The sequence below is a fragment of the Streptococcus infantis SPAR10 genome, assembly GCF_000279535.1.
Taxonomy (GTDB): Bacteria; Bacillota; Bacilli; order Lactobacillales; family Streptococcaceae; genus Streptococcus; species Streptococcus infantis_I.
This window is the reverse complement of sequence record NZ_ALCH01000004.1, coordinates 294426-352096: the sequence shown is the minus strand read 5'-3', so window position 1 is coordinate 352096 and position 57671 is coordinate 294426. Positions and strand designations below refer to the sequence as shown.

Genomic DNA, 57671 nt, shown 5'->3' with positions numbered 1-57671 from the left:
TTTTCTAAAGAAAAGCCTAGATACTTGTAATAGAGGATAACTTGAAGTCGTTCTAAATCCTCTTGACTGTAAATTCGATAGCCATTTTCTGACTTTAACGGAACTAAGAGTCCTATCTTATCATAATGGTAGAGGGTCTTGACGGAGACACCTGAAAGTTGCGCAGCTTCTTTGATATGGTACATGATTTTCTCCTCACATTGATAGTATACACCCTTCCCTTAGGTCAGAGTCAAGCTTTATTTAGAAAATTTTTTTAACTTTTGAAAAAGGTATGAAAAACCGAAAATGGTTTTCTTGACAGGCTTCAGAAAACATGATAGGATAATCAAGTCTATCAATCAAATAAAAAGCTCAAAAGAGCAATTGAGAGAGGGCTATTTGACAACTCAAGTAGCCTTTTCTTATTTTAAAAATAGATTGGAGTTTAACGATGTCTGAAAAATCGCAATGGGGCTCAAAACTGGGTTTCATCCTTGCATCTGCTGGTTCTGCAATTGGTCTTGGAGCAGTTTGGAAGTTCCCTTACATGACTGCTGCCAATGGTGGTGGTGGATTTTTACTGGTCTTTCTAATCTCGACACTATTGATTGGTTTCCCTCTTCTACTGGCTGAGTTTGCCCTTGGTCGAAGCGCTGGCGTGTCGGCAATCAAAACCTTTGGCAAGCTTGGAAACAATCAAAAGTACAACTTTATTGGTTGGATTGGTGCCTTTGCTCTTTTCATCCTTCTCTCATTTTATAGTGTCATTGGGGGTTGGATTCTGGTATACCTTGGTATCGAGATTGGAAGATTATTCCACCTAATCGGAAATGGAGATTATGCCCAGCAATTCTCTTCCATCATTTCTAATCCAGTTATTGCTTTAGGAGCTCAAGCAGCCTTTATCTTCTTGAATATTTTCATCGTATCACACGGCGTTCAAAAAGGGATTGAAAGAGCATCTAAGGTTATGATGCCCCTACTTTTTATCATCTTTGTCATTATTATCGGGCGCTCTCTTAGCTTGCCAAATGCTATGGAAGGTGTCGTTTACTTCCTCAAACCGGACTTTTCAAAACTAACAAGTGCTGGACTTCTCTATGCACTAGGTCAATCTTTCTTTGCTCTATCCCTTGGAGTTACAGCCATGCTGACCTACGCTTCCTACCTCGACAAGAAGACCAATCTGGTCCAATCAGGAATGTCTATCGTAGCCTTGAACATCTCAGTTTCTATCATGGCGGGACTTGCGATTTTCCCTGCGATGTCAGCCTTTAATATCCAATCTGAAGGTGGACCAAGTCTCCTCTTTATTGTTTTGCCGCAACTCTTTGACAATATGCCTTTTGGTACTATTTTCTATATTCTCTTTCTCTTGCTTTTCCTCTTTGCGACGATAACTTCCTCAGTCGTTATGCTTGAGATCAACGTTGGAAATATCACCAACCAAGACAATCGTAAGCGTGCTAAGTGGAGTATGATTTTAGGAATCTTGACTTTTGTCTTTGGTATCCCTTCAGCCCTATCCTATGGTGTGATGGCTGATGTCCATATCTTTGGGAAGATCTTCTTTGACGCCATGGATTTCTTGGTTTCCAACCTCCTCATGCCTTTCGGTGCTCTCTGCTTGTCTCTTTTTACAGGCTATATTTTCAAGAAAACACTGGCAATGGAGGAACTTCATCTTGATGAAACACCTTGGAAACAAGGACTTTTCCAAGTCTGGCTTTTCCTTCTTCGTTTCATCATTCCAATTATCATCATCGTGGTCTTTATCGCCCAATTTATGTAAATACAAAAAAGGACTTGAGAATATCTCTCAAGTCTTTTCTTTTTATGGATGGCTAACAATCAATTCTAGACCTTGCCCTTCCAAGGTCCAAGCTTCAACATCACTTGGTAAGATAAAGTGACTACCTTTTTGGATTGGATAGTCTTTTCCGTCTACAGTCAGTTTCCCTTGACCAGCCAAGACACTCAACAAGCTGTAATCAGCCGTCTTCTCAAATTCAACTTTTCCTGTGATTTCCCACTTGTAAACTGCAAAGAAATCATTAGAGACAAGTAAAGTTGAACGCAAATCATCTGCTTTGACAGCCACAGGACGGCTGTTTGCAGGCTCACCAATATTCAAAACATCGATTGATTTTTCGAGGTGAAGTTCACGCAAGTTACCATTATCATCCTTGCGGTCAAAGTCATAGACACGGTAAGTTGTATCACTAGACTGTTGCGTTTCAAGGATTAAGATTCCCGCACCGATAGCATGCATGGTTCCACTTGGTACATAGAAGAAATCTCCAGCCTTAACAGGTACTTTTGTAAGCAAGGCATCCCAGTTCTTATCTTCGATTTGCTGACGGAGTTCTTCTTTTGACTTAGCATTGTGACCGTAAATAATCTCTGAGCCTTCATCTGCTGCGATGATGTACCAGCACTCTGTTTTTCCAAGTTCGCCTTCATGCTCTAGTCCATAAGCATCATCTGGGTGAACTTGAACACTGAGCCAGTCATTGGCATCAAGGATTTTGGTCAAGAGCGGAAATACAGGCTCAGGACGGTTGCCAAACAACTCACGGTGTTCTGCATACAAAGTAGCGAGGTCTGTTCCTTCATAGCGCCCATTGGCTACCTTAGACACTCCATTTGGATGAGCTGAGATCGCCCAATACTCACCAATCTTGTCATTTGGAATGTCGTAACCAAACTCATCACGTAGTTTAGTCCCACCCCAGATTTTTTCTTGCATTACAGAATTTAAAAATAACGGTTCTGACATCTTGATCTCCTGTCTGATTTTTCTCCCTTCATTATAGCAAAAAAAGAGTTCTGATTGAACTCTTTTTCTTATCTTATAAAGTAGGGAGAAGATTTTATAAAAATAGTAACGATATGGATTTCATACTTTCGAAAAATCTACCAGAAACTATTAGTTCACAAGATTTGGAAGAATGAACACTATAAAGAAAGCTAGAGCAACCATCAGAAAAACAAGGAAATAAACTAAACATTTAGTCAGCCATGCATAACGACCTGGTTTTAAAGGTCTTTCTACATAGGAATGTTTTGGTTTCTTAGGATCATAATAAACAGTTACCTTTCCTCCAATTGGAAATCGTTCCATTAAAGGTGATTTTGTTAAAGAGATGAAACTGTTCCTATAAATCTTGTATCTTAAAACCTGAGGAATTTCCCCATCTTCAAAATTATCCATTTTGACATCAGATACGATTGAATCTAAGGGAGTACTGATTGTATTTGAAATCGCATATAGAAATTTCGGTCCTAAAACCTTGTATTGGTTCCCATCAACAGTGTACTCGACAACTGGCAGGCTAATTCCATTATAAAGAGCATAGGAATATCGGATAATAACTCCTTCCGTTCTTTCGGTACATCTCTTGGCATTTCTGTAATTACTAAAGATAAAAATGTCGAACATGAAATAGGTGAAGGCAGCAAAGCCTAACGACATTAAGCCAAATAATAGAAAGAAAGTTGTTGGCATCTTTTTTCTCCTTAAAATATCATGATGCATCTATTTTAACAGAAAATACATAAAAAGAAAAAGACCGGATTGCTCCGATCTTTTAATAGTTCATATTCTCATATTCTGTTTTAAGAATCATTAAGGTTAACTTCAAATGACTAGGCATCCTATTTCATACGATAAAAATCAATGACTAGACCAGCAGGGCCTTTAACTAACAGGGATTCTGTTCCCCAATCCGTTTCACAAGGACCGTGTAAAATCTCGATACCAATCTCTTTTAACCGCTTCTGGTTCTGGTCGACATCCTCAACCTCAATGTGTAGAATGATTCCTGACTGAAAATTTTCCAAAGGAATCAAATGATTTTGGGATAACATGAGACAGTGACTGCCAATCGTGAACTGAGCAAAACTGTTATCAACATAGTCCGCCTTTTTATCCAAGATACTCTCTAATTCAGCACAGACTTGGGGAACATCTGACACGATAATATCTAATTGATTTAAATTCATTTACTGTCCTCCACAAAAAGACCGGATTGCTCCGATTTTTTTAAGTTCCACGAGAGGAATTATTTAATTGCTCGTGATTGCAATCCTTCTTCTTCTAAGAAGAGGCGGAATGGTACAAGCTCTTCAGCTTCGTATTTTTCCTTGAAGGCTTTGATTGCTTCTTCTGAGTGTTGTTTTGGATCCAACTCAAGTACTTCTACTGGAAGTGGACGATGTGGAGTGATGTGAGCATCGATAACAACAGTTTTACCTTCTTTGTTCAATTTAACAGCTTCTGCAACAACTGCATCGATGTCTTCGATACGGTCAACTGTAAATCCTACAGCACCTTGCGCTTCAGCGATTTTCGCATAGTCAGCATTAGGGAAGTCACAACCAAACAAGTGTTTGTTTGTGTCTTCGTATTTGTCCTTGATGAAGGCATATTTACCATTTGAGAAGACAACGTTGATAACTGGAAGGTCGTATTGAACGTTTGTGATAACGTCTGGGTAGCACATGTTGAATGCACCGTCACCCATGATGTTCCATACTTGGCGATCTGGATTGTCTTTCTTAGCAGCGATACCACCAGGAAGGGCAATACCCATTGTCGCAAAGAGTGGAGATGTACGCCACATGTTCTTAGGTGTCATGTGAAGGTGACGAGTAGATGTTTGAGTAGTGTCACCTACGTCGATTGAGTAGATAGCGTCTTGATCAGCATGTTTGTTGATTGCATTGTAAACTTGATACAATTGCAATTCACCCTCAGTTTTACCTTCGAGTTTGTTCATGTAATCACGCCAGTTTTGGTTGTTCTTCACGTTTGCACGCCACCATGGAGTAGATTCAACTGGGTTTACTTTATCAAGGATAGCTTTAGCTGCTTGACCTGCATCACCAAGGATTGAAGCGTCAAGGGCGTGGCGTTTACCAAGTTTGTAAGGGTCGATATCCACTTGGATGAATTTTTCAGTGTTTTTGAATGCTTCGTATACTTCAGCAAATGGGAAGTTTGAACCAAGGAAAAGAACTGTGTCTGCTTCAAAGACCACTTCGTTGGCTGGTTTCCAACCAACACGGTAAGCAGAACCTGTCAAACCTTCGTAGTTCCATTCGAACGCTTCGAAGTTTTTACCAGTTGTGATGATTGGTACTTTGATTTTACGTGACAATTCAGTGATTACTTCACCAGCTTTAACACCACCGTAACCAGCGTAGATAACTGGACGTTCAGCGTTGTTCAAAATTTCAACAGCTTTGTCGATTTCAACTTCGTTCAAAGCAGGAGCGATGAATGAACGCTCGTAAGAACCTGAACCGTAGTATGAGTTTTCGTCGATTTCTTGGAAACCAAAGTTTACTGGAATTTCAACGACAGCTGGACCTTTTTTAGAAACGGCAGCACGGCAAGCTTCGTCAATCACTTTTGGTAATTGCTCTGCGTAAGCTACACGTTTGTTGTAAACAGCGATACCGTTGTACATTGGGTTTTGGTTAAGCTCTTGGAAGGCATCCATGTTCAATTCGTTAACTGGACGTGATCCAAGGATAGCAAGGAATGGAGTGTTATCCATAGCTGCATCGTAAACACCATTGATCAAGTGAGTTGCACCAGGTCCACCTGAACCAACTGCAACACCGATAGATCCGCCAAATTTAGCTTGCATAACCGCTGCAAGAGCACCTGTTTCTTCGTGGCGAACTTGCAAGAAACGGATATCTTTGTCTTCAGCCAAAGCGTCCATCAATGAACTGAGTGTTCCTGATGGGATACCGTAGATAGTGTCTACGCCCCATGTTTTCAATACGTTGAGCATTGCTGCAGATGCAGTAATTTTCCCTTGAGTCATAATGATAACTCTCCTTCAAAATAATTTCATATATTTACAAAAAACGCTTTTATATGTTATTTGAAAACGATTCAGTAAATTTACAATCCTAATTTATCACATTTGTTTTCAGATTCATAAGAATGTGCTCAGAAACTTTCATTCTCTATTACAGTACAGTTTGGAAGCGTTTTGAAAATCTGTTTTAGAATAGAAAAAAGCGGTTAAGACCGCCTTTTTAATCGACTTTAGTAAAATTAAGCATGAGAGAGCTGATTAAAACAGATACTGAACTAAAGGCCATGGCCAATCCTGCAAGTTCTGGATTGAGTACCAAACCAAGACCAGAAAACACTCCTGCTGCAATCGGAATACCAATGAGGTTATAGATAGAAGCCCAGAAAAGATTAAGTAGAATACGATTAAAGGTCTTCTTACTCATGTCAAAGGCACGTGCCAATCCTAGTAAATTGTTGGTTGTAAGGACAAGGTCTGCTGATTCGATGGCAATATCTGTTCCAGAACCCATGGCAATTCCGACATCAGCTACACTTAGGGCCGGCGCATCATTGATACCATCTCCAACAAAGGCCAGTTTTCCTTTCTTTTGAAGCTTGTGAATCTCATGCGCCTTTTCCTCTGGCAAGACATTTGCGATTACTTCTTCTATCCCAATTTGCTCTGCAATCGCATGGGCTACTCCAGCATTATCTCCGGTAAGCATAACCGTTCTGAGGCCGCGTTTTTTCAATTTAGCAATAGCTTCTCGAGCATTTTCCTTAGGGACATCCTGCAAGGCAATTAAGCCTTTTAGTTCACCATCTACGGATAGGAAGACAACTGTTTTTGCTTCTTTCTCAAGCAAATCAAATCGTTCTTGATAATCATGTGGAATAGCAAGGTCAGCTAAGAGCTTAGCATTCCCAAGCAAGACTTGTTTACCATTAATAATCCCAGTCACACCTTTTCCATGCAAGGCTTGGAAGTTTTCCACTGGGTAAAGGCTAATTCCTAGTTCAGATGCACGATTAACAATAGCTTGAGCTAGCGGGTGTTGAGATACATCCTCCAGTGAAGCAGCCAAACTTAGCACTTCTCTTTCATCACCAATAACATCTGTCACTACTGGCTTCCCTTCGGTCAAGGTTCCTGTCTTATCAAAAACAACCGTTTGGACTTTTTGGATCTCCTGTAAAACTGTACCATTTTTGAGAAGAATCCCCATCTTGGCACTTCGTCCTGTTCCAACCATGAGTGCTGTCGGTGTCGCGAGTCCTAGTGCACAAGGACAGGCAATTATCAAAACAGCAACTCCGTAGAGAAGTGACGTCACAAAGCTATCTCCAAGGAAAACAAACCAGATCCAAAAAGTAAGAAGTCCTAAAATGACAACTGCTGGTACAAAAATCCCTGAAATCTTGTCGGTCAAATCTTGAATAGGAGCACGACTCGTTTGCGCTTTCTTCACAAAGTCCACAATCTGAGCCAGCATAGTCTCAGAACCAACTTTTTCAGCTCTAAAGATGATCGTACCACTATTATTGATAGTTGAACCAATGACAGCATCTCCAACTGATTTATCGACTGGAATACTTTCCCCAGTCACCATTGATTCATCAATACTCGTTTCACCTTCTAACACAGTCCCATCAACGGCAATTTTTTCACCTGGTCGAACGCGAATGAGATCCCCAACTTTGACTTGTTCTAGAGGTATTTGAACATAAACATCATCACGCAAAACCTCTGCTGTCTTTGCTTGTAGGTCTAATAATTTTTCGACTGCCTGCGAAGTATTTTTTCGCATTTTTTCCTCAAAAACTGCTCCCAAAAGAATGAAGAAGAGGATAAATGCAGCACTTTCAAAGTAAACGGGCAGACCAGTGAAGAGGGCAACTAAGCTATAGAAATAGGCCACTAGGGTTCCCAGAGCAACCAAGGTATCCATGTTGGAATTGTGCTTTTTAAAACTAGCCCAGGCGCTTCTGATATATGGAACTCCAGCTACCAGCATAATGGGTGTTGTGGCTAAAAAGGTGCCCCAACGCATGACTTGGTGACTAATTCCTCCTGTAGACATCCCAATCATGAGAATCACAAGAGGCACAGTAAAGATACTAGTAATCCAAAAACGCTGTAAAAGACTTAGAGACTTTTTAGTTTTTTCAACAACGGTATAGGTCCCCTTTTGCATCTTCATGCCGCATGAAAATTCATACTCACCCAGGTCTTGAGGAGTAAAACGAATGAGTTTTTCCTCATCTTGAGCGATCGGTTCTAGAATCCCTTCTTCTTCGAAGAGAATCTCTTTATAACAGTTTGAAGGTGTCACACGATGAAAGGTAATCTCAGCAGGAATCCCTTTTTGCAGTTGAATGTGGGCTGGATGGTAGCCTTTGTCTGCCGTGATACGGATTTTTTGAACACCATTTTCAAGACTTGCTTTTACAATTTCAGTCATATCATTCTCCTATTCTACAATCATCTTACCGTGCATCATATTCATGCCACAAGAGAAACCATACTCACCTGCTTCTTCAGGAGTGATTTCAACCACATATTGGTCTCCCATAGGCAGATCTGCATGCACTCCAAAGTCTGGAAAAACGATTTGGTCCAAGCAAGGTGAAGGATCTTTTCGATCAAAAATAATGCGAGCAGGTTGCGATTTTTTGAGGATAATGGTTCCTGGAGTGTAGCCCCCCATGACCTCCACTCGAATCTCCTGATAGCCATTCTTTTGTTGGGCTCTCTTAGCATCTTCTTGCGGTTTTTTGAAAAACCAAAAGAGGATAAAAGCAATCATTCCTAAAACAACAATAGATACAAATAGATTTAACATAGCGTCTCCTTTACATACAATTACATTTTACTTCTGTTACAGCATTTGCTTTTTTCTTTGAAATCACTTCTTCCAAGCCCTCCAAGTCAGCTAGGGTAAAATCACATTCTTCAATCAAATCAGCTAGCAAGAGCTTTATTCTGCGAGAACAAAGCTTGTCTTTGATATCATGAACCATTAAGCCCCTACTATCATCTAGCGTTAAAAGGGCCGAATAGACAAAGTACTTGCCCTGTTTTTCCCGAGTCAAACATTCTTTCTCCACCAAACGAGCCAAGAGTGTCTGGATCGTGGATTTGGACCAGCTAAACCTTTTCTCTAATACTTTTATCAGATCAGTACTAGTCTGTTCTCCCTGCATCCAGATAATCTTCATGACCTGCCATTCTGCATCCGAAATCTGCATCAGTACACCTCCAAAATCTACATTTGTCAATTACAATTATCAGTATACTCTCAAAATCTACATTTGTCAACTAAATTTCCTAAAAATTTTAAAATTTCCCTTTCCAATAGATTTTGTCTATCATTGTGATAAAAAATACATATTATTCAAAGCTCTGTTTTAATGCTACAATAACTGTATTATTTTCCTAGATAGGAGGTTCTACTTTTGGATTGGTCCATTGTTGAACAATATCTACCACTCTATCAAAAGGCTTTTTTTCTGACCTTGCATATTGCAGTTTGGGGAATTCTAGGTTCTTTTTTGCTGGGGATCATCGTCAGCGTCATCCGACATTATCGAGTTCCTGTTTTCTCACAATTAGCTACAGCCTATATAGAATTGTCACGAAATACACCCCTTTTGATACAACTTTTCTTTCTCTACTTCGGTCTACCTCGAATAGGGATTGTTCTCTCTTCAGAAGTCTGTGCAACGGTTGGACTCATTTTCTTAGGTGGTTCCTACATGGCAGAATCCTTCCGAAGCGGGCTAGAAGCCGTCAGTCAAACCCAGCATGAAATTGGTTTAGCCATTGGGCTTACACCTTTTCAGGTCTTTCGCTACGTGATTCTTCCACAAGCGACTGCAGTGGCTCTACCATCCTTTAGCGCAAATGTTATTTTCCTCATCAAAGAAACATCTGTCTTTTCGGCAGTCGCCCTTGCTGACCTAATGTATGTTGCTAAGGATTTGATTGGACTCTACTATGAAACAGATATCGCACTAGCCATGTTGGTGGTTGCTTACCTTATCGTGCTTCTACCTATTTCACTAGTCTTTAGTTGGATAGAAAGGAGGCTCCGTCATGCAGGATTCGGGAATGCAAGTACTCTTTCAGGGAAATAATCTCTTGAGAATTTTACAGGGATTGGGAGTCACAATTGGGATTTCTATCCTGTCTGTCTTCTTATCCATGATTTTCGGAACGGTTATGGGAATTATCATGACCTCTCATTCTAGAGTGATTCGCTTATTGACACGCTTATATCTAGAATTTATCCGGATTATGCCGCAGCTAGTGCTCCTTTTCATCGTTTACTTTGGCTTAGCTCGAAACTTTAATATCAATATCTCTGGGGAGACTTCTGCTATTATCGTTTTCACCCTCTGGGGAACAGCTGAGATGGGTGACTTGGTTCGTGGCGCTATCACTTCCTTGCCTAAACATCAGTTTGAGAGCGGACAAGCGCTTGGCTTAACTAAAGTGCAACTCTACTACCATATCATTATCCCTCAAGTTTTGAGAAGGCTTCTACCGCAAGCCATCAATCTTGTCACTCGTATGATCAAAACGACTTCCTTGGTTGTTTTGATTGGAGTTGTTGAGGTTACCAAGGTTGGACAACAAATCATTGATAGCAATCGCTTAACCATCCCAACCGCTTCCTTTTGGATATATGGAACCATCCTAGTCTTGTATTTCGCAGTTTGCTTCCCTATTTCCAAACTATCTACTCATCTAGAAAAACATTGGAGGAACTAAATGTCTGAAACTATTTTAGAAATCAAGGAACTAAAAAAATCCTTCGGAGATAATCCAATCCTCCAAGGACTTTCCCTAGATATTAAAAAGGGAGAAGTCGTCGTCATCCTAGGACCATCTGGTTGTGGTAAAAGTACGCTACTTCGCTGCCTCAATGGTTTAGAAAGTATTCAAGGAGGAGATATCCTGCTTGATGGTCAGTCCATCGTTGAAAATAAAAAAGATTTTCACCTGGTTCGCCAAAAGATCGGTATGGTCTTTCAAAGTTATGAACTCTTTCCTCACCTAGATGTCCTTCAAAACCTCATCCTAGGACCTATCAAGGCTCAGGGGAGAGACAAAAAAGAAGTCACTGAAGAAGCTCTGCAACTACTGGAACGTGTCGGACTTCTAGATAAAAAACATAGCTTTGCTCGTCAATTATCTGGTGGACAAAAGCAACGGGTAGCCATCGTTCGTGCACTTCTCATGCATCCAGAAATTATCCTCTTTGACGAAGTAACTGCTTCACTGGATCCAGAAATGGTACGTGAGGTTCTAGAACTCATCAATGACTTGGCCCAAGAAGGTCGTACCATGATTCTGGTAACCCACGAAATGCAGTTTGCCCAAGCTATTGCGGACCGCATTATCTTTCTAGACCAAGGAAAAATTGCTGAAGAAGGAACTGCTCAAGAATTCTTCACAAATCCACAAACGAAACGAGCACAAGAATTTTTAAACGTCTTTGACTTTAGCCAGTTTGGCTCATATCTATAATCAACAAAGGAGATTATTATGAAACTACTTAAACCAATTCTAACTGTTTTTGCTCTAGCATTTGCGCTTATCTTCGTCACAGCTTGTAGTTCAGGAGGAAGCTCTGATGCTTCATCTACAAAGGCAACTGCCAAAGCTCGTACTATTGATGAAATTAAGAAAAGTGGTGAACTTCGAATCGCGGTATTTGGAGACAAAAAACCATTTGGTTATGTTGACAACGACGGTTCTTACCAAGGTTATGATATCGAACTAGGTAACCAATTAGCACAAGACCTTGGTGTAAAGGTCAAATACGTTTCTGTTGATGCTGCCAACCGTGCTGAATACTTGATTTCTAACAAGGTTGATATCACCCTTGCCAACTTCACAGTTACTGACGAACGTAAGAAACAAGTTGACTTTGCCCTTCCTTACATGAAAGTTTCTCTCGGTGTTGTGTCACCAAAAGATAAAGTCATCAAGGACGTTAAAGAACTTGAAGGCAAAACCTTGATTGTTACAAAAGGAACGACTGCTGAAACTTACTTTGAGAAAAATCACCCAGAAGTAAAACTCCAAAAATACGATCAATATAGCGATGCCTACCAAGCCCTTCTTGATGGACGTGGAGATGCCTTCTCTACTGACAATACTGAAGTTCTAGCTTGGGCACTTGAAAATAAAGGATATGAGGTAGGAATTTCTTCTCTAGGTAACCCAGATACCATTGCACCCGCAGTTCAAAAAGGTAACCAAGAACTGCTTGACTACATCAACCAAGAAATCGAAAAATTAGGCAAAGAAAACTTCTTCCACAAGGCTTATGAAAAAACACTTCACCCAACTTACGGTGATGCTGCTAAAGCAGATGACCTAGTTGTTGAAGGTGGAAAAGTTGACTAACATCTAATAAATGTAACAAAAAGAAATCAGGTAACCCTAAGGGTTACCTGATTTTTATATACCTTAAGCATTTTGCCAATTTTCTTGGTCTTCTTTAAAGCGTTTGAGGAGAGCAAGTCCTTCTGGTGTGATGTAGCCTTCTTCTTGGGCTAGGTGGATAAGCTCACTGTAGTTTGAAAGAGTCACCAGTTTGACACCAGCATCTGCAAAGTTTTTATCTGCTTTTGGTAATTGATAGCTGAAGATAGCCACAACTCCAAGAACATCCGCTCCTTCACGTTTGGCAGCTGCAACAGCTTCAAGAACCGAACCACCAGTTGAAATCAAATCTTCCACAACGACCATTTTTTGACCTTGGGCTACACGGCCTTCGATTTGGTTTCCTGCTCCGTGGTCTTTTGGTTTGCTACGGATATAAGCAAATGGCAGATTCATCTTGTCAGCGATGATGGCACCGTGTGGGATACCCGCAGTCGCTGTTCCTGCAATCACTTCTACCTCTGGGAATTCTGACTTGATGGCTTCTACAAAACCATTCTCAATCAAAGTTCGAGTTTCTGGGTAGGCAAGCGTCACACGGTTGTCCGTATAAATTGGTGACTTGATACCTGATGCCCAAGTGAAGGGCTCTTCTGGTTTGAGGTAAACGGCTTGAATTTTCAATAGATGGCTAGCAATGTCTTTAGCAAGTGTCATGGGATTCTCCTTTGTATTTTAAACTATATTCTTATTTCCAGTCTTGTGTCCATTCATCCTTGATAGCATGATAAGCTGCTACTGGATCAGTGGCTTGAGTGATTGGGCGTCCAACAACGATATAGTCACTACCAATATGATAAGCATCTGCTGGTGTCATGACTCGTTTTTGGTCTCCTACTGCAGCGCCTGATGGACGAATGCCGGGTGTCAGGCAAATAAAGTCTGGACTGGTAGCTTCTTTGATGAGTTTTACTTCTTGAGCTGAACAAACCACACCATCTAATCCCGCTTCAGCGGTTTTCTTAGCATAATGAATGACAGATTCTTGAAGACTGGTTTGGATATTTTGAAACTCTCTCATTTGTTCCTCAGAGGTTGAAGTTAACTGAGTGACAGCAATCAATTTGGCTTCTTTCCCAAAGCCTTCACGCGCAGCCTTCATCATCTCAACGCCACCTGCTGCATGAACATTGGTCATATCAACGCCCAGATGAGACAAGACCTTCATGGCTGATTTGACTGTATTTGGAATATCATGGAGTTTAAGATCCAGAAAGACACTATGTCCCAAACCTTTCAGATAAGAAACAATCTCAGGTCCTGTAGCGTAATAGAGTTCCATACCTACCTTTAGATAGAGGCTCTCTCCTGCTGGAAAAAGAGCTAAAAACTGCTTGACTGCCTCAAAACTAGGAAAATCAAGAGCAATGACTGGACGAGCTTCGCGCATACTTTTCTCCTTTTACCTTTGTAAGCTAGAGAGCATGAAAAAAGGAACCTGCCTACAGCAAGGTTCCACGAAAAATGGGTAGTCTACACCCTTTCACCGTCTAACCTTAGCTGCCTCTCTGGACTGCTTTAAAGGTTTTTTACTATTCTATTATTTAAAGCGGTACTTGTCAAGTAAAAACAAGTAACTGGACGAATCATCTGAAACTTAGCGACTCTGTGTTGTTTGAGTCGTCTGTGTTGTTTGATCTTGATTTCCTTGCTCAGCTTGTTTTTTCTTCTCTTCTTCCTGCTTCTTCTTTTCCTCTTCTTTGGCTTTGACTCTTTCGTCATCCAGAGCCTTATCCACTAGACTATAGCTATAGATACCGACCTCCATGTCAATTCCGCTAGGAACTGTCAACTGTGGTTTTATCTTACTATAGTAAGGTAATTTCTTACCTAGTTCTGATAATGGCACCAAAATCTCGTCTGTATCATACATGGTAATCTTTAGAAGGTCACTTGTTACCTTGCTTGGTGCAAGTTCAATCTTCTCAATCTCTTGCTTAATTTCTGGACTAACTTCATTTAGCTGAGAAATTAGGGTTTTAATCTGTTCCTCATCGTTAAATAAAACAGATATGTATTTCTCAGGTAAGTTGTCAGAACTAACGGCAGTTGATTCAATGCTTCCACTAGATAAGATTGGGTAATAGCTATCTCCAGAAACAGAGTAGGCCGCAATCTCAAATTCCTTCACTTCAATGGTGAAGTGAACTGGAAATTGATAAGTTATCTTAGCCGATTCAATCCAGTGATTTGATTTGACCATTTCCGCATGCTTATCTTTATTTAAGAGCAAGCTGATTGTATAGTCACTGTCACGAATGCCAGAAGCTTCTTTGACTTGGTCTGCACTTGTCTGAACCGTCCCTGTAACTTCAATATGTTTCATTGTAGCTAGAGGACTTAGTAGATAAATAGACAAGAATAAGATTATAAAACTAGGGACGAGGATCGTAACTGCTCGCCAGATATGTATAGAAGGAATGGCCGGTTTTGGAGGTTTACTCTTGGTTTTTACCTTTTTCTGTTTCTTAACCTTTTCGTCAGCTTTTTCTTTCTCTACTTGATCCTGACTCTTAGAGTCTTCTTGAGGAGTTTCCTCCGAATCTTTCTCTTCATTTGAAGTCTCATCGCTAGTATCCGAATCCTTCTCTTCAGATTTTTCGGATTCTTCGTCCACTTCTTCAGAACTCGTAGAGTTTTCTTCCGTTCTTTTACTCAAATACTCCTGGTGTTGTTTTTGCCATTCTGACACTTCTTGAGCGCTTTCAGAAGACTCTGATACTTGTTCTTCTTTTTCACGTGCTTCTTCTTCGGCACGTTTCGCCTCTTCTTCAGCTTTTTTTTGAAGATATTCTTGATTTCGTTTTTGCCACTCTGACAATTCCTTGCCTTGAGTGTGCTGATTCTTTTTATCCTTTGACATCAATTTTCCTTATGATAAATCTTTTTTTAGTAACTCATAAAAATCTGCCACAGATTTTAATTCCTGAGAATTCTTCATCTTGTTTTGGTAAATCTCTTTGTTGGTCAAGAGTTGATTTACTTTTTCTTCTAAAGTTGACAAAGTCAAATCGCTCTCTTGCAACTCCTCAGCATAGCCTTTCTTCACAAAATAGGCTGCATTTTCAATCTGATCTCCGCGGCTGGCTTCACGACCCAGTGGCACAATGACGTGCAATTTAGCCATAGCAAGGAGTTCAAAAATCGTATTGGCACCACCACGAGTGATGACCACATCAGCCATATTCATGAGTGGTTGATAGAGTTCCGTCGCATAGTCAACACGGTAGAGGTTTGAACTTAGTTCATTTAAACTAGCATCACCTGTCAGGTTAATGATATTATAGCGACTAGTCAGCTCTTCCTTGTGGTCTGTTACTAGTTGGTTAAAGACACGCGCCCCAGCAGAACCTCCGACGAAAAGAAGAGTTGGTAGCTTATCATTGAAAGAAGTTCGGATATCCACCATTTCTTCAGGTTCTTCCATAACTGGACCAGAAACCTTGGTCACAGCTCCTACATGTTCTACCTTAGTGAGACTAGACGCTTGCTCGAAAGTAGAGTACATCTTAGTCGCAAACTTATAGGCAATTTTATTGGCCAATCCCATAGAGAGATCAGACTCGTGGATGAAGACTGGTACTCTGCATACTCGCGCTGCGATAACAGGCGGAACAGATACAAATCCACCCTTAGAAAAGAGGGCTTGTGGACGAACTCGAAGCATGATAAAGAGCGATTGAAGAATTCCAAAAGCAACCTTAAAGACGTCAACCATATTTTGCCATGAGAAATATCGACGTAATTTCCCTGTTGCAATCGAATGGAAGGTAATATCTAAACCTGACTTGAGAATTTCATGATGCTCAATCCCATTTTTATCACCAATATAGTGAACTTCCCAGCCATCTTCGATGAACTTAGGCATTAACAAAAGGTTGAGGGTAACGTGTCCAACCGTTCCCCCACCAGTAAATACTATTTTTTTCATATTATCCCTTTAACTCCGCTACAGTGTCGATGAAAAGATCTCCACGTACTTCAAAGTTAGCATACATATCCCAGCTCGCATTGGCAGGACTGAGGAGAACAACATCTCCCTCTTCCGCAAGTTCATAAGCCTTACGAGTCGCATCTGCAATATCAGTCGCGTCGACATAAGCCACACCAGCTTTATCTGCTGCACGCTTGACACGTTCGGCAGATTGACCGAGGATGACCATTTTCTTAAGTCCAGTAATATCAGGAACCAATTCGTCAAACTCATTGCCACGGTCCAACCCACCAGCAATCAAGATAACCTTGCTATTATCAAATCCTGACAAGGCTTTTTGAGTTGCTAAAATATTGGTTGACTTACTATCGTTATAGAATTTAACGCCATTGATTTGGTCTACAAACTGGAGACGGTGCTTCACACCACCAAAGGCTGACAAGGTTTCCTTGATGGTTTCATTATCAACGCCACGCAGTTTAGCAACGGCAATGGTTGCAAGAGCATTTTCCACATTGTGGCTACCTGGAACACCGATTTCATCAGCTGCCATGACTTTTTCACCACGGAAGTAGAGAAGACCATCTTCAAGATAGGCTCCGTCAACCTTTTCAAGTGTTGAGAATGGTACTACAGCCGCGTTTGTCTTTGTAGCAAGTTCTTTAGCTAATTCCTGGTTGAAGTTCAATACTAGGTAATCAGCTGCTGTCATATTGCTTGGGATATTCCACTTGGCTGCCACATAGTCCTCAAAAGAACCGTGATAGTCAATATGTGTTGGCATCAGGTTGGTGATAACAGCAATTTCAGGATGGAATTCCTGGATTCCCATTAATTGGAAAGAAGAAAGTTCCATGACAAGGGTATCCTTATCTGTTGCAGTTTGAGCAACCTGACTAGCAGGATAACCGATGTTACCTGATAAGAGTCCATTTTGTCCTGCAGCAGTCAGAACTTCACCAATCATGGTTGTGGTCGTTGTCTTACCATTTGAACCAGTAATACCGACGATTGGTGCATCAGAAATCAAATAGGCCAACTCAACCTCTGTCAAGACTGGAATGCCTTTTTCTAGAGCTTTTTCAATCATAGGGTTTCTATAAGGAATACCAGGGTTTTTCACCATGAGGGCAAAATCTTCATCCAACAATTCCAAGGGATGACCACCAGTTACAACCTTGATACCATCTTCCAAGAGACTTTGTGCTGCTGGATTTTCCTCAAAAGGCTTGCCATCATTAACCGTTACAATGGCACCCAACTTGTCCAAGAGACGAGCTGCAGACTCACCTGATTTGGCTAAACCTAGGACTAATACTTTCTTATTTTCAAATTGATCAATTCGTTTCATATCTAGAACTCCATTTCTACTCTTACTATTTTACCATTTTTATGAAAATAAAAAAGCCACAAAGGGCTTTCTTATTTGTTTTTTGTATAAAAAACTATTCTACCGACTTGAGGGCTTCTAACATATCCACCTTTCGGAGATAATGATTGACAAAAACTCCTAGGATGGTCAAAATGACACTGACAGCTAGAACTGGGATTAGATACACTTCCCAGCCGACCTTTGGTTGAAAACGGAAGGTACCGGGTGCGATCATCTGAATGAGAAATTGATGGAGATAAAAGCCTGATACCAATCCTACAATCGTTCCAATTAGTGACAATATGATAGTTTCCCGATAGATGTAAAGGGTCACTTCTTTGTTATGAAAACCAAGAACCTTGATGGTTGAGAGTTCCCGAATCCGTTCAGCAACATTGATATTGGTCAAATTATAGAGAATCACAATAGCTAGTAGCACCGATACCAGCACCAAAATCGCCATGGTATGATTCAGAGAATTAGCAAAACTTTCAAAGAGCTGAATGGTGGAAGCGTTTTGAACGAGGCCACTGACAGCTACCTGGTCCATAAATTCTCCTGCGACTCTTTCAGTATTTCCTTCACTTTTATCCTTAAGTTGGACCAGATAGGTGTTCATCTTGGGAGCTTGACCATATATCTCCTCATAGGTCGCCTGATTCATATAAACAAAGTGACCTACATAGTGCTCAGTAATAGCACCCACTTTAAAGTTTTTCCCATCGATTGTAAAGTTGTCACCAACAGAAACTCCAGCCAACTGAGCTAATTTATCTGTTAGAATGACTCCACCTGATAAGCTCAGTTTTTCTCCATTTTTTTCTAAATGGACAAAAGGTTCCAGGTCATCCTTATCCGTTACCATGATCGTCACTGTCTGAACTCCAGCCTTGCCTGCATACTTTTCCTCAACCTGTTTGGAAGAAATTAAACGATAGTTTTCAACTTCATCACTTTGCAATTTTTCTTCTAGCTTAGCCTTATCAGAATCTGAAGCTCGAGAATTGACAGAGAGAATCATCTGATATTGTTGCAGATCCTTAAACTGCCTATCAGCAACTCCTACCACAGAGGATTGAATACCAAGTCCTGCAAAGAGGAGGGCTACTGAACCTGCAACCCCAAAAATGGTCATCAGCATCCGTTGCTTATAACGGAAAATGTTGCGAGCTGTAACTTTTTGGGTAAAGCTCAAATGTGACCAGATAAATGTGATGCGCTCCAAGAGAATTTTAGAACCCTTGACTGGTGGTTTGGGTAGTAATAATTGAGCCGCTTCTTCATGCAAGTCTCTGCGAGATACAAGGTAGGCAGGTAGGACACTAGCTACTAAGCTAAGCCCCAGAGCTAAGCAACTATAGGTCCAGTAAAAATACTGTTGATTCTCACCAACAATCATTCGTTCGGTGATGATATGTGAGATTGTGGGTGCTAGGACATAATGGCCAATCAGAATCCCTAGAAGAGTTCCAAGAGTGCCAGCAAACAGACCATAAATTACAAACTTAGCGATGATATCTTTGCTATGGTAGCCTAGAGCTTTGAAAATCCCAGCATTTGTTCTTTCCTCATCTACAAATCGAGTCATGGTGGTAAAGGTAACCATAGCTGCGACGGCATAGAGAACAACTGGAAAGATATTTCCCACGGCACGAATACTCATGGCTGAGTTACTATACATGAGATAACCTTGACCAGTAGGAGAGCTTTTTCGATTGTAAACATGATAGGTTGACTCTGTCAGAGCATTGACTTCATCCTGACTGGTCTGCCATTTAGCCTTCTCACTAGCAAGATCTGACTCAGCATGACTTAGTTTTTCCTTTTCTTGTTTCAATTGTTCTTTAGCTTCTTCTATCTGGCTCGAAACTTGGCTCTTTTGCGGTTCTGGAAGTTGGCTCACTTGATTTTCTTGAGCTTGTAGACGCGTTTCGATTTCTTGCAGGCGTTTCTTGCCAGCTACCAGGTTGGTCTCTGCCTCGTCCAGTTGCTTCTTTCCTTCATAAAGTGATTTTTGAGCGTCTTTCTTCATTTTCTCAAGTCGAGCTTGACCATTATCAGCAACCAGCTCCTTGAGTGTTGCCTCTTCTTCCTCGAGTTTCTTTTCGTAATCACTAAAGAAAGGATTGACATCTGTTAGGCTAGCAAAACGCAGGCGGGCAATCGTGTAAACAGAGCTCTTAAAGTTATCTTTTGTTACAACTCCATAGGCTGCTAAGTTCCCATTACCACTGGCTGAACTCCCCATATCTGATTTTGAAAAAATATCTGGAGAGTGGACAAAGCCTGTAATGGTATAACTATCCCGCTTTAATTGAGAATTACTGCCCTTTTTTTGGCTCAAATAAATGACTTGACCAATCTGATATCGATCTTTCCAAAAGTCCGCCAAGGCCAATTCATCTTCTTTTTCAGGCAAACGACCTTCCGTTACTTGAAATTTTGAAATCTTATCAGTATTTGAAAAGATTCGTATGGCATCTTCACTATTTGCCAGAGTCAAATCTGTCATATAACCAAACTCGACATCTGCTCCTGATAGAGTTTGCAATTCTGCCTGGTCTGCCTGATCAAGCCCATAATCTCCTATGATGGTCACATCTGCCGTATTAGTATCTTTCAGATAATCCCAAGCTGTTCGCTCCATATTGGGACTGGCCACTTTGAGACCGACTAGGGCCAAAGAACCTAACATCATCAAAGTTAGAATGGATAGAAATCGCCCTTTTGAACCTGTGAAAGACTGGAGCAGGTCTTTCCAATATATCTTCCTTTTCATATCAGTACTCCAAATCATCAATATCCTGTGGTTGAGGATTGATAACAACGCTCTTGACACTGGCATCATGCATCTGAATCACCCGATCAGCTATAGGAGCAAGGGAAGCATTATGGGTCACGATGATAACGGTGGCCCCTTTTTTACGTGACATATCTTGAAGAATCTTTAGAACCTGCTTACCAGTCTGGTAGTCCAAAGCTCCCGTTGGTTCATCACAAAGGAGAATTTTAGGATTTTTAGCCACAGCTCGAGCAATGGAGACCCGTTGTTGCTCACCACCTGACAGCTGAGCTGGAAAATTATTGAGACGATGGCCTAGACCTACGACCTTTAGAACTTGCTCAGGATCTAAGGCATCTAAGACAATTTCTGATGCCAACTCGACATTTTCTTTAGCAGTCAAGTTAGCAACCAAGTTATAAAACTGAAAGACAAAACCAACGTCATTTCTACGATAGTTGGTTCTCTGATGAGAAGTGAAATTCGAGATATTGATTCCGTCAATCCAAACTTGTCCTTCATCATTGGTATCCATTCCACCTAGAATATTTAAGACCGTTGACTTTCCTGCTCCAGATGAACCAAGGATAATGACCAGTTCTCCCTTTTCAATCTCGAAGTTGACGTCACGATTGGCTACAATTTCTGTTTCTCCAGTATGATATCTCTTATAGCTATTTTTCATTTCAATGTAAGCCATCCTATCTCCTCCTCTTCTATCCCTATTTTCATCTTTATTATAACTCTTTTGCAGTGAGAATTAAAGCAAATATAAGATAGAAAAGAGAGGACACTTTGGTCCTCTCTGCTTCAGTTTTTCTCATTACTTCCACGTGTGTGCTCAACAGAAGTGGAGATGGTATTCACCTAGAATATCTCCGTTTTCAGCCTTAACGACAACACGAACTGGATCCCCTTCACGCACGCTTGGAATCACTGTAGCAATACCATTATCTGATACACTTGCCGTTACTGTTGGTGCTTCGTCTTCTTTAGCTTCTAGATAATAGTCAGTCAAGCCAGGGTTAAAGTTTGGCAAATCTTTTCCATCTACTTGGATTTGAGCTTGAGCTTTCTTAGCTGCAGCTACTTGTTTAGAGAAGATTTGAATTTCTGTAATGGAAGTACCCCATTTACCATCTGGTCTAACCATACGGATACGAACCGCATAGGTATTGACTTTATCAAAGCTAAAGTGAGTCATTTCTCCAGCTCTCACTTGATCTGGAGCTTTAAGATTTGTCACTTGTTTCCAGTTATTGTCATCGTTAAAGACGTGGTCTTCACTAGCTACAAAGCTTGGGTTCTTAGGAACTGTTGGAACATCTGTTCCTACATAGTATTCGATGACATAAGACTTAGGTGCACCAACACCGTGGTCTTCGTGGAAGGCAACATTGAGATTGTCAACCGAACGTTTAGACAGGATACCAGAATCACCAAATAGGATTCCGACCGATGCTTCACTTGTACGTTTCCAGTTTGTCCAGCGGTTTGCCGGTTGATCATTAAATGAGATTAGTTTGTCATTGACATTGGCTACTGAGTCACTTGGATTTGAGTCTGATGCAAAGGCAAGTGGCAACTCTGAACCTGTCCACTGGTCAGAAATATTAGCACCAGTTTCTGTCTGAGCAGACACACGAACATGAAGTTTTGTTGGTAACTGAGTCCCTTCGACATGCCCTGTCACTGTAAAGTTACCTTCAGTTGCATATTGGCTTGGGTCAATAGCATCCCAAGTCACTTTAGCTGAAGATACTTGGCCATTTGAGTGGTAAGTACGGACGCTTTCTGGTAATTGAGGAGCTTCTGAAACCGGAGTTGTTGTAGTCACTTCTTCGACTGCAATGATACTTTCTACAGAAACTTTAGCATGAGCTTCGTTCTCAATTCCTTCTACTTTACCAAGAACATCAAAGCTATGGTATTTAGCAAGGTCTTCCTTAGCAACTGCTTGCCAAGTTACCTTGTGAACTTTTGGAAATCCTTTATCGTACTCTACAGTTACTGTATCAGGTAGACTTGGTTCTTGGTTCAAACCTGTCACGACACTTATTGGACGAATGGCCTGGACAACTTTATTTTCAGTATTTGCCTGAATGTTCAAGTCAATCTGACCTTCAGCTCCTTCAAATTGAGCTTTCAAAGTTACTTGACCAGGTTTATGCAATTCAAGCATACCTTTACGAACAGCTACGTCTCCTTCACCTGATGTTGAGAAGGTTACCTTGTCAGCTTTTAATACGGCCTGAGTTCCATCTTGATAATGAGCCAAGACTTTGATACCAACTGTTTGGTCTTCTTTCAGTGCGTCTGCATTTTCAACTTCTAGGCTTAAACGTTCAATCTGAGGAGCTTCTTGTAAGAATTGGATAGCATAAGTCTGAAGTGCTCCACCATCATTTGGTTGAACATAAATACTAGCACGCATACCATTTGCTTCGTTAGCTTGAATAACAGTAACTTGCGCATTTTCAGCTAAAGCTTTGGCTTCAGGCAAAGTAGCTCCATAAGCAAGTTTATGGTATAGGACCGGTTGATCAGTTGAGAGCCCTTCTACAGGCTGGTCTGCAACAGTTACAGTCGGTACTACTGGTGAAGCTGCTTGACCTTCTGCGACTACAAAGGTTGCAGCGATTTCATCATCACCTGAAATTCCTTTGGCTTGGATACGAGAGCCTGGGATAGTTAATTTAGCTTGATCTTCAGCTGCAACTTCCCACCTATCAACGTCATAGCTTCCTAGAGTACCATCTGACAATACATAGGTAACAGATGGATCAACCGTACTCAGATCTGCACTTGGTGTAATTCTCTTAACTACAGGTAATTCTGCTTCGAGTGCCAAGACTTCAACACGCGCTTCTACATCTCTTCCTTCTGCCACACCTTTAACAGTAAAAATACCAGGTTGGTTGACATCAACTGCGGACCATTCTACTGGAACTTTTGCACGGCTGCCATCACTGTAGATAAATCCTATTTTTGAAGGCATTTTCGCTGCTTGACCGATTACTGTACGAACTTTAGGAACCTCTGTACCTAAAACAGTTTTTTCCTCTTGGTCTTTCTTACCTGTGAAGATAGTTGTTTGACCAGATTTCAAGAAATCAGAGTGAGCAGTCAAGGTGAATTTACCTGCTTGCTCAGTTGATTTGACAATCACAACACCCTTACCATTAAAGGCTTTGCGAATCCATGAACCATTTGCTTGTTCTTTGTAACGTTCACGGCTGGCTTGTTCCCCGTTATCCACACCGACAATCTGACCTTGTCCATGCAACTGGAAGCGAACAAGATTATTGGCTGTAGGAACTACGTTACCTTTACTGTCAACAATTTCGTAATAGATATAAGTGAGGTCTTTTCCATCAGCTGCGATAGCATTTTCTTCTTTGACTAAGCGAACACCTGCAGGCTCACCAGCAGTCGTAACCTTATCACGAGCAATTTCATTACCAGCCTCATCACGAGCTACTGCTTCCAATGTTCCAGGTTGATAAGCAACCTTCCACTCAAGGTAAAGTTCATTTGCATTGGCACCTTCTTGGTAAGTACGTCCATCACTTGTTTGTTTTTTAGTAAATGTCTTCTTGCCTAGAGTATTACCATTCAAGAATAGTTCTACACTTGCCGCATTAGAATAGGCACGGACTGGAATATTACCATCTGCATCCGCTACATTCTCTTTTAGAGTAGGATTTTCCCAGTTCCAGTGAGGAAGCAAGTGAACCATTGGTTTCTTCTCAGCAGAAACCCATTGGCTTTGGTACAAGTAGTAATCATTCTTTGGAATACCAGCTGTATCTACGATACCAAAGTAAGAACTCTTAACTGGAGTTTGGTTTTGGTTGTGCCATGGAGTCGGTTCACCGATATAGTCCGTACCTGTCCAGATGAACTGACCTGCATAACCAGCATTGTCACGGTCAAAAGTCCAAGATGCTGTAGCTGTTTTACCCCAACCAACACGGTCATTACCGTAGTCTGATTGCTCGTAATGACGGTAAGCCTGATTGCTGTGGACCAATTCACGTTCTGGGCGGAAATAACTTCCACGTGTACGAGTAGCTGAGGAAGTTTCAGAACCGTAAATCAACCAATTTGGATGTTTCGCACGAAGTTTCTTGTAGTTGTCTTCTGAATAGTTAAATCCAACGGCATCAAGTTCATTGGCAATCTTTTCATGGTCACCACTACCATCACCAAAACGGAACTTATCTGCTCCCATAGTGACATAGCGTGTCTTATCAACAGCTTTGATAACTTGAACCAAGCGTTTAACCGTTGCTAGAGAACGAGGTTTCCCATCTGCTTCACCGATTTCATTACCGATAGACCACATGACGATAGCAGGGTTGTTCTTTCCTCGTTCAACCATGGTACGAAGGTCAAAATCAGACCATTTTTCACCTTTTTTAGCGTCTGGGTGAGTAGCATCTTTATCAAAGAAGCGACCATAGTCATACTGTTTCTTACCACCATACCAAGTATCGAAAGCTTCTTCTTGGACCAATAAACCAAGCTCAGCAGCGATCTGTAAAGTTTGCTCACTAGCTGGGTTGTGGGTTGTACGGATAGAGTTCACACCCATATCCTTCATTTGTTTCAGACGACGGTATTCTGCCTTATAGTTTTCTTCAGCTCCAAGAGCTCCATGGTCATGGTGAAGAGAAACTCCATGGAATTTAATGCGTTCACCATTCAAAGAGAAGCCTTCATTTGGTGTCCAGTTGTAGTAACGGTAACCAAACAAGTCCTTCTTAGCATCGACCAATTGACCATCACGATAAACACGTGTCACCAATTCGTAAAGAGCTGGTTTGTCGCTATTAACTGTCCAAAGTTTTGGTTTATCAACTTGTAAAATAGCATTTAAACTTGTTGATTGATGAGCTTTCAAGACTTGACTAGCGGTACGAACTAGATCCGTTACAGCTTGACCATTACGTTCAATGATTTGATACTCAGCAAGAATTTCATGATCTTTATCATCAGTATTGACGATCTTACTTGTTACATGAGTATCTACCTTACCATTTTGTTGTTTTTCAAGGTCTGGAGTTAAGATAGTTGTTCCATTTTTCTCAGTATGGACCTTATCTGTGACTTGAAGGGTAACATCACGGTAAATCCCGCTTCCTGAGTACCAACGGCTACTTGGTTGTTTGTTGATGGCATGCACTGCTACGACATTCTCGCGACCGTCTTTATGGAGATAGTCAGTAATGTCATATGAGAATTGGTTATAACCATTTGGATAGTGACCTACTAGCTGACCATTGACATAGACCTGAGAATCCATATAAATTCCATCAAATGTGATACGAACATTCTTATTGAGGTCTTCTTCATCAAGTTTAAAGGTCTTACGATACCAAGCATCACCACCATTGAGTTGCCCACCTTCGTTTTGGGCAGGAGAATCATGGTCGAAGTCATTGTAAATACTCCAGTCATGAGGAAGGTCTAATTTCTTCCAGCTTGATACATCGGCATCTGGTTTGATAGCGTCTTTTGCATTGGCATTGAGTTTAAAATGCCAGTTTTGGTTGAATTCTCTTACTCGACTATCAATCAATATGTTCGCCCATCCTTGCTCTTTATTTTCATGAGTCATCATCTTCATTCATATTTTATACAATTACAATAGATACATCAATAGTTTCTCGAAAAAAGCATACTTCAGACTATGATTACTAAAATTAGTAGAAAATAATGGATATAAAAAACTGTATTGAGGTATTATTTGACAGAATTACTAAATCATATACAAAATAAAAGGTCGCTCCTTTATAGAAACAACCTTCTAAATTATTTTTCACTGATATGACATAATACTCCAATGAACCATGCTAGTCTATCATATAAACTACAAAACCATCAGGCAAGATAACTTGTTGTCCATCTTTAAGATGGCAATGACTAGCTAAATCAACAAAGTCTCTTTCTAAAACAAAATTCTCAGAAGACTGATTAAAGATTGCCTGAACTTCTTTTCCTTGGTAGTTCCAGCTCAAGGCAAGAACATCTGGTTTCACTTCTTCCAAGCAATAATTTCCATGCTGAATAATCCTTGCAACGTCCTTACGAATCTTTATTAATTTCTTCATAAAATTCAGCATGTCATTGTCTTCAGATACACGGTCCCAGGGCATGACACGACGGCAATCAGGGTCTGGTCCACCAATTAGTGCTAGCTCTGTTCCGTAATAGATACAAGGGGTCCCTTTTTGAAGATAGAGGAAAGTCAGGGCAGCCTTGACATGCTGGATATTTCCTTTGGCAGTTGTAAGGATTCGCTCTGTATCATGAGAATCTAAAAGGTTAAACATCACCTCTGAGATTTGTTGCTTGTAGTACATAGACTGGCTGTTGATTTCTGAAATAAACTGCTCTGTCTTTTTACGCTGACGCAAGAAATAATCCTTGATACTTTCAGAGAGCGGGTAATTCATGACCGCATGGAACTCGTCCCCTTGTAGCCAAGGTTGTGAGGTATGCCAGATTTCACCTAAAATATACAGATCAGGCTTTTTAGCGAGAACTGCCTTTCTGAAATCTCTCCAGAACTGATGGTCAATTTCATTAGCAACGTCCAAGCGCCAAGCATCGATATCAAAATTTTCAATCCAGTAGGTCGCAACACTGAGAAGATAGTCCCTAACCTCCGGATTAGCTGTATTCAACTTAGGCATATAGCTAGCAAAGGCAAAGGTATGATAAGGGAGTTGTCTTGGATTCTGAAGTTTATCCTCAGTAACTGGAAATTCTTGGATATGGAACCAATCTTTATACGGTGACTTTTCTCCGTTTTTTAGAACATCCTGCCATTGGGCAGACTGGTAGCCGATATGATTGAAAACAGCATCTAGCATAATCTTGATGCCACGTTTGTGAGCTTCATCGACTAGATTACGAAAGACTTCCTTGTCTCCAAAGTGACGGTCAATTTCAAAATAATCCGTCGTATCGTACTTATGATTGGTTGTTGCTTCAAAAATCGGACATAGATAAAGTCCAGTGATTCCCAAATCTTTTAGATAGTCTAGGTGGTCGATAATTCCTTGCAAGTCTCCACCAAAAAAGTCATCCCTGTTAGGCGCAAGCTCAGCATCCCACTCTCGAGCTCCATCAGGAGTCAACTTTGGGTTTCCATTAGCGAAGCGTTCCGGGAAAATCTGATACCAAACAGTATTTGAAACCCAGTCAGGAACTTGACAACCGTCAATTTCGTGAATATAAGGAAGCTTAAAGCCGTTTCCATCAGCATCCAAGTTTTCTTGAGTATGTTCTACACAACCCTTATCCCCATAGTAGACACCATGACCTTCCTCATCGAGGAGCTCAAAGAGATACTGAATCCGTGCAAAATCAACCGAGACTGTAATCTGCCAATAGTCAAATAGGGCATCTGAGGTTACTTTGGTCATTTCTTTCTTGGCTTCATACTTATCCTCAATGAAAATAAAGGGATCTCCATAGTGTAAGATAACCTTCTGGACATCATTTATCTTGGTTCTAATTCGGATATGTAGCTGATCTTCCTTGTAAAGATATGCATACTCTGATTCTGGTCTATGATAAATAGCTGTTAATTCCATCATTTGTCTCCTAAATAATCTATCATCAACAAAAACGCAAACGTTTTCATAATTAACAGAACTAGTATACTATTTTAGCTGTTTATTTGCAAATTTTATACCAGTTTTACGATAGATATATAAGATGGACAAGGGTAAAATTGAGTAGACTCTTTTTGAGCTTTAAAAAGAGAGTTTCCATGAACTGAAAAACTCTCTCATCATTACGAATCAGATGATTAAAATAAAAGCTATCTGATATCTTTAATCTTCTAAAATGAAAATTTCTTCAACATGTAGTCGTAGCAACCTTGCAATTTTCATTGCTAGTTCAAGTGTAGGATTGTACTTGTCATTCTCTATAGCAATTATGGTTTGTCGACTAACGCCTAATATTCTTGCCATATCTTCCTGACGTAGTCCCTCAGACTTTCTTAACTGTTTGATGTTATTTTTCATACAGCATTAGTCTTTCTGAAAAAAATAAACGCCAACAGCCAATACTACGATAACAGTGACAACTGCTAGAATGACTCCTTGAACAAGTTTATTTGGTTCTTTATACTCTTCATCACCAGCAATCATATTGCGTTTTATTGCGGTTTGAGCAAATCCTTGCACACTTACAGATAAGATCAAAATTAAGCAAGGAAGCATTTCAAGTTTGCCACCAACAACAAGTGCTTGATAGATATTAAATCCTGTCCATGCACATAAACCCAAAAGCGCTGTTTTATAGCCCCACTCCTCAGAACGCAACTGAATATCTCTGTCCATTTCATCCATCTTTTTCATGGCTTTGTTCCTCCAAATTTTTGTAATAATGTCAAGAGCTCTTTACATTTCTTATTATACTCTAAATCGATAAAATGTCAAGATATTTTAACATTTTAACTTTTTTATTTTCTTCATCTATTCTAAGAATATTCCTAACTCCAATTTACAGTCTAATCAATCTGACAAAGGGCAAGTTCTTTTAATCCTATTTTATCTTGACTTCATAAGCTTCGGCTATAGATATACTTTCAGTTATGTTAGACTCGAAGTTTATCCTCTCTTTTCTGCTTTCTTATCTCTATTTATACCTTAAATGGGCTTAATCGTTATAAACTGCCTGTTTATCATGTGGTATTTTTCTACAAATTAGCAACCGAAAAAAATAAAAAGCCATTCCTCAAGGGAACAGCCTTTTCACTTATAATTAAAAGTCTCCCCAGCCAACTTATCGGCTAACTTAGGAAAGAGGGTATAAAATTTGTGGGCTAGATTGAGCAAGGCTGGGAGATTGAGCTCGCGTTTGTTTTTTCCGATAGTCTTAACAATCTTTTGCGCGACAGCATCTGGTTCCAATAGAAAACGGTCGACCGATTTGAGGTAGGTCCCATCTGGGTCTGCCTGGTCAAAAAATCCTGTACGGATAGGCCCTGGATTAACAGTTGTCACATAGACACCATAGGGCATGAGCTCAAGGCGAAGAGCATTTGAAAAACCTATGGCCGCAAACTTGGTCGCAGAATATAGACTAGACTTAGCAGTCGCAATCAATCCTGCCATGCTGACGATATTGATGATATGACCTTTTCGAATCTCCTTCATACGAGAAGCAACCAAACGAGACAGATTCATCAAAGCAAAAGTATTGACTTCAAACATTTGATGAATATCTTGATTAGAAATCTTGTCAAAATCTTCAAAAATCCCATATCCAGCGTTGTTAATCAAGACATCAATCTTGCCATAACGCTGATAGAGCTCAGCAACTAGTTCTTCTAAGGCTTGAGCGTCGGTAATATAAATTTCAATCAATTCTGCCTGAGGATGATTTCCGTATAGTTGGGCTAATTTTTCCTTATTTCTACCTAGCAAAATGAGTTGATCTTTAGGCAAGAGTTTGACCATTTCTTGGGCTAGACCCCCGCTAGCACCTGTAATGAGAATGGTTCGCATGATTCTCCTTTCTCTAGTAACTAGATTTCCACTTCTTCCAAGTCTTTGACCACATGGACGTTTTCAAAAATCGTTGCAGCATCTTTCTTAAGCTGGCTGATATCTTTTGAAAGAAAACGGGCGCTGATATGGTTGAGCAAGAGTCGTTTGGCTCCCGCTTCTAATGCAATCTGTGCAGCCTGCATATTGGTTGAGTGACCATGATTGCGGGCAATCTTCTCATCACCCTTGCCATAAGTGGACTCATGGACAAGGACATCCGCATTGATTCCAAGACGCACACTAGCATTAGTTTTTCGAGTATCACCCAAGATAGTGATAATCTTACCTGGACGTGGCGCTGAGATATAGTCTGCTGCCTTAATCTCGGTGCCGTCTTCTAGGATGACATCCTGACCGTTTTTGATTTTTCCAAAGAGTGGTCCAAATGGTACGCCGGCAACCTTTAATTTTTCAGCATCCAAGGTTCCTTCAAGATCCTTTTGTATGACACGGTAGCCCACACAGAAAATAGTGTGATCCAACTCTTCTGCATAAACGGTGAACTTATCGGTTTCAAGAATTTTCCCAAGAGAAGCTTGGTCAAATTCATGGAAATGAATCTTATAGGGCAGGCGTGAACCTGACACTCGTAGACTGGTCAAGACAAAAGATTTGATGCCTTGGGGACCATAGATTTCCAAATCTGTCTGCTCTTCATTGGCCTGAAAGGCACGGCTAGAAAGGAATCCTGGCAAACCAAAGATATGATCTCCATGCAAGTGTGTGATAAAAATTTTGCTGACCTTGCGTGGTCGAATCGTGGTTTCCAGAATACGATTTTGCGTTCCTTCTCCACAGTCAAAGAGCCAGACTTCGTTAATCTCGTCCAAGAGTTTCAGAGCAAGACTTGAAACATTACGGGCTTTAGAGGGCTGACCAGCCCCTGTTCCTAAAAATTGAATATCCATTTGCTACTTTCTAATTAATCAATATATAACATAGCGCTACGGTTTTCCGAGCGATAATAAAGCTTGCCAGAAAAAGCTCTAGCTTCTTGTAGTAAATCCTCTTGGCTATATCCCTTAAGTCGCTTTCTTCCATCTGCTAAATTTTCCAGATCTGTCAAGGCTGTGAGATTTTCCAGGCTGACTACTTCCTCTTCACCAATCGCCTTCATGTAAATCTTACCAGACTCCACAAAAACTAGCTGATGGGGAAAAATTTGCGCAATTTCAAAGAGTAATTCATCCGTAATTGCTTCCTCATTCTCTGAGAAAATGCGACCAAGTCCTTCTTTCTCGTAGCAAAATCCAAAGGATTTACCAGATAGATTGAGGCGAATAAAGGGCTTGCTTTCCAAAGCGAAACTTGGTTCAGTATTGTAGAGGCTCAGTTCTTGGCTGACTTCCGCAAAATAATCGGTCGCAGCCTCTGGGCTCTTTTTCTGGTAGAGTTCGGCAAAGTAGGCATTCACTACGCTGGGTGGAGGTGTAATGAGAGCTAGTTGTTTCTCTTCAGACCTACCAGCTAAAAGCTGGTCCAGATAGACCTTGTCTAGACTTGTATAGCCACCATACTTGAGTGCCATAGTTTTGATATCAGTCATAAAATTCTTCTAATCTCCATTTATTTTTCTCAGAAATGTAGCCTCTGATGACTTCTCCATCATCTTGGTAGTCACGTTCTTCAAGAATCGCAACACTTTCTAAATCATGAATCTTGTAAGATTTAGAAAAAGGCACGCGCAGGGTAAATACTTCAAAAATTTCCTTGATCTTATCCAGCAGTATAGCCTGCAGCTGTTCGCGACTATTCTCAGACTTGGCAGAAATCAATGCATAAGGCGTTTGAGTAGGTGTGAAATCCTCCACCAAATCTGCTTTATTATAAAGGGTTAAACGAGGAATATCCTCCATGTCCAAATCTTTCATGATGGAGAGGACCGTTTTTTCATGTTCCTCATGGTAAGGATTGCTAGCATCGATGACATGGACCAGGAGATCTACATGCTTGCTTTCTTCCAAGGTTGATTTAAAACTCGACACCAACTCTGTCGGTAGATCTTGGATAAATCCAACGGTATCTGTCAAGGTTACCTGTAGATTGCCCCCCAGATGGATGCTTTTAGTTGTTGCATCTAGAGTTGCAAAAAGCTCATCCGCTTCATACTGGGTCTTGCTGGTCAAAGTATTCATAATAGTTGACTTCCCAGCATTGGTGTAACCAATCAAACCAATCTTAAAGGTACTTGACTCCAAACGTTTTTCTCGAACTGTCGCTCGGTTTTTCTCAACTACCTTGAGTTGACGTTCGATATCTGTAATCTGGTTGCGAACACTACGACGGTTAAGCTCCAGCTGACTTTCACCTGGACCACGGGAACCAATTCCCCCTGCCTGACGGCTGAGCATAATCCCCTGACCAACCAAACGAGGCAAGAGGTATTTGAGCTGAGCTAGATGCACTTGGAGTTTGCCTTCATGGCTTCGAGCTCGCATGGCAAAGATATCCAAAATCAACTGCATACGGTCAATGACCTTGACACCTAACACTTCCTCTAAATTAACATTTTGTCGAGGTGTCAGACGGTTATTGACAATGACAGTCGTGATTTCTTCTGCGTCCACCATTTGAGCAATTTCTTCCAACTTACCAGAACCGACAAAGGTCTTAGAGTCGTATTTTTCTCGTTTTTGTCTGTAGCTATCGACTACAACTGCACCAGCCGTCTTAGCTAGACTAGCCAGCTCTTCCATGGAGAGGTCAAAGTTATCCATGCCCTGGAGTTCAACACCAATGAGCAGGACTCGCTCCTCTTTTTTCTCCGTTTCAATCATTTAAAAACTCCTCAATTTGGCTTAAAATACGCTCTTTCACACCAGATTTTCCTATCTGATAAAAGGTCACCTGCATGCGATTGCGGAACCAGGTTAGCTGGCGCTTGGCAAATCGACGAGTCGCCTGCTTGAGACTATCGCTAGCCTCCTTCAAACTCTGCTCTCCTCGAAAATAGGGAAAGAGTTCCTTGTAGCCAATCCCTTTAGCAGCCTGCACATCTGGATAATGGTCAAACAACCACTTGGCTTCGTCTAGAAGTCCAGCTTCAAACATCAGATCCACTCTGTGATTGATTCGCTCATAAAGCTGACGACGTTCATCATCCAAGCAAATAATCAGCGGTTCATATAAACTTTCTTGATTTTCCAAATCTTGACCAAAATGAGCAATTTCCAAGGCACGTATAGCACGACGACGATTAAACTGGGGAATTTCAAGACCTGCTTGCTCTACCAGATGAACTAACTCCTCATCCGAAACAGGTTCTAAGCTAGCTCGGTAGGCTAAAATATCCTCGTGCAGTGTCTTTCCACCTAGATGATATCCCTCTAGTAGACTCTGAATATAAAGTCCTGTCCCACCAGCTATTATAGCAAGTTTCCCGCGATTTTGAATATCCTCGATGGCTGCCTTTGCTTCTGAAACAAAATCAAAAGCCGAGTAAGACTCGGTTACATCTCTCACATCAATCAAATGATGAGGGACAGTTGCCTGCTCCTCCGGACTAGCCTTGGCTGTTCCAATATCCAGTCCTCGGTATACTTGTTGGCTATCCCCACTGACTACTTCACCATTGAATCGCTGAGCAACTTCAATGGCTAGGGCAGTCTTTCCAACTGCAGTTGGACCAACAATCACAATTATTTTGCTTTTCATCGTTTTTCCTTGAAAAATTCCCATTTTTTCGTTACTATTATTATATCACAAAATAGACAGGCAGAAAAATGCTATATCTTATGCTATTTCCGTCTGATTTATAAATAAAAGGAGGAAGACTCATGGCTAAAGGATTTGCTAAAGGTCTCGTAACAGGTGTTGCAGGAACTGTTGCTGCTGTTGCAGGTGCAGTATACGCATTCAAAAAGAAAGTGATTGAACCAGAAGAACAAAAAGCAGCTTTCATCGAAGAAAATCGTAAAAAAGCAGCTCGCCGTCGCGTATCACGCTAATAAACAAAAAGAAGTTGGAATTTCCAACTTCTTTTTATGTTCTTAAATAGCCAAATCAAACTTCAACTGCGGTTTCACTGGATCATAATCAACCAGCTCAAAATCCTCTGCTTTAATATCAAAGAAATTAGTCTTGTCTGGTACATTCAAAACCAAACGTGGTTGGCAATTTGAAGGCTCACGACGGAGCAATTCTTGAGCTTGTTCAAATTGATTATCATAGATGTGAAGGTTATTGATAAAGTAGAAGAATTTCCCAACCTTCCAGCCAAAATGTTTAGCAATCATCATTTGAAGCGCCACATACTGCATGGCATTGATGTGATGAGCTACCAGCATATCGTTAGAACGCTGGGTCAAGGTTGCATCCAGATAGATGTCCCCATCTACACGACGGACATCAAACATGGTCTGGAAGGCACATGGAAGAAGGCCGTCTGTTTCCTCAAAAGCTTGGTAATCCCAGAGAGAGATGATATTGCGACGGTTCCAAGGATTGGCTTCTAACTGTTTGAGAATCTTGTTAATGATGTCATGCTTCTTAACAACAGCCCCGTAACGCTCACCGATTGTCCCTGTATCTCCTACTTCCCAGTCATTCCAGTAGTGAACATTGTACTTGTCATTGAGAACTTTTAGGCTATTTGTCTGATCTTGATAAATCCAAAGAACTTCTTTGATAGCTGATTTGATAGCAATTGGACGCAAGGTCGTGATTGGAAATTCACCCTTAGACAAATCATACTCCGCAAAAGCACCTGTAATGTACTTGGAGTTAGCTACTGTTCCATCCTTATACTTGGGACGAGCTTGTTCTGAAAAGACTCCTTCATTGAGAATTCGCTCAATATTTTCTTTAAAAATCTTATCTGCTTTTGTCATTTACTCTCTCCTCAACGTTTATTCTTAACTAGTATAGCATAAAAAAAGAAAGGAGGAAAATCACTCGCTTCAAGATAGTGATTTTCTCCTTCTTTTCCTTCTTATTGTAAGACAAGTGATGCTGCCCCAATCACTCCAGCGTCATTTCCTAGAGTTGCAAGAGCTAATTTCGTTGTTGTACGAACTTGTGGGAAGGTATTTTCATCATAAACCTTTTGCACGCCTTGGAGAAGGAATTCCCCAGCAGCTGAAACTCCACCACCGATAACAATCGTTGATGGATTTAGGATAGAACCGATGTTGGCACATGCAATACCTAAGTAACGTGAGAAGTTACGGTAAACAATCAAAGCAAGGTCATCCCCTTCTTTTGCCAAATCAAAGACAGTTTTAGCAGTTACTTCTTCACCGTCGTCGATCAAGCGTTTCAATTCTGCATCGCCTTCATATTCATCCGCATAACGACGAGTCAAGTTGACAATCCCTGTTGCTGATGCTACTGTCTCAAGACAGCCTTTTTTACCACAAGTACATGGGATTGGTTGGTCAAAGTCAACTGTGATATGTCCAAGTTCACCTGCAGCACCTGCAACACCGTGAAGCAATTTACCTTCTGCCACGATACCGCCACCAACACCTGTACCAAGAGTCATAAAGACAACGTCTGGTTGGTTTTCACCAGCACCCATCCAACGCTCACCAAGAGCAGCTACGTTAGCGTCATTGTCGATAAAGAATGGAATACCCAAGGCTTTTTCCATCTTTTCTTTGATTGGTTGAAGAGTTTTCCAGTTGAGGTTGTAGGCTCCGATAACAGTTCCATTTTCACGGTCAACTACACCAGGTGAACCCATACCAATCCCTTGGAAATCAGTCGCAGCCAATCCAAGCAATTCAAAACGATGTTGAATAGACTCAATCATATCATCTACAATGTGGCTTCCTTCGTCCAAAATGTTGGTCTTGATAGACCATTTTTCTTGGATTTCTCCTTCTTGAGTTAAAATTGCAAACTTGACAGAAGTTCCACCAAGGTCAATCCCAATAATCTTTTGACTCATCTTTTTCTCCTTATCCTTAATTGAAAATGCTTATAGTAATAGTATAACAAAAACTACTTATCAATGCAGAGGTTTGCATTAACTTTACAGAATTTTTTCTATTCTATGGTTTCCACAAACCAGAAGCATCTACATAATAGCGTCCACCATCCACTCGTTCATTCTTAGCCATTTTACCATCCGATTTCAAATAGTAATTTCCTTGCCATGCATTGCGAGCATAAGATCCATCTGATTTGAGGTAATACCAAGATTGGTAAGAAGAGTCATAAACCCATTCACTCTGAGCCATTTTCCCATTTGACTTGAGGTAATATGCACCTTGCCAAGTATTATGCGCATAAGATCCATCTGATTTGAGGTAATACCAAGCTTTGTAGTAAGAATCATAAATCCATTCACCCTGAGCCATCTTACCATCTGATTTGAGATAGTAACTTCCCTGCCAAGTATTGCGTGCATAAGATCCATCTGATTTGAGGTAATACCAGGCTTGGTAATAGTTATCGTATACCCACTCATTCTCAGCCATTCTTCCATCTGACTTGAGATAGTAAGCACCCCGCCAAGTATTTGTTACTGGTTTCCCATTTTCAGAAAAATAGTACCAAGATCCATTCTGACGAACCCAGCCACTTTCAGCTGCTACACTTGAGGTAGGTGCTGCACTATTTGGTGCTACATTGGTGTTAGCTTGTGATGTACTCGACTTTTTCTCTTTTAAAACACCCTTAGGCGCATTCTTCGATTCACAGGCAATCCCATCATGATCCTTATCTAGAGTAGTAGAATACCCTGGTTCTCCCTTATGAATATCTGCATAACCATTCTCCCAAGCTTCCTTACAGCTTGAAAAATGGATACTTTCATCTGCCACAACTGGATGTAAAAACAAAGCTAGAGCAGGTAAAGAAGCTAGACCAAGTTTTAATAAATGACGTTTGTTCATGATTTTCTCCTAAAATTATAATATTAATCTCAATATTATTTTATCAAACTTATTTCTGCAATTCAAGAAACTTCTAGTTATTTCTGCAAACTCTTCTGTTTTGCTCTATTCAAGATATGAGGGCCGTCAGGGATAATCTGAAATTAAGAATCTGGCAACTGTTGTTGAAGGCCTTCCATAACCTTTAGATTAGGCTTATCCATGTAAAAATATTAGTTTCATTTACTTCTTCCTCAAACTCAACTCATACAAGCCCCTAACCGCATTGCAGGCATAAATAACTTCTGCTTGTTTCAAATCTGATAAAGTTAAGACCTTCTCTTCTACCTGCCCGCTTTCAAGTAAATGCTGGCGATAAATCCCTGGTAAAATGCCAAGACTACTAGGTGGGGTATAGAGTTTGCTATTCATTTTTAAGACCAGATTCCCAATAGAGGTTTCGAGCAATTTTCCATCAACAGTGTGATAGATGATTTCCTGTTCTCCCACTGTCAAATGTGGTCGGTGTGTCGTCTTAAAGTAGGTAAAGGCCTGCTGCAAATCAGCTTCTTGCTGACAAAGTTTGGCCTGACAGAAGCTAGGGCTAAGCGGTGTCAATACTTGTCGTTCGATTTCAATCTCTCCAGATTTGCTGAGACTGATTCGCATCCGATAATCTTGATGGAAATCACAAGACTGGCACTCCTTCTCTATTTTTTGTCTCAAAACTTCTTGGTCAAATGGAAAGGCAAAATAACGACTAGCCTTTTGCAATCTTTCTAGATGTTGCTTTTCAAAGAGCAATTTTTTCTGACTGATTTTCCCTGTCGTAATCAGCTGAAAACGAGGCTGTTTACGATAGAGAACAGCAGCTTTTTGATGGACTTCACGGTATTCTGACTCCCAAGTACTATCCCAAGTGATGCCACCACCGACTCCATAGATGGCTTGCCCTCCATGCAGTTGAATGGTTCGAATAGCCACATTGAAAATCCGTCGTCCATTGGGCAGTAAGAGACCAACAGTTCCACAGTAAACTCCTCTAGCTTGTGGTTCCAAGTTCTTGATAATTTCCATGGTCGCTATCTTGGGAGCTCCTGTGATGGAGCCACATGGAAAGAGCGAACGGAAGATTTCTACTAGATCAACATCCGGTCGTAACTGACTCTTGATAGTTGAAGTCATCTGCCAAACTGTAGAATACTGCTCCACTTGGCATAAACGCTCCACATGCTCACTACCAACCTCAGAAATACGATTCATGTCATTTCGCAAGAGGTCCACTATCATCATGTTTTCTGAACGATTTTTGGGATCCTGCGCCAACCAAGCAGACTCTTTCAAGTCTTCATCTTCAGTCAGTCCACGTTTAGTCGTTCCCTTCATAGGACGAGTCGTTAATTCACGGCCATTTTGCTCAAAAAAGAGTTCTGGGCTCATGGAAATCACTGCCATGTCGTCGTGCTCTACGTAAGCATTATATCCCGCTTCCTGCTCCACCACCATACGATTGTAGATAGCAAAAGGATTGGCACTTAAATTCTGCTCGAGTTGGACCGTATAATTGACCTGATAGGTATCCCCTTGTCTTAAATGATGGTGAATTTGCGTAATTGCCTTTTCATAGGCCTCTGGAGATGTTAGTTCCTGCCAGTTTGATGGTAATTCCACCTCCTCATAAGTCAGAGGAATGCTAGATGTTTCAACGCTGTCATGAATAGTGAAATAGAGAAGATACTCTCCTAACAAGGGACCCTCGTGAACCGCTAACTTTTCCTCAAAAGCAGGTGCGGCCTCATAACTAACATAACCAACTACATAATAGCCCTGTTCTTGGTAGCTTTCTACTTGAGCTAGCAAGTCTGCTACTTCTGCTAAATCTCTGGTTTTTAACTCTTTAATAGGCTGGGTAAAAGTATATCTCTCGCCCAAAGCCCTAAAATCAATCACTGTTTTTCTATGCATATCCTAAGTATACCATAAATAAGAAGGCCCCTAGAATTTATCTAGTCAGTATTTTTTATCAGATTATCAGGAAATGTTTTAGAATTCTTTATATAATTTAACAAAATAAAAAGGTTCAGCTTATGCTGAACCACTTTTTAATCTGGCACATATTCCAATATATCACCAGGTTGGCACCCAAGTTCTTTACAAATGGCTTCTAGCGTTGAAAAACGTATAGCTTTGGCCTTACCTGTTTTCAGTATTGAAAGATTTGCGGGAGTAATACCTACACGTTCTGCTAAATCTCCTGAACGCATTTTTTTCTTTGCTAATTCGACATCTAGATTAATAACAATCATGTGATATTCTCCTTTCTCTAAATTGTAAACTCATTTTCTTCTGCAATTTCGTTTGCTTTTTCAAGGACTTTACCAATTGTCCAAACAACGAGAGCAGTAACCATGAAAGTTAAATTCAGAAATGAATAACCATTGAGTGTCAAAATACCATCTCCTAGAAATGAGGCAATAAAGAGGGAAATAGAGATACGATTAGCAAGTTTGACATTATAACTTGTAAAAATCTGTTCATGAATAATATTTTGGAAGAACTGTCTAACACAGAATAGTACAAACAGAATGATAAAACTATTGATAAAGGACAAAGCACTCACTAGTATTGAAGTATTCACCATATCAGGTTTTAAGGAAATAGTCCCAAGGTTAAAGAGGTTAATCTCAGTTACATTGAAAACTGTTAAAAAGATGGATATAACTAAAGATACTCCCAAGATAAAAAGTAGGATATTAATAAAACCTAAAGCAAATGGTAAGTAGGAATTTTTCTTAGACATTAATTTCAAAACCTCGTTTCTAATCTCTACTATATTATACAATATTAGTAAGTGTTACGTGCATGTCTTATGCTACTTTATTTGAAAATTGATTTTTGATAAAAGCAAGAACTAAGCTAGCAATGAATAAGAAGGCTGCAATCGAGAAGTTAAAAATAATATGAGCTGGGTTAAGAATAAGTTCTGTAATACCTTGGATTGCTCCTACTAGTGTCATTAGAACTGCACCTTTTTTCAAGAATGAAATGGTTGTATCTTCAAAAAGATCGCTTTCCTTAAAGTTCTTAGCAAACTGTTTTAATTTGATAAGGCCATAAGTCAGAAGTGTATTACCGGCAACAAAGGTTAGAACAAAGGCATTAACCCCTCCCCACGCTTCGTAGCCTGACCTTGTTACCTCTCCACCTTCAGGCATTAGTTGGCTGATATCAAATTGACCAAGGAGAAGAACTAATGATGCAATACTAAAGAAACTGAGGGTAAAGATTCCGAAATTAGAGCCTAGTGTAACAAGTGATTTAGCAAAGTTTACGATTTTAGTTGATGTAGTTTTTTTCATGATGATTTCCTCTTTTATAAAATATTTTTAGTTTTAGCAACAAATGAGCTCTTTTTGTTACTACTCGAAAACTTATTATCGTTTTTCGATATATCTAGTATAGCATAATATTTTTGAAATGCAACACTTTTTTATCGTTTTTTGATAATTTTTTTCTTTTATTTTAAAATATCTTTATTTAAGAGCAATTAGACTTCAAATATTAAAGTCAACACTTCTAAAAAATCAAATATGAATCTAAAATATTTTTAGTAAACTCTTTTTAAGAATATCACGTTCACTCAACATAATCTAACAAATAACCATAACCCTTTTCTTCCATTTGATCCTTAGGAATAAAACGGATGGATAGGCTATTGATACAATAGCGTAGGCCTCCCTTGTCCTTAGGTCCATCTGTAAAAACATGTCCCAGATGGGAATCACCAGTTCTACTTCTGACTTCTGTTCTGACCATATTGTAAGACTTATCTTCCTTGTAGGTTGCAACATCTGGGCTGATAGGCTGGGTAAAACTAGGCCAACCACAGCCCGATTCAAATTTATCTTTCGAAGAAAAGAGAGGTTCTCCAGTTGCTACATCTACATAAATACCTGCTTCAAATTTATCCCAGTAACGATTTGAAAAGGCGCGTTCTGTTTGACTGTTTTGAGTCACTGCATACTCTTCAGGAGAGAGGAGTTTTTTCAATTCATCGTCACTCGGTTTTGGATATTTACTCGCATCAATGACCGGATATGCTGCTTGATTGACATTGATATGGCAATATCCATTAGGATTTTTCTGGAGATAATCTTGGTGATAGTCTTCAGCCACGATAAAATTTCTTAAGGCTTCCTTTTCAACCGCTAGAGGCTGGTCGTATTTCTTAGAAACTTGATCAAAGACTTGATTGATGACTTCTAGGTCCTGGTCGTCCTTATAGTAGACTCCCGTTCTGTACTGAGTCCCCACATCATTTCCCTGCTTATTTTTACTGGTTGGATTGATAATGCGGAAATAATGGAGCAGGATTTCTTTTAATGTAATTTGATTGGCATCATAAGTCACATGAACAGTTTCAGCATGCCCCGTTTGGCTAATTAATTCATACTGGGTTGTTTCTCCTCTGCCATTCGCATAGCCAGAAACAGCATCTGTCACACCCGCTACTCTTGAAAAATACTCTTCAACTCCCCAGAAACAGCCTCCCGCTAGATATATTTCATGTAAGTCAGCATCTTTACTTGGCTCAGTTTTTTTCGTGACTTTTTGCCCTTGACTAACTGCTGCCTTCTCGATTTGAGTGGTATCGGTGTAGCTTGCGCTTCTTTTTTCCCAAAGAAATAAAAGTCCGATAATAACGCAAATGATGATTCCTATGAATACAATTATTTTTAATTTATCATTCATGAGTAGCCTCTAATCTATGCTTTTCAAAGTTTCTAAAATACTTGCCTTATCCATAAAGCCTGGTTGAGTCTTGACTAGTTTTCCTTCTTTATCGATAAAGGCCTGAGTCGGATAAGAACGAACTCCGTAACTTTCCAAAAGTTGTCCCGAAGGGTCTAGCAATACTGGTAAATCTTTATAGTCCAAGCCTTGATACCATTTTTGGAAGGCTTCTTCTGCTTGCTCCCCTTTTTGACCAGGAGAAACAACTGTCAAAATTACAAAGTCATCGCCAGCTTCCTTTGCAAGTTCATCGGTATCAGGTAAACTAGCTAGACAGACAGAACACCAAGAAGCCCAAAATTTGAGATAGACTTTTTTGCCTTTGTAATCTGATAGACGATAAGTTTTTCCATCAACTCCCGTGAGTTCAAAGTTTGGAACTTCTTCTCCTTTTTTTGCTACCTGAGAACTAACTTGTACATTTTTGTCTCCATTTTGCTTATCAGCTTGGTTCTCCATCTGATTGTTACAAGCCGATAGACAGACCAGACTAGCGCAGACCAATACAGTTGCTTGCCATTTTTTCATTTTCATCACCTTTCTCGCTCATCATATGAATATAGATATTGTATTATAGCTCCATTATATACCTATCGTCCTAAAAATACTTGAAATCTGTTTGGAAAATAAGGCATCTTTTGGGACACAAAAAACTCCCACCTGCTTAGCCGGTGAGAGTCAATTGATTATTTAAAGATAGAAGTTTTAAAGCTATCTGTTTGTTGAAGAAGTTTCTTAAAGAGTTTTTCTTTAAGTGATACGGTGTTGTCAAATTTGACAGATCCATTACTTAGAGTGTTCTTATCTTTATCAACTGCTTCAGCAAAAGCTCGTTTCAAGTCTTCATAACTATTGTATGTTTTACCATCGATTTCAATAGACTGAATTCCTTTTTTAGCGTTATTCACTACTTCTTCGAAATAAGCTTTCTTCCAATCTTCGAGATTGTTAAATTTTCCTTCAGAAATCTTGTTAATGATGAAGTCATCACCTAGAGTATCTTTACCAGCTTTTTTAGATTCAGCTTTTAGCATGTTAGAAGCATAGTTTAGGAAGCCTTTTTCGTAGCCATAGTAACCCCAGATTCTAAAAGTATTATGTTTGAATGACATAGCTCCAGGAGCACCTTCACTGGTATTTCCACCATAGATACCAGTCATCATTGGAACATTCACATAAGCAGAATCAAAGTCAGATGGATTATAAACTCTATTACCTGGACCACGGTTGGTCATGAAGTTGTTCGTAATTAAGTCATCCACTGTGCGTAAAGGAATAGCCTTTTCCTCATCACTTAAAGGTCGAACCTTGTCGAATTGGTTCTTGGTGTTATTTCCGCGGTACTGTTTGTCTACTTTCTTGAACCAAGCATTGTTTAAATCTTGATTTGCTTTATTGAGGACAGCTTCTCCTTCAAGATAATCTAGAAGCATGAGAGTGTCATTATAGCCCTTCATGTAACGATCAATTTCGTCACGTGATTTAAGGTCATTTGGATTGGTGTTATACCATTGATTTCCATCGTTTGGACGCTCATAAGCCATGTTGAGACCTAGGGCTTTGTACTCACCATTTGGATTTGATACTGACGGAGTTTGTAACATTCCTTGAGCAAATGCTTCAAGATCTGTTCCTTCACGGTGTCTTGAGCCACCTAGGTAAACCATTCGGTCATTTACGTGAGTCGTTTCGTGAGTAAAGGCAGATACCCCAAAATCACTAATCATATCCGTCACCATAAAGAAGACAGAATCATCCTTATATGGATTTGCATAAACGCGAGCCACAGCTCCCATACGCCAATCAGTCGCATGGTAACGGTCTGTAGGTCCATATAATTCACGGATAGGCGCCACATCTTTACCACTGTTTGTATGGCCATAACGATCAGTACTAATGCCTTTATAATTCTGGTTGTCCAGTACAGGTGTTGGAACCATATTATTGCTCTTCAAGAGCTGATTACGTACCTTATCTAGAGATAGACGTGACCAGAAATCTAGGTAATTCTGTTGTCCTTTAGCAACCTTATCAATTTCAGCTTTGAAGGCATTACGCTCTGCTTCAGTGTTCTTACCATATTTTTCAAATGAACTGTAGGCCATGGTGTTATAGGTTGAAATCAAGAACATATGGGCATCTTTTAAGTTCAAGAGTGGTAAAATCATCTTGCCATGCATATCGTTATTTAAGCCTTCGTAAGCTCTATGTTTCTTATCAGCAAAATCAGGATTTGTTGTTTTTGGTTCCACGATATAGACATTATCTTTAGTTGCTTTTATAAACCAATCATTCAAGTCTGTATCTTTTGTGAAGAGTTCCATGTTATATTTCAGGAAATCATTTAGATTACCAGAAAGAGTATTTTTAGCAACTACTTCACGGAAGGCATCGTGTGTACGAGTTCCTTTGACATAATCTTCTTTTGAACCAATTTCAATCAAACGGTCTAATACACTTACATTCTTACCATAGAAGTCTGGCTTGAACAACATGAGTTGCTTGATATTGAAATCATCAAACTTCACTCCGTAATAACGGTTAAGGTAAGATAGGCCAAGGAGAACCGCTGCCTTGTTATCATCAATTTTCTTGATCAAAGCACGTTTAGCAGCTTCATCTGTGTTTAATTGATGATCCTCATTTTCAACCAACTGTTTCACAAATTTAGTAAGATTATCCTTAACTTCTTTGAAGGTCTCTTCAAGATAAAGGTTCTTAATAGCATTAACTTTGTTTGGACCAGTTCTACCAAGGTGCGTGTAGATTGGGTCAGATTGTAATTCCACAGGACTCAATTTTTCAACAATAGCATTGATGAGATCACTACGGTCCTTGTCAACCATATTCGGAGTATAAAAAACTTCACCAAGTTCTGCAATACCGTACTCTTTCACTTGTTTCACTTTTGAATCTTTAGGTGAAATGGTAAAGATATCTTTTGTCTTATCTGCATAGTGGATCATAATATGATCAGCATCAGCTAATTCCGTAACAAAGGTATTGCCTTTCATAGCAGTTACAGACAATACTTCTTTAGTCAAGAGAGGACTTCCTGCAGCTAATTTATTACCTTGGTCTACAATCCACTCTTTATTATAGAAAGGTTGAAGTTTTGCAATATTACGGTAAGCTAGCTCACGAGTTGCATCATAACTATCAATTGCTTTGTACTGATCGTCTTTGTTTAGACTGTTATTAAGCTTGTCTTCAATAGGTTTGCTGCTGGTAAATTTATCAGCAGTGATCCCCATTGCTTTAATTTTCTTCTCGGCTTCTTCCAGTGAGATACTTGGAATTTTACGTGAATTGTTAAAGGATTTTTTACCTTCACTCACGTCATCAACACTATAATTACGTTTGGTTCTTGAATATGTGAAGTAGTCGTCAGCATCAATATCTGAATGACCAAACACCATCTCACCTGTTTTGACTTTCATCATAGTGATGTTGTCTTCAATAGTACCTAAGGCCCAGTTAGTACCCAGCAATCCACCAGACTGAACGGCTTCTTTCAGTTCGATAGAACCTTTAGCAACTGAATTTCTTAGGACCCCTTCTGAACCGACCGTGTAGTTATTAGCACCATTTTGAGACGAATAGACTAGTCCTGCAGCTTTTGCTTTATTACCAGTGATCTCAGCATCAACGTATGCTTTCTCAACAACACCCTTCCAGTTTTCACCAAGAATACCAGCTAAATAGCCTCCTCTATTGCCAGCAGCGTGAAGTTTACCGATAAAGGCGACATTACTTACTTTTCCACTACCATCAATTTTATTGATAATACCAGCTACATCATTGTTACCAACAACACTTCCGGTTGCTTTGACATTTTCAATAGTTGCATTGTTTTTGATAACACCTGCGATTGGAGCTACTCGATCAACTCCAGGCATATCAATATTGACATTTTCCAGTAAGAGATCCTTAACAGAACCACCTTCAATGTTTCCAAATAATGGTCTAGTGATATTATGAATAGCAAATTTATTACCATCAGTACTTCCTAATGAACCTTTAAAGGCATTGGTTACATAAGATTTGCCAGCCGGTGGTACATTATTAGCATTCATATTGCTACCAAGCTTAAAGGTACCAGTAGGATTTGCTTGCATAGCTTTTACAAGTTCATAAAAGTCGTAATACACATCACCTTCATGAGCTTTTGGTTTAGGCAAATAGTGTACATACTCTTCAGTGAAACGATTTTCTGCAGTACGTTGAATCAAATCTGGTGCTTTTGCAGTTACCTTGTATAGTTTATCTCCATCTACAGTAACTTCTTCGATTTTATCAACAGCTAGTTTCGTAACCTTGTTATCGTAAGTCGTAACTTTTAAGTAGTATGGCTTAACATTCGATGGTTTCTCGGACAAGAGACTAGTATCAGTCTCATTACCTTGGTCATCCACACTGATTAAGCTTGTTTCCTTAATATTTTTGACTTCAACTTTTTTAAGGTCGATTCTCAATGGTTCTTCCTTAAGAACTTCTTCCTCGTCACCATTACCACGATCATACACCATGGTCGTTGCAAGTGTATAATCCTTGTAATAATCTAAATCAGCTAAAGCTGTCGCAAGATTAGACTCTGAAATAGCAAATGTCTTAATAACTTGATCGCCTTTTTTCAACACTGCTTGAATAGATTTGATAGTCACTCCATCTGGTTTTTTAAGGCTATAAGTTGCATTTGCACTTCGATTCAATTCTTCTGTATCAACTTTAGTTAATGTTAGAGTAGGTTTTTCTAATTCCTTAGTACCTTTTTTGATAATGTGGTCTTGTGCCTGTTCAAGAACTTCTTCTGAAACAGTAGGTGCATCTGCAGTTTTCACACCCTTGATAGTCTTGTAGACTTTAGTAATTTTCTTCTTACCATTCTTACCAACCTGAGCAACTGTTTCAGTTCCCTTGAGTAGACTAGAATCTTGTTCCGTTATCGTTTTAAAAGGAACTTCTTCAACAGAAACTTCTTCGGTTTGGCCTTCAATTGCTTTGGTTCCGCGACTGATTTTTTCAGCTACAGGAGCTTTAACAACTTCCGTACTAGTGGTGATAGCTTCGCCAACTTTCTCCCCATCTACAGTTTTATAGACACGATGTATGAGTTGACTACCAACTTCACCCTTTTGAACAACACTTTCTTCGTCTGTATAGCGATTAGAATCCGATAGGTATTCTGTAGAATATGGAATTGTAACAGTTTCTGTTTCAGTCACAGTTGACTCAGTCACATTGTATTCTGGCAAGCTCGGTTGAATGAGAGGTTCACCTTCGTGTCCTTCTTCTTGAGTGCCCTTAGCTGTTACTTCATCTGTATAGGCTGGGAGTTTCGGTTGGATTAGAGATTCGCCTACATGACCTTCTTCCTGAGTACCCTTGGCTGTTACTTCTCCTGTATAGGCTGGGAGTTCAGGTTGGATTGGAGATTCACCTACATGACCTTCTTCTTGAGTACCCTTAGCTGTACTATTCTCTGGTTGGGCTGGAGACTCTGGTTTGACAGGGGATTCACCAATAGGAGCTTCTTCTTGGGTGCTCTCTGTTATTTCTTCACTTGTATGAACAGGAGGTTCTGGCTGAACGAGAGATTCGCTTCCTTGAGTTTCTCCCTGTGTTGCTGTAGTTGTAGTCTCTTCGCTGTAGGTTGGAAGCTCTGGTTGAACAAGTGATTCTCCTTCACGAGCTTCTTGTGTCACTTTATCTGTAATCAAGTTATTGCCTTGATTATTTTCAGGCATTGAAACCTTCAAATCAGCTTCTTTGAAGTAACCAATGTAGTCATATCCATCAATTTGAATAACTCCGTTGGCTAAATCTTCTTGACTACAAGCAGAAATTGTTTGGTTATAAGATAAAAGAATTTGATTTTCAAAAGCTTGAATAGTCTGAGGAATGAAGTAGCTTCCACCTAAAGCACCAATCACGAGAAGACCCGCAACCTTATTACGATTTTTCTTTGAAATTACCAAAACAGCTAGCGATGCTATCGTAAGGCCAAGGCCAGCAAGTGCTAATTCTTTACTTCCAGTTTTTGGTAATTCCTGAGAAATAGTGGCTTTCCTTCGGTAAACAAGATAAACAACATCATCTTGTTTTAAATCAGAAGGAAGTTCCTTATGAATAAGGGCCTTTTCAGCTTCTGTTAGCTCTTGCTCTGCTAAATAACGATAGTGTACCTGATTTGGCTCACAAACTTCATTAGCCACTACTGGATCAAGCAAGAGGTTGTTAGCACCGAAAAGTACGGCTCCGATAACAGCAGAACCGACTCCAACAGAGAACTTTCTAATAGAATATTTTATAACCTTTTCAATATGTTTCTTTTCCATTTTACAATTTCCTAATAGCATCTTGTGGGTATTGGGCACGCGCCCCTCCAATAAGCTTGGGACGACTAGCGAGGGCAGTTACGTGGGCTTGGCCGATTGATCTCAAAACTGGACGTATCGGTACTTGAACATGTTTGATATGCATCCCAATAGCCGTATCTCCAATATCGAGTCCTGCATCAGCTTTGATAAATTCGACCTCAACTGGGTCTTTCATATAGCGAAAGGCCGCCAATTGCCCTGATCCTCCAGCGTTCAGTGTCGGAAGAACACTAACAATCTCAAGATTGTATTTGATTGCAACCTCTCGTTCTACTACCAAGGCCCGATTAACATGTTCGCACCCTTGAACTGCTAGGTGGATTCCTTTAGCTGATAAGATTTCTAAGATTCTTTTAACAATTAATTCTCCAATTTCTTGACTAGAGGCTTTCCCGATGTGTCCTCCTATCACCTCACTGGAAGATAAGCCCAAAACAAAGAGAGCCCCCTCATGGAGAGAAGCCTTTGCCAACACATCTTCTAGGATTTCCTCTACCTCTTTTTGTAAATGTCCTTGGTCCATACTTTACCTCGCTTATTTCTTTCTATGATATCGTTTTTTCATTATTTTAGCAAGCTAAGTGACGTAATAGAAAGTGTTCATCTATAGCACCTCAATTGAGTTTACAAAATTTATCGTATAGTCTAAACCTAATCAAATTCAAATCTAAAACGAAAAAACAGAGAATTCTATTTCTCTGTCTTTTTTCAAATACTTCAAACTTTTTGGAGTCCTTGGACGGCATCGTGATTGATGATGATTTGACCGTATTCTTGGAGAACTGAACGGCTAATATCACTATCATCTGCAAATTCACGCATGCGAGCCAATAACCAAGCTGGATAAATACTTGGATGATCTTCTACATCAACCAAGACTGTTAGATAGTATTGGTCGTTCATTTTGTAAAGTTCTGAAGTCTCCATTTGGTAATCAACTGTTTTCGCAAAAGAAACCAAACTAGTTAAGTCGTCAAAGCGTAGGATGTAGTAGACATAAGGTTCTCTTTTCCCTTCATCCACCTCAGCAATTTCATCAATCGCTGCTTCCTCTTCTTTTTCAACCTGCTCTAGAGATTGAATAGCTTCAATGTCTTCTTTAGTTTTCTCTGCCATGGTCTTTTCCAATGTTTTCAAGAACTCATCTGGAGACATTTTTGCTAGTTCATCCATGTCAGGAAGGTCTGCCAAATCCTCAAAATCCAAATTTTGGTCAATCTTAGACTTGGTTACAAAGACGTCGACCTTATCAGGCTTCGGTGTCACTCGGAAGCTAAGCATACCTGTATCCAAGAAACTGTCTGGCATCTCTAACTCATCCAGAATGGCATAGAAAAACTCTTCTGTTTTTTCTTGTGGAACGAGAAAGTCTGCGATTTCCATTCCACGATCCATCAAATCTTCTAAAGACATAGTAATTTTTAAAGTCGTATCACTGATTTGTTTCATTTTCATAGTTCGTAACCTCATACTTTCAGTTCTATCTATTATACAAGATTTAAATGATTTTATCAAAAGAATGGCGTTGGAATGTGATATAATACTAGTATCTATTTTAGAATGTAAGAAAGAAAGTTTCATGAAAAATATAAAAGTTAATGCTTTGGCTAGCTTGCTGGTCAATATTTTAAACATCGTTTTTCCCCTGATTACTAATCCCTATCTAACACGGATTCTTAGTAAATCAAATTACGGCTACTTTAACACAGCTAACACCTGGGCAAGCTTTGTCATTCCACTAGCTGCCTTTGGGATTTACAATTATGGGATTCGAGCAATTAGTAAAGTAAAGGATGACAAAAATAAGATTAATTATGTCTTTTCTAAGTTGTTCTATATTTCGCTCATTACTTCAGTTGTAACAACAGCTATCTATTTCCTCTTTATTTATTTTGATACTAGTATTGTCAATCTAAAAATTCTTTACTATATCCTTGGAATCCAAGCTCTCTTCCAATTTCTGAATATCGAATGGATGAATGAAGCCTATGAGAATTATTCTTTTATCCTTTATAAAACACTCGTGATTCGTATTGGAATGTTAGTCGCTATCTTCGCTTTCGTTAGGACACCTGATGATATTGTTCCTTATGCTACAATCATGAGTGCAACAACCATTATCAACTATCTACTCAGCTTCCTATGGATTAAACGAGAAGTTTCCTTTGTCAAGATCGAAGTTATTGAACTCATCAAAGCATCTAAGCCACTTCTGACCATGTTGCTTCTAGCAAATGCCAATATGCTCTACACCTTGCTAGACCGTATGTTCATCACCAAAGGACCTGATGAGAATTACATCTCCTACTACACTATTGCTTCAAGTATTGTTATGCTGATTGCTAGTGTCCTGAGTGGAGCTATCAATGTCAGCATTCCTCGACTTGGTTACTACTTAGGAAAAAAAGATTTTCATTCTTATAAGTATCTGGTCAACCAAGGTGCATCTCTCTTTTTCTTCCTCATGATTCCGACTAGTATCGGAATCATGGTTTTAGGAACCTATGCGACTGTTATTTACTCTTCTGAGAAATATATAGAAGCAGGAATTGTAACAAGCGTCTTTGCCTTTCGAACCATTATCTGGGCTATCGAATTAATCCTTGGAAAGCAAATTATATTTATCAATGACCATGAAAACCGATTAACAGCTTTCTACTTTATCGGTGGCGGTGTCAATGTCATCCTAAACTCTCTACTCCTTTTCAACAACATCTTTACTCCTGCCTACTACATCGGGACAACGATTATTGCTGAGGCAATTGTGGTTCTGCTTGAAATCCGCTTTATTCAGAAACATAAACTCTTGGATTTGAAAGAAATCTTTGGAACATTGGCTCGCTACACAATTGTGTCACTAGGCTTTATTCCAATTTACTATATCTGTAAAATTCTCTTCCAAGTTCATTCATACACAGTGAATATGGCTATGCTCAGCATGGTGACATCTACAATCGCCGGATGTGCAATCTATTATGCTTTCGCTCTCTTTATCATTAAGGATAAAACCCTTCACTATGCACTAGATCTAGTTCGTGCAAAAATCAAACGAAGTTAACAAAACACCTATAACGCTTAAGCTTTATAGGTGTTTTTATTGTAGAAAAAATTAATTAAAAATCAGTTAGAAACTTAATTCTATTCTTAGCTCGCTTGTGTTTTAGGTTCAGTAGATTAATTTTTTTCCTCAGATGTAACAGATAAGCTTTCTGTTTGTTGAGTTCTCTCAACTTCTGTTGTTTCGAAAATATGCCCCTGACTTTTTGCCACAGTTTGTTCCTGAGTTGTTTCCTCGGTTGTAACAGTCGTCCAAATTCCATCTGCATTGAGCTTGTAGCCATCAGGACTTGTTCCATTTCTTAGGAGAGAACCATTTGTTTGGAAATAGTACCAGTTACCATTCAGTTGTTTCCAGCCAGTTTCCATGGCACCACTTGCATTAAGGTAATAGCGTGCCCCATTTATCTCTTGAAGGCCTGTTTGCATGATACCATCCTTGTCTAGATAGTACCAAAGTCCATTTTCTTTGAGCCAGCCTGTCTTCATCGCTCCACTATTTGTAAAGAATCTGTATGAGTCATCGAACCACTTCCAGCCCGTTTGCATAGCTCCACTTGCATTTAGATAATAGCGAGTACCTTCGATTTCTTGGAGGCCTGTTTGCATGATACCTTCTTTATCTAGATAGTACCAAAGTCCATTTTCTTTGAGCCAACCTGTTTTCATCGCTCCACTGCTTGTGAAGTAGCTATAATGATTATCAAACCATTTCCAACCTGTTTGCATGGCTCCACTTGCATTTAGATAATAGCGAGTACCTTCGATTTCTTGGAGGCCTGTTTGCATGATACCTTCTTTATCCAAGTAATACCAAGTATCTTTATCCTTGATCCAACCTGTTTTCATTGCACCAGAACTTGCAAAATAGTTCCAATGCCCTTCAATCAAGGCCCAACCTGTTTGCATAACTCCCTTATTATCAAAGTAGTAGGTTACTCCATTGATTTCTTTTTTACCAACTATTTGTTTTCCTTCTTCATCAAAGTAGTACCAGTTTGATTCAATCTTTTTCCAACCAGAGCCTGTCTCATCTGTCTCTAAAGCTCCGCTACTTGCAAAGAACATTTTCTTGCCATTAAAGACTTGTGAGCCAGTAAGCATTTTACCATCTTTATCAAATAGGTACTTTTTACCGCCTATTTCAGCTAGTTCGTTGTAACGTCTTGCACCGTTTGACTGGATGTAGTACCAAGTATTATCATGATAGAACCAACCACCCGTCTGCATTTTACCATCATTGTTTAGATAGTAGTCATTAAATTTTGGTTCTCCATTCCATTCGTCAGTGATACGGAGCCAACGACCACTCTGCATTTGACCTTTTCCGTTAAAGAAATATGTAGCACCAGCAATATCTTGCCAACCGATAGCCATCTGACCATCTTTTAAACGATACTTCCAGTAACCATCTTCTTGATACCATTTCTCATCAACAGTAGGAATATTCGGAAAATCTCCTGAAATATTTGTAAAACCTTTATCACTAATATCAAATACAGTTGCATCCTGAGTTTTACTTGATGCATGAATCACTTGAATATTTTTATTTTTTAGATAGTCTCTCGTTGAAGCGAGGTTAATATCTCCTCCAGTTGTTTGGATAATCATACTAGGAGAAAGGTGATCTATGAAACCAATTGTATTAGAAACCTTGGCATCGTAGTGGTGATTCCATTTCATCATATCTACTTTTCCAATAACAGGCCCTAATTTATCTTCAGCTCCCTCAGCATTATCCAAATCACCACCAAGATAAATTCTTTTTCCTGCTACAGTTACTACTGCAACAATTGAATTGGAATTATCATCAAGAACTCTTTTTAAGTTCCCATCAGAATCATATTCATTTTTATAATTATAAAGCTGAATATCCATGTCCCCAAATTTGAACTTGCTATCTTCATCTTTTATGTCTTGAATAAGTGTAACTCCCTTATTCTGTGCAGCACGAAGAGCATTATCATAATTGAAGAGGTTATCCCACAATCCCCAAGTACTTGTAATTCGTTGATCCGAATATTTTTTCAAATAGAATTTATCGACTTGATAGCGATTAAGAATTTCATCTGCTCCACCTATATGGTCGCTATGAACATGAGTTCCTAATATAAAATCTAATTTCTTGACACCTAATTGATCAAGGTGGCGAATCAACCGATCTTCCAAAACTTGATAATTGTTAATAGAGATTCCCCATCGATTAGGATAACGTGTATCCGTTCCATCCGGAAAATCATAATCCTCTCCCATATCAATCAAAGCATAGTGGCCATTACTTTCTAGTAAAATAGCATCACTTCCAGAGTTAGCTTTTGTATTGATAAAGTGGATACGATTCCCTGAACCTGTTGAAATAGTATCTGCATTCACTGTTTGTGCTTGAATTATTGATGCCGATAAGATCAAGGCACTAAGTAATATTGATTTTTTCATAGTTTTCATAAGGCATTCAACTTTCTCTTTTTTATATACTCTTTCATTAATCAATCCAATAATTGTTTTCATTCCCTGGTGTCTGTTGGTCAACAGGGGGTGGGGTCATATAATCTTCACCAAACTCATAGACAAGAATCTCATGGTATCTTCTTGGTACTTTTAGAATTAGATTTTCATACGGCATATCAATTGTATCATACAACCATTCTTTTTTAATACCAGCTGGATAGTAAGAGTCATAAGTTGAACAAACTAAGTCTGTAGAATTTTCAACACTGTATTTTAATGCAAGTTGTTCAAGTTTTTGATTCCACAATTGAGGAGAAGTAAATCTAAATATTGCTGATGCAATATAACGAGGAAGATTTTTAATTCCTCCATTTTCATATTTAATTCCCTTAAAGTTTAACGACGATAGACGAATTAATTGCTTATAGAGCTTCATTTTCTTACGATCTTGTTCGTCTGTAACAAGACCATCATACGGAAAGACATCTACACAAGTTCCAAGAACAACACTTGAATCTAAAAGATTCGAATCTCTCAGTGTTCGAATATCGTAAACTCGCATATAACTATATGGATATCCCTTGGTTTCTCTAAAAGAAATCAGCTTATAGTATGGGTGGTTATCATTTTTTAGAACTGCATATAACTTTTCAAATTCATCTCTAGCTAAAGAAATGTCTGTATCATCATCCCAAGGAATAAAACCTTTATGACGAACTGCACCTAATAAAGTGCCAAAATCGATAAAATATTTGATATCATGTTTTTCACAAACTTGGTGTAAGTATTCTAGAATTCCAAGCTCAATTTGCTTGATTTCTTCAAGGCTTAAGATTTTTTCAGACATTATTTATCGCTCCTAATCTCTACTTCTTTGTTTAAATAATAATCTATTGGTTTTCAGTAATCTTCCACAATTTGAAGTCATGATGCGAAACTTGTTGCTCAACTGGTGGTAACTGCATATAATTTCCATAATCTGAAGTTAAAACTTCATGATAATGTTTTGGAATCATAAATTTCTTACCTTCAAAGCTACCAGCTTCAACTTGTTCTAACCACTCACGTTTCCAAACGGGCTTATTCATATCTTTATAGACAACATAGTCCACCAATTCATAATCTTCTACTTTTCTAGATTTAGCCAATTCATCAATCTGGGAAACATACTTATTTGTGTTAGTGAAATAAAAGATAATAACAGAAATATAGCGGATAATTGAATTTACTACACTTTTAGTATTGGTAATTCCTTTAAAAGTGTAACAACTTAATTGACGCTTTTTAATAATCTTGGTCATCTTGTCCTTAAATGCCTGATCATCTTCATAACCATCTACGGGGAAAATATCAACATAAATCCCCATATCTGAATCAATTCGAACATCTTCTTCAACCAAATAGGTGTGATTGTCTTGAACTTTCATAAATGGATAGACATAATTGACATTATTTTTATAAGACATTAATTCATAGCGCTCGTCTGGATGTGCAATCATATAATCTTGCAGCTTTTCATAATCATCACGAAGCATACAAATATCCATGTCATCGTCCCAAGGAATAAAGCCTTTATGACGAACTGCACCAATTAAACTACCATAGGACAAGAAGTATTTGACACCAATTTTATGACACACTTCATGGATATACTCCATGATTCCTAACTCCATTTGTTGAATTTCAGAAATATCAGTTACTTCTTTGTAACGAATATTTTTTTCTTTTTCACAGATCATTAGACCATATCCCACAACTAACCAAAAAATGATGTTGATGAAGTTGGTTGAATACATAATTTGGCTCTCAAACAACTGACCAAATAAAATTCCAAAGAATAGAGTCATAATCAGTTTTTCAGTATTTTTCTTGGATTTAATCAAGTAAGAAACAAAGCGGAAACCTACATAAACAATGATAAGTATGAAAGAAAAGAGGCCCAAGAATCCGGAACTCACAAAAATGGTAACAAAGATATTGTGGAAATTACCTCCAATAAGTGAGTTTTTAATTTCAAATTTACTAAAATATTTTGTGTAATAATCTGATACGTTTCGAACACCATAACCAAATAGAGGTTTTGCACGTCCCATTTTGATTGCATTTTTCCAAATATATGTACGTCCACTTGGAGTTGTTTCAATCAAGTGAAGCTCCCCATTTTTCTTAGCAACATCCGAATCAGTTTCAGAATAAGATTCACCTTTATTTAAGTCAATTACAGTTGCCTTGGCCGCTGAAATATATACCGATGTTAAATAACTAATACCAATATTGCTACCTATTAATAAGATACTAGCTACTAGAAAAGTTAGCCATTTTTTGGCAAATTTTCCCCTAGCGACAAAAACACAATAGAATACTAGCATTAGAAGAACTGATAAAAGTGCGCCCCTACTCTGCATAGTTGCAAAATAAACTAACTGAATGATATTATTAATTTTAAAATAAACAGAGTATTTGCTTCCCTTATGTATTAAATACATAGCAAAAACTATACTAATGTATGAGAAAATCGCACTGGCGTTAGGGTTAACAAGTCCCCATAATCGGCCATTCATTACTCCGTAATAATAAGAGTTCTCTCCAATCTGAAATAGAATTAAAACTCTTGAAAGTAATAAAGCAAAAGCAAATATAGCCGAAGCAAATGAGACAATCTGTATGGTTCCTGCAATCATACCTAACAACTTCCTTAGCTGATTAGGTTTTACCATGGTAAATAATAAAACATAAGCCAGCATAAAGAAAATTTCAACCATATTTCCGAGCAGGTGTCCAGATCTATTAATGAGCGCTGATAAAAAGTGACTGCCCACTAAAAGACCAAATAGGGTAAGAAACTTCTTATCTATCTCTATTCGTTTCCAATTAAAAAATAAAGTTAAACAAATTGACAGAACAACAACTGCTGAAAGTCCCTTATAAATCGGATTGGTTACTTTATAAATTAGCGAACTCATACTTAAAATCGAAATGAAAATAAAAAGATAAGAAATCCACAGTTTTGATTTTTCAAAGCATTCATTCGTTTTTGAAAAATTCATCTTCAACTCCTTTAATAACATTATTTATTCAAGCCTACAATTTGTCTATAAATCCATGGAGAAATTCTTAGTGACAAAATGGCTATTTTCCGAAAACTAGTAAAATAAGGATCTCTCAATATTTGTGAGGTATGACTAAATATCCACTTTCTCAATTGAGTTTTCTCTTTTTTATATTCTGTCGAATCTGTGAAGATTATTTTATCGTAGACTGTAATATAAGACCAAGATTCTCTATTTACTAATTCGGGTTTTAATTGAGGGAAACATTGATAAACTTTAGGAATAATGATTTTATATACTTCTATAGTATCAAAAACATGATTATTCACAGATGTAGTTGCACTTCCCTCTCTATGATCATAATAGTATATTGGTTTATCTATAAAAACACTATTACATTTTGTTTCAAGCAAAACTTCTGTTAAGAATAGAGCATCTTCTGCTAAATGATAATCTGTACTAAATTTAAAATCTTCAATTAATTCCTTTTTAAATAATTTTGCAACAGGGAAAAAAGAAGTTCGAGCAGTCATCAATAGTTCTTTCATGGTTTGCTCAGCAGACCATACTGACTCTTGACCTGAAAAATCAGGCAAATCTGTCACTTGTCCATTTTTTACATGATGCAAACGAGCAACTGAGAAACCAACAGAAATATCTGTTCTTACTGCGCTTATCAAAGTTTCCAAATAATCTGGCGTAATAAAATCATCACTATCAACAAAAGTTATCCATTCTCCGGTTGAGTTTTGAATACCTACATTTCTAGCATTGGAGACTCCAGCATTCTCAAGATGAAAAACCTTGATATTCTCATTTTTAGAAGCCAGCTGATCACACAAGTCACCACTCTGGTCTGTCGAACCATCATTAATAAGAAGCAATTCAAAATTGGTATAAGTCTGCTTTAAAATCGACTCAACACATCGTTCAAGATAATTTTCTACGTTGTATACAGGAACAATGATACTAATTTTTTCTTGCATTGTATTCTCCCTTATATTCTGTATAGCTCTTATCCATATCTGCTATTACGGCATCGTGGTGAGGTACTTGCTTGTCTGCAGGCGGTGGTGTCATATAGTCACCAAAAGCTGTGCTAAGATAAGCGTCATAACCAACCGGAATAGGCATTTCTGTTCCTTCGAAAGGTAGGAAGATGTTGTCTTCAAAGGCCTGAATTGGATACTTTTTCTTCATGTAT

At 39.2% G+C, this 57671-nt stretch carries 47 protein-coding genes and 1 pseudogene (2 of these 48 cut by a window edge); 7 read left to right on the top strand and 41 right to left on the bottom strand.

Features of this window, described 5'->3' with window-relative positions:
* On the bottom strand, positions 1-185 hold the 5' portion of the coding sequence (locus SPAR10_RS06945; RefSeq protein ID WP_004252356.1) for a MerR family transcriptional regulator. It extends 556 nt beyond the left edge of the window; 185 of the gene's 741 nt are visible here — the first part of the coding sequence; the start codon lies at positions 183-185; its stop codon lies off the left edge, out of view.
* Between the two features lie 248 nt (positions 186-433).
* Between SPAR10_RS06945 and SPAR10_RS06940 the strand changes: the two genes are divergently transcribed.
* Complete coding sequence (locus tag SPAR10_RS06940; protein WP_004252352.1) at positions 434-1774, top strand: sodium-dependent transporter; 1341 nt, start codon at positions 434-436, stop codon at positions 1772-1774.
* Between the two features lie 42 nt (positions 1775-1816).
* Here the strand turns inward: SPAR10_RS06940 and manA are convergent, their stop codons facing one another.
* The 7 genes from manA to SPAR10_RS06905 form a co-directional block, all read right to left on the bottom strand.
* The gene (manA, locus tag SPAR10_RS06935) at positions 1817-2761 is read right to left on the bottom strand and encodes a mannose-6-phosphate isomerase, class I (RefSeq protein WP_004252351.1); all 945 of its coding nucleotides are present in this window, start codon (positions 2759-2761) and stop codon (positions 1817-1819) included.
* A gap of 150 nt (positions 2762-2911) precedes the next feature.
* Positions 2912-3490 (bottom strand): DUF3592 domain-containing protein, encoded by a 579-nt coding sequence (locus tag SPAR10_RS06930; protein WP_004252350.1) that lies wholly within the window; start codon positions 3488-3490, stop codon positions 2912-2914.
* 149 nt (positions 3491-3639) lie between these two features.
* Positions 3640-3987: a VOC family protein gene (locus tag SPAR10_RS06925; protein WP_004252348.1), complete on the bottom strand. Its 348-nt coding sequence runs from the start codon at positions 3985-3987 to the stop codon at positions 3640-3642.
* A 59-nt stretch (positions 3988-4046) separates the two neighbouring features.
* A complete protein-coding gene (gene spxB / locus SPAR10_RS06920) occupies positions 4047-5822 on the bottom strand; it encodes a pyruvate oxidase (protein WP_004252347.1) in 1776 nt (591 codons plus the stop codon).
* Positions 5823-6039: 217 nt separating this feature from the next.
* Complete coding sequence (locus tag SPAR10_RS06915; RefSeq protein ID WP_004252345.1) at positions 6040-8262, bottom strand: heavy metal translocating P-type ATPase; 2223 nt, start codon at positions 8260-8262, stop codon at positions 6040-6042.
* A gap of 9 nt (positions 8263-8271) precedes the next feature.
* Positions 8272-8643, bottom strand: coding sequence for a cupredoxin domain-containing protein (locus tag SPAR10_RS06910; protein ID WP_004252344.1), 372 nt, complete (start codon positions 8641-8643; stop codon positions 8272-8274).
* Between the two features lie 10 nt (positions 8644-8653).
* Positions 8654-9049 (bottom strand): CopY/TcrY family copper transport repressor, encoded by a 396-nt coding sequence (locus SPAR10_RS06905; protein WP_004252342.1) that lies wholly within the window; start codon positions 9047-9049, stop codon positions 8654-8656.
* A 207-nt stretch (positions 9050-9256) separates the two neighbouring features.
* On the opposite strand from SPAR10_RS06905, the gene SPAR10_RS06900 reads away from it, so the two are divergent.
* From SPAR10_RS06900 to SPAR10_RS06885, 4 genes are read left to right on the top strand one after another with little or no spacing between them, the layout of a single operon-like run.
* Positions 9257-9937 (top strand): amino acid ABC transporter permease, encoded by a 681-nt coding sequence (locus SPAR10_RS06900; protein WP_004252341.1) that lies wholly within the window; start codon positions 9257-9259, stop codon positions 9935-9937.
* Positions 9897-10574 carry an amino acid ABC transporter permease gene (locus tag SPAR10_RS06895; protein ID WP_004252335.1) on the top strand — a complete coding sequence of 226 codons (678 nt, stop codon included), beginning with the start codon at positions 9897-9899 and terminating at the stop codon, positions 10572-10574. Before SPAR10_RS06900 ends, SPAR10_RS06895 begins: the two co-directional genes overlap by 41 nt.
* Entirely contained in the window at positions 10575-11333 is a 759-nt protein-coding gene (locus tag SPAR10_RS06890) for an amino acid ABC transporter ATP-binding protein (protein ID WP_004252334.1), read from the top strand.
* A gap of 18 nt (positions 11334-11351) precedes the next feature.
* Positions 11352-12218 carry a cysteine ABC transporter substrate-binding protein gene (locus tag SPAR10_RS06885; RefSeq protein ID WP_004252332.1) on the top strand — a complete coding sequence of 289 codons (867 nt, stop codon included), beginning with the start codon at positions 11352-11354 and terminating at the stop codon, positions 12216-12218.
* Between the two features lie 63 nt (positions 12219-12281).
* Here SPAR10_RS06885 and pyrE read toward each other — a convergent pair whose 3' ends face one another.
* From pyrE to miaA, 16 genes and pseudogenes are all read right to left on the bottom strand, one after another.
* Entirely contained in the window at positions 12282-12914 is a 633-nt protein-coding gene (pyrE, locus tag SPAR10_RS06880) for an orotate phosphoribosyltransferase (protein ID WP_004252330.1), read from the bottom strand.
* A gap of 31 nt (positions 12915-12945) precedes the next feature.
* Positions 12946-13647, bottom strand: a complete 702-nt coding sequence (pyrF, locus tag SPAR10_RS06875; RefSeq protein ID WP_004252322.1) for an orotidine-5'-phosphate decarboxylase — start codon at positions 13645-13647, stop codon at positions 12946-12948.
* A 207-nt stretch (positions 13648-13854) separates the two neighbouring features.
* On the bottom strand, positions 13855-15120 hold the full coding sequence (locus SPAR10_RS06870; protein ID WP_004252321.1) for a cell division protein FtsQ/DivIB: 1266 nt from the start codon (positions 15118-15120) through the stop codon (positions 13855-13857).
* A gap of 9 nt (positions 15121-15129) precedes the next feature.
* Positions 15130-16188 carry a UDP-N-acetylglucosamine--N-acetylmuramyl-(pentapeptide) pyrophosphoryl-undecaprenol N-acetylglucosamine transferase gene (locus tag SPAR10_RS06865; protein ID WP_004252319.1) on the bottom strand — a complete coding sequence of 353 codons (1059 nt, stop codon included), beginning with the start codon at positions 16186-16188 and terminating at the stop codon, positions 15130-15132.
* 1 nt (position 16189) lies between these two features.
* On the bottom strand, positions 16190-17542 hold the full coding sequence (gene murD, locus SPAR10_RS06860) for a UDP-N-acetylmuramoyl-L-alanine--D-glutamate ligase (protein ID WP_004252317.1): 1353 nt from the start codon (positions 17540-17542) through the stop codon (positions 16190-16192).
* 94 nt (positions 17543-17636) lie between these two features.
* A complete protein-coding gene (locus SPAR10_RS06855) occupies positions 17637-20342 on the bottom strand; it encodes an ABC transporter permease (protein ID WP_004252316.1) in 2706 nt (901 codons plus the stop codon).
* Between the two features lies 1 nt (position 20343).
* Positions 20344-21045 (bottom strand): ABC transporter ATP-binding protein, encoded by a 702-nt coding sequence (locus SPAR10_RS06850; RefSeq protein WP_004252314.1) that lies wholly within the window; start codon positions 21043-21045, stop codon positions 20344-20346.
* Between the two features lie 147 nt (positions 21046-21192).
* Positions 21193-25911: pseudogene (locus SPAR10_RS06845) on the bottom strand (Ig-like domain-containing protein); the annotation flags it as partial.
* A 292-nt stretch (positions 25912-26203) separates the two neighbouring features.
* The gene (locus tag SPAR10_RS06840) at positions 26204-27952 is read right to left on the bottom strand and encodes a glycoside hydrolase family 13 protein (RefSeq protein ID WP_004252310.1); all 1749 of its coding nucleotides are present in this window, start codon (positions 27950-27952) and stop codon (positions 26204-26206) included.
* Between the two features lie 243 nt (positions 27953-28195).
* The gene (locus SPAR10_RS0101990) at positions 28196-28390 is read right to left on the bottom strand and encodes a helix-turn-helix transcriptional regulator (RefSeq protein ID WP_006150191.1); all 195 of its coding nucleotides are present in this window, start codon (positions 28388-28390) and stop codon (positions 28196-28198) included.
* Positions 28391-28396: 6 nt separating this feature from the next.
* Positions 28397-28726, bottom strand: a complete 330-nt coding sequence (locus tag SPAR10_RS06835) for a hypothetical protein (protein WP_004252308.1) — start codon at positions 28724-28726, stop codon at positions 28397-28399.
* Positions 28727-29122: 396 nt separating this feature from the next.
* Positions 29123-29878, bottom strand: coding sequence for an SDR family NAD(P)-dependent oxidoreductase (locus tag SPAR10_RS06830; protein ID WP_004252306.1), 756 nt, complete (start codon positions 29876-29878; stop codon positions 29123-29125).
* A gap of 20 nt (positions 29879-29898) precedes the next feature.
* A complete protein-coding gene (gene rnz / locus SPAR10_RS06825; RefSeq protein WP_004252304.1) occupies positions 29899-30828 on the bottom strand; it encodes a ribonuclease Z in 930 nt (309 codons plus the stop codon).
* A gap of 14 nt (positions 30829-30842) precedes the next feature.
* A complete protein-coding gene (locus tag SPAR10_RS06820; protein ID WP_004252302.1) occupies positions 30843-31466 on the bottom strand; it encodes a hypothetical protein in 624 nt (207 codons plus the stop codon).
* Entirely contained in the window at positions 31459-32697 is a 1239-nt protein-coding gene (hflX, locus tag SPAR10_RS06815; protein ID WP_004252300.1) for a GTPase HflX, read from the bottom strand. The genes SPAR10_RS06820 and hflX overlap by 8 nt, the downstream gene beginning before the upstream one ends.
* Positions 32690-33574 carry a tRNA (adenosine(37)-N6)-dimethylallyltransferase MiaA gene (gene miaA / locus SPAR10_RS06810; protein WP_004252297.1) on the bottom strand — a complete coding sequence of 295 codons (885 nt, stop codon included), beginning with the start codon at positions 33572-33574 and terminating at the stop codon, positions 32690-32692. Before miaA ends, hflX begins: the two co-directional genes overlap by 8 nt.
* 122 nt (positions 33575-33696) lie before the next feature.
* Here miaA and SPAR10_RS10825 point away from each other — a divergent pair, with 122 nt between their 5' ends.
* Positions 33697-33867: a DUF3042 family protein gene (locus tag SPAR10_RS10825; RefSeq protein WP_001051780.1), complete on the top strand. Its 171-nt coding sequence runs from the start codon at positions 33697-33699 to the stop codon at positions 33865-33867.
* A 42-nt stretch (positions 33868-33909) separates the two neighbouring features.
* On the opposite strand, the gene SPAR10_RS06805 is transcribed toward SPAR10_RS10825, so the two are convergent.
* The 12 genes from SPAR10_RS06805 to mecA all read right to left on the bottom strand — a co-directional run bounded on the left by SPAR10_RS06805 (position 33910) and on the right by mecA (position 49367).
* Complete coding sequence (locus SPAR10_RS06805; protein ID WP_004252295.1) at positions 33910-34749, bottom strand: thymidylate synthase; 840 nt, start codon at positions 34747-34749, stop codon at positions 33910-33912.
* A 101-nt stretch (positions 34750-34850) separates the two neighbouring features.
* The gene (locus SPAR10_RS06800; RefSeq protein WP_004252294.1) at positions 34851-35810 is read right to left on the bottom strand and encodes an ROK family glucokinase; all 960 of its coding nucleotides are present in this window, start codon (positions 35808-35810) and stop codon (positions 34851-34853) included.
* Between the two features lie 103 nt (positions 35811-35913).
* Complete coding sequence (locus SPAR10_RS06795) at positions 35914-36759, bottom strand: excalibur calcium-binding domain-containing protein (protein ID WP_004252291.1); 846 nt, start codon at positions 36757-36759, stop codon at positions 35914-35916.
* A gap of 222 nt (positions 36760-36981) precedes the next feature.
* Entirely contained in the window at positions 36982-38703 is a 1722-nt protein-coding gene (gene pabB / locus SPAR10_RS06790; RefSeq protein WP_004252289.1) for an aminodeoxychorismate synthase component I, read from the bottom strand.
* Between the two features lie 137 nt (positions 38704-38840).
* The gene (locus tag SPAR10_RS06785) at positions 38841-39044 is read right to left on the bottom strand and encodes a helix-turn-helix domain-containing protein (protein ID WP_004252288.1); all 204 of its coding nucleotides are present in this window, start codon (positions 39042-39044) and stop codon (positions 38841-38843) included.
* Positions 39045-39061: 17 nt separating this feature from the next.
* Positions 39062-39538, bottom strand: coding sequence for a DUF2975 domain-containing protein (locus SPAR10_RS06780; protein WP_004252281.1), 477 nt, complete (start codon positions 39536-39538; stop codon positions 39062-39064).
* Between the two features lie 67 nt (positions 39539-39605).
* A complete protein-coding gene (locus SPAR10_RS06775; RefSeq protein ID WP_004252279.1) occupies positions 39606-40097 on the bottom strand; it encodes a hypothetical protein in 492 nt (163 codons plus the stop codon).
* Positions 40098-40374: 277 nt separating this feature from the next.
* Complete coding sequence (gene msrB / locus SPAR10_RS06770; RefSeq protein WP_004252278.1) at positions 40375-41490, bottom strand: peptide-methionine (R)-S-oxide reductase MsrB; 1116 nt, start codon at positions 41488-41490, stop codon at positions 40375-40377.
* 9 nt (positions 41491-41499) lie between these two features.
* Positions 41500-42060, bottom strand: a complete 561-nt coding sequence (locus tag SPAR10_RS06765; RefSeq protein WP_004252276.1) for a TlpA family protein disulfide reductase — start codon at positions 42058-42060, stop codon at positions 41500-41502.
* A 158-nt stretch (positions 42061-42218) separates the two neighbouring features.
* Entirely contained in the window at positions 42219-47870 is a 5652-nt protein-coding gene (locus tag SPAR10_RS06760; protein WP_004252275.1) for a ZmpA/ZmpB/ZmpC family metallo-endopeptidase, read from the bottom strand.
* A gap of 1 nt (position 47871) precedes the next feature.
* Positions 47872-48435, bottom strand: coding sequence for a TIGR01440 family protein (locus SPAR10_RS06755; RefSeq protein ID WP_004252274.1), 564 nt, complete (start codon positions 48433-48435; stop codon positions 47872-47874).
* Positions 48436-48629: 194 nt separating this feature from the next.
* Positions 48630-49367, bottom strand: coding sequence for an adaptor protein MecA (gene mecA / locus SPAR10_RS06750; protein ID WP_004252273.1), 738 nt, complete (start codon positions 49365-49367; stop codon positions 48630-48632).
* Positions 49368-49491: 124 nt separating this feature from the next.
* Here mecA and SPAR10_RS06745 point away from each other — a divergent pair, with 124 nt between their 5' ends.
* Positions 49492-50970, top strand: coding sequence for an oligosaccharide flippase family protein (locus tag SPAR10_RS06745; protein ID WP_004252271.1), 1479 nt, complete (start codon positions 49492-49494; stop codon positions 50968-50970).
* Between the two features lie 116 nt (positions 50971-51086).
* Here SPAR10_RS06745 and SPAR10_RS06740 read toward each other — a convergent pair whose 3' ends face one another.
* The 5 genes in view from SPAR10_RS06740 to SPAR10_RS06720 are tightly spaced (at most 43 nt apart) and all read right to left on the bottom strand, a layout consistent with a single transcriptional unit that may run on beyond the window.
* On the bottom strand, positions 51087-53414 hold the full coding sequence (locus SPAR10_RS06740; protein WP_004252269.1) for an MBL fold metallo-hydrolase: 2328 nt from the start codon (positions 53412-53414) through the stop codon (positions 51087-51089).
* Positions 53415-53451: 37 nt separating this feature from the next.
* Positions 53452-54264 carry a LicD family protein gene (locus SPAR10_RS06735; RefSeq protein ID WP_004252260.1) on the bottom strand — a complete coding sequence of 271 codons (813 nt, stop codon included), beginning with the start codon at positions 54262-54264 and terminating at the stop codon, positions 53452-53454.
* Between the two features lie 43 nt (positions 54265-54307).
* Entirely contained in the window at positions 54308-56464 is a 2157-nt protein-coding gene (locus tag SPAR10_RS06730; protein WP_004252254.1) for a LicD family protein, read from the bottom strand.
* A 20-nt stretch (positions 56465-56484) separates the two neighbouring features.
* The gene (locus SPAR10_RS06725; protein WP_004252251.1) at positions 56485-57453 is read right to left on the bottom strand and encodes a glycosyltransferase family 2 protein; all 969 of its coding nucleotides are present in this window, start codon (positions 57451-57453) and stop codon (positions 56485-56487) included.
* A protein-coding gene (locus tag SPAR10_RS06720; RefSeq protein WP_004252249.1) for a LicD family protein crosses the window boundary here: on the bottom strand, positions 57437-57671 show its final stretch. It continues 611 nt past the right edge of the window; 235 of the gene's 846 nt are visible here — the last part of the coding sequence; the start codon falls outside the window, past its right edge; its stop codon occupies positions 57437-57439. The genes SPAR10_RS06725 and SPAR10_RS06720 overlap by 17 nt, the downstream gene beginning before the upstream one ends.

Coding starts and splice junctions, on each gene's coding strand:
- SPAR10_RS06940 (WP_004252352.1), top strand. CDS start 434: ATGTCTGAAAAATCGCAATGGGGCTCAAAACTGGGTTTCATCCTTGCA.
- manA (WP_004252351.1), bottom strand. CDS start 2,761: ATGTCAGAACCGTTATTTTTAAATTCTGTAATGCAAGAAAAAATCTGG.
- SPAR10_RS06930 (WP_004252350.1), bottom strand. CDS start 3,490: ATGCCAACAACTTTCTTTCTATTATTTGGCTTAATGTCGTTAGGCTTT.
- SPAR10_RS06925 (WP_004252348.1), bottom strand. CDS start 3,987: ATGAATTTAAATCAATTAGATATTATCGTGTCAGATGTTCCCCAAGTC.
- spxB (WP_004252347.1), bottom strand. CDS start 5,822: ATGACTCAAGGGAAAATTACTGCATCTGCAGCAATGCTCAACGTATTG.
- SPAR10_RS06915 (WP_004252345.1), bottom strand. CDS start 8,262: ATGACTGAAATTGTAAAAGCAAGTCTTGAAAATGGTGTTCAAAAAATC.
- SPAR10_RS06910 (WP_004252344.1), bottom strand. CDS start 8,643: ATGTTAAATCTATTTGTATCTATTGTTGTTTTAGGAATGATTGCTTTT.
- SPAR10_RS06905 (WP_004252342.1), bottom strand. CDS start 9,049: ATGCAGATTTCGGATGCAGAATGGCAGGTCATGAAGATTATCTGGATG.
- SPAR10_RS06895 (WP_004252335.1), top strand. CDS start 9,897: ATGCAGGATTCGGGAATGCAAGTACTCTTTCAGGGAAATAATCTCTTG.
- SPAR10_RS06890 (WP_004252334.1), top strand. CDS start 10,575: ATGTCTGAAACTATTTTAGAAATCAAGGAACTAAAAAAATCCTTCGGA.
- SPAR10_RS06885 (WP_004252332.1), top strand. CDS start 11,352: ATGAAACTACTTAAACCAATTCTAACTGTTTTTGCTCTAGCATTTGCG.
- pyrE (WP_004252330.1), bottom strand. CDS start 12,914: ATGACACTTGCTAAAGACATTGCTAGCCATCTATTGAAAATTCAAGCC.
- pyrF (WP_004252322.1), bottom strand. CDS start 13,647: ATGCGCGAAGCTCGTCCAGTCATTGCTCTTGATTTTCCTAGTTTTGAG.
- SPAR10_RS06870 (WP_004252321.1), bottom strand. CDS start 15,120: ATGTCAAAGGATAAAAAGAATCAGCACACTCAAGGCAAGGAATTGTCA.
- SPAR10_RS06865 (WP_004252319.1), bottom strand. CDS start 16,188: ATGAAAAAAATAGTATTTACTGGTGGGGGAACGGTTGGACACGTTACC.
- murD (WP_004252317.1), bottom strand. CDS start 17,542: ATGAAACGAATTGATCAATTTGAAAATAAGAAAGTATTAGTCCTAGGT.
- SPAR10_RS06855 (WP_004252316.1), bottom strand. CDS start 20,342: ATGAAAAGGAAGATATATTGGAAAGACCTGCTCCAGTCTTTCACAGGT.
- SPAR10_RS06850 (WP_004252314.1), bottom strand. CDS start 21,045: ATGGCTTACATTGAAATGAAAAATAGCTATAAGAGATATCATACTGGA.
- SPAR10_RS06840 (WP_004252310.1), bottom strand. CDS start 27,952: ATGGAATTAACAGCTATTTATCATAGACCAGAATCAGAGTATGCATAT.
- SPAR10_RS0101990 (WP_006150191.1), bottom strand. CDS start 28,390: ATGAAAAATAACATCAAACAGTTAAGAAAGTCTGAGGGACTACGTCAG.
- SPAR10_RS06835 (WP_004252308.1), bottom strand. CDS start 28,726: ATGAAAAAGATGGATGAAATGGACAGAGATATTCAGTTGCGTTCTGAG.
- SPAR10_RS06830 (WP_004252306.1), bottom strand. CDS start 29,878: ATGCGAACCATTCTCATTACAGGTGCTAGCGGGGGTCTAGCCCAAGAA.
- rnz (WP_004252304.1), bottom strand. CDS start 30,828: ATGGATATTCAATTTTTAGGAACAGGGGCTGGTCAGCCCTCTAAAGCC.
- SPAR10_RS06820 (WP_004252302.1), bottom strand. CDS start 31,466: ATGACTGATATCAAAACTATGGCACTCAAGTATGGTGGCTATACAAGT.
- hflX (WP_004252300.1), bottom strand. CDS start 32,697: ATGATTGAAACGGAGAAAAAAGAGGAGCGAGTCCTGCTCATTGGTGTT.
- miaA (WP_004252297.1), bottom strand. CDS start 33,574: ATGAAAAGCAAAATAATTGTGATTGTTGGTCCAACTGCAGTTGGAAAG.
- SPAR10_RS10825 (WP_001051780.1), top strand. CDS start 33,697: ATGGCTAAAGGATTTGCTAAAGGTCTCGTAACAGGTGTTGCAGGAACT.
- SPAR10_RS06805 (WP_004252295.1), bottom strand. CDS start 34,749: ATGACAAAAGCAGATAAGATTTTTAAAGAAAATATTGAGCGAATTCTC.
- SPAR10_RS06800 (WP_004252294.1), bottom strand. CDS start 35,810: ATGAGTCAAAAGATTATTGGGATTGACCTTGGTGGAACTTCTGTCAAG.
- SPAR10_RS06795 (WP_004252291.1), bottom strand. CDS start 36,759: ATGAACAAACGTCATTTATTAAAACTTGGTCTAGCTTCTTTACCTGCT.
- pabB (WP_004252289.1), bottom strand. CDS start 38,703: ATGCATAGAAAAACAGTGATTGATTTTAGGGCTTTGGGCGAGAGATAT.
- SPAR10_RS06785 (WP_004252288.1), bottom strand. CDS start 39,044: ATGATTGTTATTAATCTAGATGTCGAATTAGCAAAGAAAAAAATGCGT.
- SPAR10_RS06780 (WP_004252281.1), bottom strand. CDS start 39,538: ATGTCTAAGAAAAATTCCTACTTACCATTTGCTTTAGGTTTTATTAAT.
- SPAR10_RS06775 (WP_004252279.1), bottom strand. CDS start 40,097: ATGAAAAAAACTACATCAACTAAAATCGTAAACTTTGCTAAATCACTT.
- msrB (WP_004252278.1), bottom strand. CDS start 41,490: ATGAATGATAAATTAAAAATAATTGTATTCATAGGAATCATCATTTGC.
- SPAR10_RS06765 (WP_004252276.1), bottom strand. CDS start 42,060: ATGAAAAAATGGCAAGCAACTGTATTGGTCTGCGCTAGTCTGGTCTGT.
- SPAR10_RS06760 (WP_004252275.1), bottom strand. CDS start 47,870: ATGGAAAAGAAACATATTGAAAAGGTTATAAAATATTCTATTAGAAAG.
- SPAR10_RS06755 (WP_004252274.1), bottom strand. CDS start 48,435: ATGGACCAAGGACATTTACAAAAAGAGGTAGAGGAAATCCTAGAAGAT.
- mecA (WP_004252273.1), bottom strand. CDS start 49,367: ATGAAAATGAAACAAATCAGTGATACGACTTTAAAAATTACTATGTCT.
- SPAR10_RS06745 (WP_004252271.1), top strand. CDS start 49,492: ATGAAAAATATAAAAGTTAATGCTTTGGCTAGCTTGCTGGTCAATATT.
- SPAR10_RS06740 (WP_004252269.1), bottom strand. CDS start 53,414: ATGAAAACTATGAAAAAATCAATATTACTTAGTGCCTTGATCTTATCG.
- SPAR10_RS06735 (WP_004252260.1), bottom strand. CDS start 54,264: ATGTCTGAAAAAATCTTAAGCCTTGAAGAAATCAAGCAAATTGAGCTT.
- SPAR10_RS06730 (WP_004252254.1), bottom strand. CDS start 56,464: ATGAATTTTTCAAAAACGAATGAATGCTTTGAAAAATCAAAACTGTGG.
- SPAR10_RS06725 (WP_004252251.1), bottom strand. CDS start 57,453: ATGCAAGAAAAAATTAGTATCATTGTTCCTGTATACAACGTAGAAAAT.